The following is a 48,984-nucleotide window of genomic DNA, read 5'->3' as shown; positions in this document are numbered from 1 at the left end:
CGGCCTCAAGGGCATGGCGGGCGCGTTCGACGACGCGGTCACCACCGGCGTCCAGCGCAAGCGTACCGCAATGGAGATCCTGACCGATCTGCTGCGCGCCGAGGGCGCGCACCGCCACGCCGCCTCGATCCGCTACCGGATGAGCGCCGCCAGGTTGCCGGCGGTGAAGGACCTGGACGCGTTCGTGTTCGACGGCACCCCGATCAACGAGGGGCTGGTGCGCTCGCTTCACTCAGGCTCGTTCCTGCCGGGCAGGCGCAACGTCGTGCTGGTCGGAGGCACGGGCACCGGCAAGACCCATCTCGCCAGCGCGATCGCCGCCAGTGTCATCCGCGCCGGGGCGCGTGGCCGCTACTTCAACACCGTCGATCTGGTGACACAGCTCGAGGAAGAGACGCGGATCGGCAAGGCCGGCGCGCTCGCGGCCCATCTGCGCCGCCACGAGCTCGTGGTCCTCGACGAGCTTGGCTACCTGCCGTTCGCCCGCTCGGGCGGGCAGCTGCTGTTCCACCTGATCAGCAAGCTCTACGAACATACCTCGGTGATCATCACCACCAACCTGACGTTCGGCGAATGGCCCAGCGTGTTCGGCGACCCCAAGATGACGACCGCGCTCCTCGATCGCATCACCCATCACTGCGATATCGTCGAGACCGGCAACGACAGCTGGCGCTTCAAGAACCGAAGCTGACCCTGTCGAGGAGGGGCGGTTCGCGCTGCTCGCGCCACCGGTCCGGCTACGCCCGCCCGACGCCGCAAGCAGCGCGAACGGTGACATCCTCATCGACGTTCTCCAACGCCATAAGGGGGTCCCTTTTGGACGCCGATCAGGGGTCCCGGTTCGACGCCTATTTACACTACTGAGCTTCGCAAAGCAGATTGAGCCGTTCTACGCGGCCCGGTGTAAGAGTAAGTTCGCCTGCATCGACTGGCCGATCTGATTGGCGAGCGGAACCCACAAGTGGCCATTCAGCACTGCTAAAACGCTATCCCGAAAGCGGACGCTTGTTCATGGGAGTGCATCGCTCGCTCAGGCTGGCGGACGTAGATATCGAGCACTGCCGCAAACTTGCGAATGTTCCTGACATGTTCTATGCACCGAACACTGACGTGAGCGACGTTAAGCTGCCTCAGCTTCCGTTTTCCTGATGCTGAGGTATGTCTTTCGCGGTCGGCGTATACGATCGCACTCCGGACGTCGCCGGAAAGGAGGCAAGGATTGTGCCATTCCTGAGTGACGCCGAGCGCGACGACCTGCGGATCGATCGCATGGTTTTCCACGTCGTCGGTCCTGACCTCACCGATCCGGTCCTCCTTGCCGAGTTCGACCCGCCGATCTTCACCGAGTTCTTTCTGGGCCGCATCAAGTCGGCGATGGGTGGTAACGCCTACAAGTTCAGGCCGGAATCGCCAACGATGGCGACGCTGCGCGAGATTGGCGCGGACCAGACGCAGTTCGTCCGGGGGTCAGAGACCTTGGCGGCGTCCTTCCAGCACGAGCACCGGCAGAACTCGATCGACGGCGTCTTCTTCCTCTTTCTCCTGAGTACGGTCGAGGACCGGCGCATGTTCGCCCTGGTCAAGTATGATACCGACCAAGTGCTCAAATATGAGATCGCGGACGCGGAAGGCCGTCGCAGGGCCATCCTGGAGGAGTTCCGGCAAACATTCTCGACCAAGCGCGAGTCCCTCCAGAAGATTGCGCTTGTGCGCCTCGGCGCCGAGGATGGCGAGATGATGGTTCGAGACCGGTCAAGGCCGGAGGGCATCTCCGAGTACTTCGGAAAATTCTTACGCGTGAAGCGCGCGGCCACTCCGGCGGAGTTCACCAAGAAGACCGAGCGGCTCTTGAAGGAGGTGATGAAGCAGCACCGCGACGACCTCGATCCCGAGATCAGGAAGGGCGGCGCGCGGCGGATCAATGAGCAGCTTCGCACGACCCGCGAGTTCGGTCCAGAAACTCAGCTGCAGCTCTTTGATGCGGTGTTCGGCGTGCTGCCCGACAACTCTCCGGTGCGCAGGACCTATCTACGCAAGCTCGCGACCGCGAAACTCGACGAGGAGACCTTCCAAGTCGATCCGACTGCCATTCCGCGTACGCCGCGCCGGCGGATCGAGACGGTCGAGGGCATCCAAATCCTGTTCGACGAGGAGGACCGCGGCCGCATTGAGAAGCGCGAGCTCCCGACCGGTGACACCGAGATTCTGATCACCACAGCACAGGTGACCGTGGACGACGACGATGCCCTCGACCGTAGCGGCGGCACTTGACGCCTCCGCCGGGCTGGCGGTCAGCGAAATCAACGGCACGCTGACTGCGGCCGGGGCCCCCGGCCTCGCGACCCTGAAGGCGTGGCGGGCGGTCGCGGAGGCGTGCGCTTTCGATGACTGCCGGCTGACGTGCCGCGACGACCTGGGCGATGCGCACGACCTGCGCGAAATCGACTTGGCCGAGCTCGAGGGATCGCTGCTGCGGTTGACGCTCGAGATCGGCCGTCCGGCGCACGCGGTCCACGTCGCGACGCTCGAGGGTCTTCGCCGAGTGCTTGTCTCGCTCGGCAACCTTTCGGACGTGTCGGTGGTCCGCCTGCTGAGGCTGGCCGAGCCGATCCAGACGCTCGGCTTGCGGATCGAGCCATGGGAGGACGGCGATGGCGACGCGGCCCCGCGCGCTGCGCGCCAGTATTCAAGCCCGCGGCGCTTCGCGCGCACGATCGCTGGCGATGCCCGGTCACCTGTCGAGATCGGCTCGTGGCTTCTTGAGAGTGAGGGCCCGACGGACCGAGTGGACGAGGCGTTTGTGCTTTGGCGGGGATTTGCAGCGGACTCGGTCCGCCGGTCGCTGGTCAATGAGATTTACGACGCGGATGGTGCGGTGCGCGTCGTGCTGGCGGGAACGCCCACGCGTCGTTTAGAGCTGGGGGTCGCGGAGGTCGACGCCGTCTCGTTTGCCATGCTCCAGCAGGCAGCGCGCTGGATCTACGTTGAGGGTCCGGACGCGGAGCTCAGGCATGCCTTACTCACCAACGAACTCGCCAGAGAATGGCGCGACGACGAGCCCTTCGCCCCCGGACTACCGGCGAGGCTCCCGGCGGCGATAGAGAGTGCGGGACTCGCCTACCGCGCTCACATCCAGCAGGGCAGCAAGGACACCATCAAGAGCCTTTCGGACCTGCGCAAGACGCTGGCAGAGGAGATTGGCAAGGTCACACAGCAGACCCGCGACCTAACTACGGGGCTATGGAGGGACGTGGCCGTCGCGATTGTGACGATCGCGTTTCGCTATTCGATGGACGCGGCGAAAATCGCGGCGGCGAAGCCCGCCTACGCCGTCATCTTTGCGCTAGTCGCGGCCTACATTGTCATCAGCCAGGTCGTGACAGTGCGAAGCAGCCGCGCGTTCCTGAAGGTCGCGGCAGATGCCCGCGCGCTCTGGCGTCAAAAGGGCTACGCCTACCTTTCCGACGAGGAGTTCGACGCGCTCGCCGGTAAGCCGCTCACCGATACTAGGGGCATATATGATCGAGTTGAGGCGGTGGCGAGCTGGGTAGCGGGCATTGTTGCCGCGGGCCTGCTCACCACGGCTGCTTGGGAAGTTAGTGCATGGCAGGCGCTGTTTAGGTGGATTGCGGAGCTGTCTTGCTGAACGAGTACCGCCGTTCGTCCAACGGAAAGTCTTCGACCCATAGTCAGTCATTCGAGGCCCCCTCGGAGCTCCCCGAAAGCCGCCAGCTGCGCGCCGATGGCCGAAACGGGGCGGATAGCCGTCTGTCCGGACTCCGGAGCAGCATCTGCGATTGCTGACGTTCCAAGGGACGGCTGATCGCGCGACACATCCCACCCTGGCGACGCCGAGATGCATGAGGTTTAAGCCCCTTGACGCCGACGCTGAGGTTGGACGGGATGCGATGGCCCGAGCGCAACAGTATCCCTACGCGATATGCACGCTCTTCAGATGTTGGAAATGCGCGCCGGTCAAACCCTCGAATGATGCGCCCGTGATGATCAGTTGTGCGCCGGCATAAGCTTCCTGCGTCAGCAAATTAATAAACGGCTGCACGATGAAATTCTCTTTGTCGCCGATCTTCTCGCCAAGGAAGTCGCCGGGCACGTCGATCACGACGAGACCGGGATAATGGGCCCCTTCAACCGTCGACAACGTGAGCAGACCATAGTGATACGCCATGAGAAAATAGAGGGAATCGGTTCCGCCCAGCGCCTTTGACCAAAGGCGCCGCCCTACAAGGATCCGAAATGTCCGAGCCGACAGCTCGACGCGAACGCGATTATGGCGCCACGTGTTTGGCTGAAGATGATTCAGCGCCTCAAGATAGGCGTTCATTCCGTCCTCGAGGTGCGCTGCTGCGGCATCGAAATCGATCGCGCGGGCTGAAGCCGCCACACTTGTCTCGAGCGGCTTGATCAGTTTTTCCAACCGGGCAATCTCGCTCGTTAGCGCCACGCCGACATCCAGCGCTTCGCTCACGCGGACAAGCTGCCGTTCGCGTTCGTCGAGCTGACCGCGGCTCGTGTCGATTGCCCCGATGCGGTCATCCGCGAGCGCGGCTATCGCCGACCGCGCCGGCCTGAGCTCTTGATCGATTTCGATCAGCTCCTTTTCGGCCGCGTCTGCGTCTGCGTCCAGTTTGTCAGCCTCTTGCGTGATCACCGCCAAGAGCTCATCGGCCTCAGCGATCTCTCCGACAAGACGGTCGCTCTCGAAGCGCAACCGTGCCGCGCCCATACCATCGATGATCGGTTCGGCCGGCAGATGCTGATGACACAAGAAGCAGTCAGCGCTGTGTTCCGCCAGAGCCTTCACCATCTGGTCGCAGGCCGGGCAATGGGTGATCCGCAGATCCGACAAGATAGCACCCGCATCGGCGGCGCGGGTCATCCGCTCGATCTCTTCCGCTAGATCGCTGCGATAGCGCTGAAGCTCTCCGAGCCGGTCGCCGACCTCGTTTCGGCGCCGGTTCAAGGTTTCGATCAGCACGGACGTCACGGCGCGCTGGACGCCGAGCTCGGCAACCCGGCTTCGCTGCCCGATCGTCAGTACGGAGTCGGCCGTCTGTGAGAGCAATCTGTCGCGCTCGGCGAGGAGGCTCCCGCGCTGATCCTCCAACCTCTGCTTCGCGGCGGCGATCGTAACCGCGCTGACATCAACCTGGATGTCCCCGTGGGCGAGCAGCTCGCGAGCGAGTTCGTTCAGCGTGAGCGCATAATTCTCGCGTCGGAATTTCAGCTGCTCGACCTGAAGCTTGTATTCGACCAGCGTTCCATAGTCCGCGCTGAAGACATGTTCGGCGAGGCCGGCGAATTGCAGGATGCAGGCGAGTTGCTCGGCTTCAGGCTGACGGTCAGCAAGGTCGGTCCAGAACCCCTGGCGCCGGTATATATGCCGCAGGAGCATGCGGAAGCTGAGTTCCGGCCAGGTCTGGCCTGACATCGGATTTCCCTTTGGAAAATGCAGCAGCGGGATGCCGAGCTTTGCAAAGAGCCAATGCTGGAACTCCTTTGCTAGCATCGGCTCCTGATCGACGTAGATCTTGCCCTTGCCGCCCGCTTCCTTCCAACGGCGCGAAATCCAAAACGTCTCCTCACCAAGCCGGATTTGAGCGGACGCCGCATTGTACTTTGCAGCGAGGCCTTCATCTTCGTCGTCTCCGAAGGGATCCGCGCCAGGTTCGCCAAGCAGATAATCCAGCGTTTCCAGCCATTTGGTTTTGCCCGTGTTCGGGCTCCCGACAAGAAGATTGACACCATCTTCGAAGAGCAGTCGCTCGGGACCGCCCGTCGCCAGGCGACGGTTCAGCGACATGATGGATAGAAACGCCGTCGTCATTTCTGGATCACACGCCCCATTTCGCGCTTGCCGACTTCCGCGTCGAACAACCGGTATATAAGGTCCTTGAGATAGGTGCCCGACTTCGCCCCGAACGCGGACTTGACCGTTTTCAGCCGGGCAATGAGCGGTGCGAAGGAAGGGCGTTCAGCCAATCGCTCCGTCGATTCCTTGCCGAGCTCTGTCAGGCTGATCTGATAGGACTTTTTTTCTTTGGTGATGGTGATCAGCTGCTTCGCCTCGAGATGGGCAAGCACATGATAATAGCGCTTATCCCAAGGACCATAATGGTGGCGCACCATCGACGCCTCGACGGCCCGATCCGCGCCAACGGCAGGGGCGTCTGGAGCCTCCGATTTCGAAACAGCCGCGCGCGCAACATCGAAGAAATCTGGATAACGCGTGAAGAAGTCGAGTTTTGCCATCTTGGTCAGCCCGTCGATGCGGCCGGCCGTCCCGCATATTTTAACGAGCAGCAAAAGCCTTGCGGCGTGGAATTCGAGGATATCGTCTGCGGCGAGCGGGAGGCTTGCAGGCTGGGTGCCGAGGCGGGAGAGCGATTTCATGCGCCCGGCGGCTCGAACCGGAGCAGGCAGCGATCGGCGATGTCGTAGAGACAGCCCTTCAGATAGGCGGATTGGTCGGGAAGTCCGGGCGGCCGGTCCGCGTTGATGATATTCATCTGCTCGACGCAACGGGCATGAAAGCCCGCGCCATCCGCCCTCAGAACCCCCGACATCAGGCGGGTGCGGAGCGACATCGCGTCCGATTTGACCCGGCCCTGGACCGCGCGTGTTTCGTCGGTTTCCATATAGCGAGGTGACCGGACCAGCGTGCCGTAATCGCGGCGCAGCTCGACTGCCAGCTCGATGATATCTTTGGAGACCCCGGCGGCGGCAAGCTTTTCAGCGAGTTTCCCGCCTGACTTTTGCGCGGCGCCATCACCGATCTCGCGCAATTTGCCTTGCCACCATGCCACGATCGTCTCGCGGGAGATAATCTTGCGCAGCCGGTGCGGGGTCCAGAGCAGATCGCCCGCAGTCTTCGCCATGACCCGCAGTTCCTCGAGCAGGGTCATGACCTGCTCGATCAGCAACATGCAGCCGGCCGCACTGGCGAGCACGAACAGGCGACGCTGGTTGCCCTGGACGACGGTCTGATAGTCATGCCGTGCCTCCCAGCGACAATGGGTCAGCCAGTAGGCGCTATCGGCACCTTTCGGGGATTTGGCGTCCGGAAAGCGTTGGTTGAGCTCAGCGAGGAGCGCGGCCATCGCTTCACGAGTGAACAATCGGAACTCTGAATCGGCCGCGTAGGTTAAAGGCTCGAGCGGGCTCGCCGGCGACCGCAGTGTGACGATGCGAAAGCGTGCGGTTTCAGCGTGACAGTCGCGTGCGAGCGATCGTTCGAAGAGCGAACTGGCGGGTGTCTTCTTCTTCTCGCACAGCGTCGCCACGCTCCAGAGTTGATCCGGCTCCTCGGCCTTGACCTGCACATATTCAGCGATCCGGACGGTATCTTTATCGGTTGAACGTACGAGAACGACATCGTCATGCGTCTCGAAATGGATCTTCAGCAGAGCCGGATCACCGATCATATCCACCAAGAAACCGACGGCGACTTCATCCTGATAGCTGAAGCCGCTGCGCGCGATCGGCCCGCCCTCTTCGGCAGGACCGGCATCGTCGATGGAGGGCCACACGATCTCCGTGGCCGCAGAACCTGGCGGCGGTTTGGTCACGCTAAGACCGAATCAGCTGTTTAACCCGCATTCTGCCATGGTCGTTCGTCGCTGCCACATTTCAAGAGCTCGTGTGGATCGCAGCATCATTCCTCAAGTTCTGCTTTGGCAAGCCGCTCGGCGCGCCCCGCAGCTTACAACGACGCGCGTGCGTTGGACAGGGCAGTCTCGGCCTTGATCGTGTCAAGCGTGCTGATTTCGACTGGGTGTGTGAGCTTCTCGAGCTCCTTCTCCTTCGTGATGCGGTTTATCTCGGCCTGCAGGGTAGCGACCTGCGTCTCGCCGAATGCGTCGATCTTGCCCCTGAGCGTCAGCTGATCGAGTTCGAACTGCATCAGCGCGATCTTGAGTGTCACACTCGATCTATGGGCTAGCCGCGAGCGGTCCAGCCCGCACGGTCCAGATCACGGCGCGACGGGGCTAGAAACGGACATCGGCGTCGATTTCCTGCATTCACCTTCCGCAACGCCAGCCGGCTGTGTCGTGGTTACTGGCGTAGAAGCTGGTGGAGCGCGGAGCTGGCGGCGGCCCCAACTCAGCAAATTTTCTTCCCCGCTTCCCGTTTTTCTCTCCATCTCCGCAATGTGGGGAGAGGAGACGATCCGCGACATGTCGGACGGGATTGAAACGCTATCGATCGAGGAGGTGGCCCGGCTGTTGAGCCGGTTGCGCCAAGCCGATCATCTGCGTCTTGCCGCGCTCGCGCAAGCCTGGATCAGCGGTTGCCCACGGCGCGAAGCGGCCGAGCTTCTCAACGAGGCGCTCGCGCGTGTGCTGTCGGGCGCCCGGCCATGGCCCGCCGATGTCTCGTTGCCGGCTTTTCTGTCACAGGTGATGCGCAGCATCGCCAGTCAGTGGCGGCATGAAGATCAACGCGAACCGCTGCTCGATGATGCCGATGTCGTTCGCGACGATAGCGTGACCACCTTGAACCACGATCTTGCGGACCTGAACGAGCGAATGCGCAAGGCGCTCGACGACGATCCGGACGGGCTAGGCATCTTCGAACAGATCCTCGGGCAGAGGAGCCGGAAGGACGCGCGCGCAGAACTCGGCATCGACGAAACCCAATACGACACGGCCCGACGCCGGATGATCCGCACCCTACGAGACCAATTCAGCCCTGGATGGACCCTATGACGACGCCCCGTGACCCCGACCAGCTTCTCGCGCTCATCGCTGAAGGCATTCTCGAGGCGAGCGACGATGAGATCATCGCCACCGCCCAAGCACACGGCGTCGATGTGACGGCGCTTGAGCGCAAGGTCCGCGAGATCATTGCCACCCGCGTCACCGCGGTGCAGGCGTCCCCGCAGCCCAATTTCGCGATCGGCGCCACCGTCGCGCTTCGCTCCGATCCCGCGCGGATCGGCGTGATCACCGGCGTTGTGCCCAGCAACCGCGAAACCCGGCTCAGCGTCTTCATCGATGGTCGGCTCGAAACCTGGTATTTAAGCCAAGTCGCCGCCGCGGACCTGACGCCTGGAGCGGTGCATGCGACGCTCGACGAGTTTAGTGCTCGGCTGACCGCGCTGCAGCTGTCTGAGCCCAGCATCGCCAACCTCTATTCGCTGCAGGCCGGGCGTATCGACTTCATCCCTTACCAGTTTCGGCCGGTGCTCAAGTTCGTGCGCGCCGATCGGCCGCGCATGCTCGTTGCCGACGAAGTTGGCGTCGGCAAGACGATCGAAGCCGGCCTGCTGTTGCGCGAATTGCAGGCGCGTCGCCCGCTGCGCTCCGTCCTGATCGTCTGCTCGAAGGCGCTCGTCGTAGAGGAGAAGTGGCATCGCGAGATGCGGCGCTTCGACGAGGAGTTCGTAACTTTGGCGAGCGACGACCTGCGCTACTGTCTCGATCAAACCGATATCGAGGGCGAATGGCCCGACCGCTTCTCGCGCGCCATTCTGCCATTTTCGCTGGTCAACGATAACCTGCTGCAAGGCTTTGGCCAGCGCGGCGGCGGTCGCGGTCCGGGTCTCAGCACGCTCGAAACGCCGCCGCGTTTCGACCTGCTGATCGTCGACGAAGCGCATAATGCCCGCAACAGCGACACCAGCCTGCATCAGGGATTGCGGCTGCTCGCCGACAATGCCGAAGCGGTGGTGCTGATCACCGCCACGCCGGTGCAGCTGGGCACGGGGGATCTTTTCTCCTTGCTCAATCTTCTCCGCCCCGATCTCGTCATCGACCGCCCGACATTCGAGCGCATGGCCGAACCGAACGAGGCGATCAACGCGGCGATCGCGGCGATCCGCGGCGCAGTGGAAGGCTGGCAGGATGCGGCACGCGGTTATTTCCTGGAGGCCGCCGCGACTGATTGGGGCCGTGCCATGCTCGCGCCTTCGCCGGAGTTCCGTAACCTGCTGACCGCGACCGCGGCGGCCGAGACGGATGACGATCGCGTCCGGCTGATCCGCCCGGCGGAGGGCTTGCACAGCTTTGCGTCGATGATCAGCCGCACCCGCCGCCGCGACATCGGCAATTTCACGAGCCGCAAGGCACGAACGATCGAGGTGCCTTTCACGCCCGAGCAACGCGCTATCCATGATGACCTTTTATCCCTGCAACGCGCGATCTACCTGCGGACGCATGGCGCGGCGCCACTGGGTTTCCTGATGACCACCATCCGCCGACAGGCCGCGAGTTCGCTCCACGGCCTCCTGCCGTTCCTGGAATCAATCCTGTCGCGGCGGCTGACAGACCTCGAACTGGTCGAGATCGGCGGCGATCCACTTGAGACTGAGACGGCGGTCGACTCGATCCGAGCGGAAATCGCGGCGATCGTCGAGCGCGCGCGGGCGCTGCCGGCGGACGATCCCAAGCTCGCCCGCCTGCTCGAGATCATCAGCCAGAAGGCCGACATGCCCAATCGCCGTCTGCTGCTGTTCAGTTCGTTCCGGCACACGCTAGCCTATGTCGAGGCCGCGCTCCGCGCGAACGGCGTTCGTGTCGGGCTCATCCATGGTGGCGTTGCGGATGAGGATCGCCGCTCCCTGCGCAAGGCGTTCGCGCTGCCGCCTGAGAATCCTCACGCGATCGACGTGCTGCTGTCGTCGGAAGTCGGTTCGGAAGGTCTCGATTTCCAGTTCTGCGATGCACTAGTCAATTACGACATTCCCTGGAACCCGATGCGCATCGAGCAGCGGATCGGCCGTATCGACCGGTATGGTCAGGCCAGCCAGACCATCGCGATCTACAATTTCGTGACCCCTGGCACGGTGGACTTCGACATCTTCGACCGCTGCCTCCTGCGGATCGGGGTGTTCGAACGCGCAATTGGAGGGGGCGAGGCAATCCTGGGCGAGATCGCCGGCGCGTTGCAAGCGGTGGCGGATGACTTCACCCTCACCGACGAGGAGCGCGGCGCGCGGCTCCAGCAGCTGGCCGACAACGAAATCCGCCAGGTCATCGAGGCCGATGCGCTCGAGGAACGCGAGGCCGAGCTGTTCGGCGTGCGCATCGAGCGCAACCGGATCGACGATGAAATTGCGCAGGCGTCGAGCCGCTGGCTGGAGCCGAGCGCGCTCGAGCGGCTGGTCGGGCTGCATCTCGAGCGAGAACTCGAAGTCGCTCGCAACCCGATCAGCGGCCAGGGGCCGGTCAAGAGCCTGCGATTGTCCGCGGACGCACGGCGACGGCTGGTTCCGGCACGCGGGCGCGGTACCCGCCTCAATCTCGCCGAGCGGGAATGGGAGAACTGGCTGCGTGGGGACCAGCAGACCCTGGCGCTGACGTTCGATCGGGATACCGCCAACGCCGATCGCGGCTTGGCCTTCATCACGCCGGTTCATCCGCTGACCCAGGCGGCCGCCCGGTCCTTTGCTCGCGACGAAGAGATCCAGGTCACTTTGAAGGTCACAGACCCGACGCTTCCGGTCGGCGATCATGCCTTCGCCATCTACCAGTGGCAGATGCGGGGCTTGCGCGAGGATGCCATGCTGGTGTCGGTCGTCGAAGACCCGATCGTCAGCGCGGCGTTCACGGACATCTTCGCCACGGCGCAGGACGCGAGCTATGTCGGCCTTCCCGGTGCTGCCGTGATCGAAGGGCTGGAAGGCTGGCACCATGAACTTTGGACCCGTCGTCGCGCCGCCCATATCGCTGAGGCTGGCGAGATCGCGCGCTTTCGCCGCGACAGCCTCGAAGCCAGCCACAACGCCCGGATCGCCATTCTGGAAGAGCAATTGCGCTCGGTCACAGAGGATCGCATCCGCCGCATGCGCCTCGGCCAGCTCGCGCGCGCCAGTGCCGATCACCGCGAGGCGCTCGACAATCTCGCGGCGGCCGAACGTCGCGCGGACATTCTTCCCCGCCGCGTCGCCGCAGGCATCCTTCGCGTGGAGCATTGATCATGGAGGCACCCTTCGACATTTGGCTCGATGCTCTTCGCGCCAAGCGACAGCGCTGGGTCGACGCCAGCCACGAGAATAATTTCGACCGCGGCATCTGGAACGCGACGGTCGAGAAATATGCCGATCCGAGCCATTTCATCTTCGAGCTGCTGCAAAACGCCGAAGACGCGGGCGCGACCTGGGTGCGCTTTTCGCTCGATCCCGATCGCATCCAGTTCGAGCATGACGGCCGGCCGTTCGATCGCGATGACATCGAGGGCATCACCGGCATCGGCAACACGACGAAGCTCGATGACGGGCACAAGATCGGATGCTTCGGTATCGGCTTCAAATCCGTCTACGTGATCACCGAAAGGCCCGAGGTCCACTCGCACACCGAGGACGTGCCGCTTGCATTCGCAATCGAGAACCTGGTGGTGCCACACCTTGTTGCATCCGAGCATCGCGATCCCACTACCCGGATCGTTCTGCCGCTCAGGCCAGACAAGGCCGAAATTACACTCCACCGCGCGCGCGACGGACTGGCCACTTCGGGACCGCGCTCGCTGCTGTTCCTCCAAAATATCAAGCGGCTAGAATGGGTCGATGGCGAGCGCGGAGGTCGCGCCGAGGTGACCGACAACAGCGATGGCATCCGCTCGATCCGATCGGTGCTTCCCGACGGCTCATCACGCCGAGAGCGCTTTCTCATTCTGTCGCGATCCGTCGAGCAACGCGAACAGCGCAAGCAATATGAGGTGAAGGCCGCGTTGCGCTTGAACGATGGCGGCGATCTCGTCCCGGAAGAGGCACCGACCAGGCTCATGGTCTTCTTCGAGACGCAGGAGATCACCGGGCTGCACTTCCTGATCCATGGCCCTTTCCAGCTCACCGACAACCGCGCCAACATCAAGCTCGACGACGCCTGGAATGCCGAACTGATCGAGACACTGGGCAGCCTCGTCGCTGATACGCTTCCCGATCTGCGCGACCGCGGAATGCTCAAGCGCGGGGTCATGGAGCTCCTGCCCAACGCCGGCGACGAGCTGCCCGCGGTCTTTGCGCCGATCCGCACGATCGTCGCCAAGCGATTCACCTCCGAACCCTTGATCCCGTCCCACGCCGGGCCGTTCGTCACCGCTGGTGAAGCGATTCGTGGCCCGGCCGAGCTACGCGAGCTGCTCGGCGACGAAGGGCTGGCGCAATTCGGCGAGCGGGCCGGGAAAAGCTGGGTCGTCACCGGTCTACGCAACAGTCGGACCGAATCCTTCCTCACCATGCTCAAGATCGAGGAATGGGGACATGCTGACTTCTTCAGCATGTTTCAGCGTGCCTTCGGGCAAAACCATCTTTGGCACCAGTCCGAGGTCGAAGCCCGCAAGCGTGCTCTTGCCTGGTTCGATGGCCTGAGCGACGATCACGCCCAGCGTTTCTATCTGGCACTCGATCCCGCGATGAAAGCCCAGAAGCGAGGGGTCTCCGTCGCCAACCTCCGCTTTGTGCGCATCGAGGGCAGCCGGCGCTGCGCGCCGGGTATCGCCTTGTTCCCTCCCGCGGACACCGCGCTCGACCCTGAGGCCGGGCAGTGTGACCTTTATCTGGTCAAGAACAGCCTTATCCGTGGCGGACGCGGGCGCGGGAAGGAAGTCGAAGCACTGCTGCGCCGCCTCGGGGTCAAGGACGTCGATGAAAAGGCCTATCTGCAGGCAATCATCCGCACCCAATATGCCGGCGACGGGCCGCGGCCCAACCGCGAACGGCACCTCCAGCATATGCGCAGGTTCATACGCTGGTGGAAGGACCACAACGATGTCAGCCTGTACGCTGACAAGGCGATCGTCCGAGCCGGGCCGAATGCCGATTATCACGACGCAGACACGGTCTATTTCGGCTCGCCATACATCCAGTCGGCCCTGCACAAGGTCTATGACGGCAGCATCGAGGGGCGTGACCGCCTCGCGCTCTGGGACGGCTATGACAAACTCAAGCGCAAGGACTTGATCGACTTCCTGACCGAATGCGGCGTCGAGGACGGGCTCTCGGTCGTCTACTCCACAATTCCCTACACCCATTCGCACTGGAGTGAATTGCACGGCGGCTTCGGCGCTACGCGGCATATGAGTTCGGGCACCAACATCGACCACGGTATTGAGGAACTCGACGCCCTCCTAGAGCGAGGCGATCCCGCAATCTCGCGGTTGATCTGGGACGCGGTCAAGCCGCACGGCGCCTCGGCAATGGCAGCCCGCTTTTCTCCAAATGCCTCTCGCGGCGCGAATACGGGTCCTTCCTCACTCGCGATCGCGCTTCGCGATGCCGCGTGGATCCCCGCCAAGGACGGCACCTTGCGGCGGCCCCGCGCGATCACCGCCGCCGAGCTTGCGGCCGGTTTCAGCATCGGCGGCAACGAGCCGTGGCTGCAGGCGATCGGTTTTGGCGAGGAGCAGCGCAAGCGCAGTGACCAGCATAAGGCGCGCCTTAAGGCGGGTGAACTGATCGGCCTCAATGCCGAGCTGGTCGAAAAGCTTGATGGCTTGCCGGCCGATGTGCTCGCAGCGCTGAACGAGGACATCGCACGCAAGCTCGACGCCCGCGCCTATGAACAGGTCGAGTTCCCCGAGCGCGAAACACGCGACCCCGACCGACGCGCCGCACGCCTCGCCGCGCGCGCCCAGCATGCGCCAGCCAAGACCTATGAGGTTCGGGAACGCAGCGTCCGCACGAGCAACAATGAGAGTCGGGCGACTGCGCGAAGCTATCTGGAAGACCATTATACGACGCCGCTTGGCGACATGATCTGCCAGGGCTGCCAAATGAAAATGCCGTTCGCGCTGCCGGACGGATCGCCCTACTTCGAGGCCTCGGAACTGCTCGACGGCATGGCGACCGAGCACGCCGAAACCCATCTTGCCATGTGCCCGACCTGTGCCGCGAAATGGCGCCACGCGAATCCGATGACGGACCCGGAACTCCGGAAGCTGATCACCGCGGCGACTTCGCCCGAGATAGACATCACTTTAGCCGGCGAACCGGTGAGGCTGCGCTTCACCCAGGTTCATATCGATGACATCCGCACCGTCAGCCGAATGGGGCACCCGAGTTGATGGACGTTCGTATCCCGGAGCGGCCGCTTTGCTGAAATCGAGATTCAAAACCCATTGCCAGCTCGGTCCTCGCTGAGTTCATTCCTGATCGGCCCACCTATCGGCCGACGCAAAGAAGCTGACGGTCGGCATTCAGGAACCGCGTAAGGACGAAAACGGCTTGAATTAGGCGCAAAGCGGCCATCACGCTGCTCGTGAACGAACGTCCGATTCTGCGGCTCGGCGTCCGAAAGCGGCCGGGCCGTAATCCACCAGAGATCAGCCCTTCCGCATTCACCAGCTTCGATTGAGCCATTCCGCCTCGACCAGTGAGGACGACGAGGCGGTCCAGACCGGCGCGCCCCCGCTACGCGAACGCCGCACTCCATGGGCGCCTTCCCCCTGCGTTGGCGATTTCACCCAAAATTCACCCAAGAGCTTCGCCGGTCGCCAAGCCGCTGAACAGCAAAAAGCCCCGCTAAGCTGTTCAGCTCGCGGGGCTTTTCATGGTGGGCGTGGCAAGGATTGAACTTGCGACCCCTGCGATGTCAACACAGTGCTCTACCACTGAGCTACACGCCCGAGGAGGCGCGCTCTAGCGGTGCTCCGGCGTGAGTGCAACCGCCGATTTCGCTCGAAATGCTACAGGCCGTTCGCGTTGCCCAGCTCGAACATCCGGTCGACCTCCAGCACCAGGTCGCGCAGGTGGAAGGGCTTGGACAGGACGCGCGCCTGCGGCATCGCCTTGCCCGCCTTCAGCGTCACCGCGGCGAAGCCGGTTATGAACATCACGCGCAGGTCGCGGCACAGTTCGGACGCCTTTTGCGCGAGTTCGATGCCGTCCATCTCGGGCATCACGATGTCGGTCAGCAGCAGGTCGAACCGCTCAGCTTCGAGCAGCGGGATGGCCGCGGTGCCGCGATCGACCGCCACGACGGAGTAGCCCGATCGCTCCAGCGCGCGCGTGAGATATTCGCGCATCACCTGGTCGTCCTCGGCCAGCAGAATCCTGATCATCGCACCCGCGGTCCCGATTTCGAAGAGCCGCGCGTGTAGCGCGGGAACGGTTAACAATTCCAGCAGCGTGTTGCGACGACCCGCGCCGCGCCCTACCCTGCCACCGATGGAGCGGAGCTTGGACCTGCTGGGCGGCGAGCCACCGCGGAGCCCGGTGGTGCTGTCTGTGCCGCATGGCGGGCGCGACTATCCGGCGTCGCTGATCGCGGCGCTACGTGTGCCGTCCGGCGCGATGATTGCGCTGGAGGACCGGCACATCGACGCGGTGGCACTTGCGGCACGCGAAGGCCGCACCGCGATCGTGGCGCGGCGCGCGCGCGCGTGGATCGACCTGAACCGCGGCGAGGACGAGCGCGACCCGCGCGTCGACGAGGGCGCGCGTGCGATGGCGCTGCCGATGCGGTCGAGCAAGGTGCGCAGCGGGCTGGGCCTGGTGCCGCGGCGGGCGGCGAGCGCGAGCGAATTGTGGCGACGGCGGTTCAGCGATGCGGAGATCGCCGAGCGGATCGCCGGGGACCACCGGCCCTATCACGCCGCGGTCGCAGCGGCGCTGTCGGCGGCGCGGGCCCGTTTCGGGATCGCGATACTGCTCGACCTCCATTCGATGCCGCCGCTCGGCAGGGACGGACCCAAGGTGGTGATCGGCGACCGCTTCGGGCGCGCGGCGGGCGCACGGTTCGTCGCCCGGGTGGAAGCGGTCGCGGCGGCGAGCGGGCACCGCGTCGCGCTCAACACGCCTTATGCGGGCGGACACATCCTCGACACGCACGGCGCCCCCCCGCGCGGGGTGCATGCCATACAGCTCGAACTCGACCGGTCGCTATACCTGGACCCGGCGCTCGACCGGCCCGGCGCAGGGCTGGCGGCGACTGCGACGCTGGTCGCGCGGATGCTGGCGGCGCTGGAGGACGAGGCCGCCGGTTCGGGACTGTTCGCGCGCGCGGCCGAATAGCGGCCCACAAAAAACCACCCCGTGCTGAAAGCACGAGGTGGCCTAGGTTCAGGGAGGAGACACACCCGAGGGTATGTCATACGGGCCGCGAAAGGGGGGGACACGGCGCCGTACAGCATCAATGTATGGAAACCGCCGAAGGTTTCAACCGCATCGAGAAAAAATTATGGCTTTCATCGCAAAAACAGCGGCTTGGCGACCGTGCCAAGGTGAAAGGTCACAGAAAGGTCGCATCCAACAAGGGTCGCCTGCCGATTTGCGACCGATATAATCGCCTTCAAGGCGCAACGGATCCTGGATGACCCTGCCTATCCAACTTTGCAAGCGCAGCCAGCTATCGCTCCAGCACCGGCGCCATCCGCACCGGAGTCCGGTCCCGCAGCAGCAGGTGGTGGCGCAGCGCGGCGACGACATGGAGGACGACCAGCGTGATCGTCAGCCAGGCCCGCAGCGCATCGGCGTTGGCGCCCGCCTGCCAGTCGACCTTGCCGACGTGCGATGCGATCTCCCGTGGTCAGAAGCCCGGTTGCGTTTGCGGCACCTTGCCCTGCTGCACCTGGCGCGCGAAGATATCGCGCATCAGCGACAGCGAGAAGAGGTGTGCGTAGAGCAGCGGGAGCATTCCCGACTGGCTCATCTTGCGGAGCTGATCGCCGCGCAGGTCCTGCAGCTTCTGTTCGTTGATCATCTGGAAGCCGCGGTAGATGAATGGCTGATCGGCGCCGTCGGGCTGGATCGAGACCTCGCCGTCCATCAGCAGGCCGGCTTCGCGCAGCTCGCTCATGAACGCCTGGGTGCGCTGCCCGGCCTGTTCGAAGGTCTCGTTGAACGCGAGGATGTCCTTGGTCGCCTGGCTCGGCTGGCCGTTCTCGAACAGCGGCTGACCCTCGTCGAAGGCGCCGATCGCGTCGGAGGTCGGATCGAAGCACAAGGACAGCTCCTGGGCGTCGGGGCGCAGGCGCGCGAGCATGTAGGGATAGCGGCGGACGTAGGCGGGGACGTAGAAGCCGTCGCCGATCGCCTTGCCTTCGTCGTCGATGAAGACGTTCACGCCCTCGTTCAGGCCCATCAGCGCGAGCGGAATCGCCTCGTCGCCGACCGAGAAGACGATCGGCATCGCGCGCTGGACCAGTGGGAATTCGTCGATGGTCAGCGGAATCGCGTGCTGCGCGACCAGGAACGGCGCGCTGTCCTGAGCACGGACGCGGTAATTGGCATGGACCTCGCTCGAAAGCGGTTCGAGGCCGTTGTAGAACAAGGGAAGCGGCGCGCTGGCCATGACGTGTCTCTCCGAAACCGGCGGCCCCCCGGCCGCTGCAATGGCGCGAGGCTCTATGGCTTCGCCACGCGCGGTGCAAGGACGAGCTTGCCAGGGTTGAACAGCGCCTGCGGGTCGAACGCGGTCTTGACTGCGCGCAACGCCGCCATCCGTGCGGGGCCGGAGAGTCGTTCGAGCTCGGCCGCCTTCATCTGGCCGATGCCGTGCTCGGCGGAAATCGATCCGCCCGCCGCAACGACCAGGTCGTGGACGAAGGCGGTGACGGTGGCCGCGTCCTCGGCATACCAGCGCGCCGCGTCGGCGCCTGCGGGCGCACGGACGTGGAAATGGACGTTGCCGTCGCCGAGATGCCCGAAGCCGCTGGCGTGGGTGCCGGGAAAGCGTGCCTCGCATGCCGCGGCGGCGTCGGTCATGAAACGCGGCATGGCGTCGACCGGGACCGAAATGTCGTGCTGGGTCGCGGGCCCCTGCGCGCGTTCGCTGGCCGAAATGGAGTCGCGGATGCGCCAGAAGGCGTCGGCCTGCGCTTCGCTCGCGGCGACCACCGCATCCTGCGCCAACCCACGCGCGAGCGCATCGGCAAGCAGCGGTTCGAGCACATGCGCCGGATCGACCGCGGGGTCGCTGGTCGCGGCTTCGATCAGGACGTGCCAGGCGTGGGCACCCGAAAGCGGCGCCCGGGCGCCCGCGACATGCGCGATCACCGCCTCGAGCGATTCGGCGGGCAGCAGCTCGAACCCCTCGATCAGGCCGGTGCCGCGCTCCAGTAGGCGCAGCAACCGCAACGCCGCATCGGGGCTCTTCACCCCGACCCACGCGACCGCACGCGCGGCGATCGCCGGAACCAGCCGCAACGTGGCAGCGGTGACGATGCCCAGCGTCCCCTCCGCGCCGACGAGCAATTGCGTCAGGTCGTAACCGCGATTGTCCTTCTTGAGCGCCGCCAGCCCGTCGTGGATCAACCCGTCGGGCAGCACCACCTCAAGCCCCGCGACCAGCCCGCGCATCGTCCCGAAGCGCAGCACCTGCGTGCCCCCCGCGTTGGTCGACACGAGCCCACCGACCGTCGCGCTGCCACGCGCGCCGAGCGTCAGCGGAAAGCGCCGCCCGGCCGCCAGCGCGGCCTCATGCAAGGTCTGCAGGATCACCCCCGCCTCCGCCACCGCAAGCCCCGCCCCTGCATCGAGCGCGCGGATACGGTTCATCCGCCGCAGCGACAGGATCAACGCAGAGCCATCCGCAGGCGGGGTCGCGCCGCCGACCATCGAGGTATTCCCGCCCTGCGGCACCAGCGCCACGCCGTGTTCGCCCGCCGCGCGGACGATCGCCGCGACCTGCGCGGTCGTCGCGGGCTGTAACAGTGCCGGCGCCTCACCGTGATACCGCCCGCGCCAATCGTCGAGCCAAGGCGCGATATCCGCCGTATCGGTGACGATCGCACTGGGATCGATCGTGCCCGACAGCGCAGCGAGCATTGCGGCGTGGGCAGGTGTCATCGCAGTGTCGTTAATCCGAGTTCATCATCCGTTCAATGTCTTCACCTAGGGATGCGCCGGTCGATACGATGATCCATCCCGCTTTCCCCATCGCGCTGCTGGCGCTTGCTCCGCTGCTCGCCGCCGCGCCGGTGTCGGCGGAGGACGTGCTGCTGGCGCAGCTGACCGTTCACGAACGGATCGTCGTGCGGGTGCAGAAGATTGCGCCGGTCGCCGCGCCGAAAGCGATCGTCTGGAAAGAGCGCAAAGGCCCGAAATGCGTGTCGCCCGGCGACCTTGCGGGGGTGCTGATCAACCGGCCGGGCAGCGTCGACATGGTGATGTACACCGGGATAAACGGCGGCAAATGGCTGCGCGCCAAGCTGGACGGGCAGTGCCGGACGCTGAACTTCTATTCGGGCATCTACCTCAAGCCCGGTGCCGACGGTCGTGTCTGCGCCGACCGCGACGTCATCCGTGCGCGATCGGGCGCGACGTGCGGCATCGCGGCGTTCAAGATGCTGGAGCCGAAACGGTAAAAGCCGCCGGGCACGCGCCCGACCCGTTCGTGTTGAGCGAAGTCGAAGCACTCCTGTCGGACGTACCCTTCGACTTCGCTCAGGGCGAACGGCGGGGTAGTTGCCCGCCAAACCTTGACTTTACCCCGTAAATCCGCAAGCGCCGCGCCCATCGGCGCGCGTCACGCTTGCCCCTTGTCCGGACACCTGCATGAGCTTCGCCGATCTCGGCCTTTCCGACGAACTGCTGAAAGCGGTCAACGACGCCGGCTATACCGAGCCGACCGCGATCCAGGCCGCGGCGATCCCGCCGGTGCTGATGATGAAGGACATCATCGGCATCGCCCAGACCGGCACCGGCAAGACCGCCAGCTTCGTCCTGCCGATGATCGACATCCTGGCGCACGGGCGCAGCCGCGCGCGGATGCCGCGTTCGCTGATCCTGGAGCCGACGCGCGAACTGGCGGCACAGGTGGCGGAGAATTTTGAAAAATACGGCGCCAACCACAAGCTTTCGATGGCGCTGCTGATCGGCGGGGTGTCGATGGGCGATCAGCTGGCGGCGCTGGAGAAGGGCGTCGACGTGCTGATCGCGACGCCGGGGCGCCTGATGGACCTGTTCGGGCGCGGCAAAATCCTGCTGAACGGCTGCTCGATGCTGGTGATCGACGAGGCGGACCGGATGCTCGACATGGGGTTCATCCCCGACATCGAGGAAATCTGCACCAAGCTGCCCAAGCAGCGCCAGACCTTGCTGTTCTCGGCGACGATGCCTGCGCCGATCAAGAAGCTGGCCGACAGGTTCCTCGACAACCCCAAGCGGATCGAGGTGTCGCGCCCGGCGTCGACCAACCTCAATATCACCCAATATCTGGTGTCGGTCGCCAGCCAGACCGCCAAACGCGAAACGCTGCGCCGCATCCTGGCGCAGGACGAGGTGACCAACGCGATCATCTTCTGCAACCGCAAGACGACGGTGCGCGACCTCAACAAGGTGCTGCGCCAGGCGGGCTACAAGTCGGGCGAGATCCACGGCGACATGGAACAGCCGCAGCGCCTGGCCGAGCTGGAGCTGTTCAAGACCGGCGGGGTCAACATCCTGGTCGCGTCCGACGTCGCCGCACGCGGCCTCGACATCAAGGGCGTGAGCACGGTCTTCAACTACGACGCGCCGTGGCACCCCGACGATTACGTCCATCGCATCGGCCGCACGGGACGCGCAGGCGCGTCGGGGACGGCCTACACCTTCGTCGCGCCGGACGATGCCGAGAACATCCAGAACATCGAAAAGCTGACCGGCCAGACGATCCAGCGGCTCGACGCGGTACCGTCCGCGCCCGAACCGGCGCGCGAGGAACGCCCGCGGCGCGAGCGGACCCGCAAGCCCGCCCGCGTGGCGACGCCCGTCGTCAAGGCCGTGGCCGAGGTGCAGGACGTGGCGCCCGCCCCGGTCCGCGAGGAGCGCGCACCGCGCAGTGAGGAGCGTGCACCACGCGGCACCGAACGCCGCCCGGAGCCTCGGGGCCGTCAGAACGACGATGCCCCGGACGACGGCTGGAACGGCCCGGTGCCCGACTTCCTCGGTGTCGCGCTCGGGCGCTGAGCCGCCGTCATGGGCAGGCGTTCGTCGTCACCGGCTAAGCGACGCTTCCTTGCAACCATCCGCGTCACAGCGCGATGGAGGGCGTGACCCCTGTTGAGAGAACCCGCATGATCCGCCCGCTCCTCCTCGCCGCAGCCCTGATCGCCGTTCCCGCCGACGCCCAGACCGCGGCGCCGCACGTTCGCGCGGCGTCGTTCGAGCAGCTCGGCAAGCCGCTCCCCCTGCCCTACGACACGGCCGCCGACGCCGACGCTCAGGTCGCCGCCGCGCGGGCGCGTGCGCTCAGGGGCCACAAGCGGCTGCTGATCGATCTCGGCGGCAATTGGTGCCTCGACTGCCGATTGCTGGCGGGGGTGATGGACCTGCCCGAAATGAAGCCGTTCGTCCGGCGGCATTTCGAGGTCGTGACGGTCGACGTCGGACGCTTCGACAAGAATGCGCAGATCCCGGCGCGCTACGGCATCGCCGCGCGGCTGAAGGGCGTCCCCGCGGTGCTGATCGTCGATCCGAAGACCAACCGGCTCGTCAACGCCGGCCGTGAGACCGCCCTGTCCGACGCGCGCTCGCTGACCCCGCAGGCGCTCGCCGACTGGCTTGCGGGATGGGCGGCGTAGAGATCGAATCGCCCTGCACCGGGGTCTGCACCCTCGATGCAGACCGGTGCATCGGCTGCGGGCGCACGCTCGACGAAATCGCGTGGTGGACGGTGATGAGCGCGGGGGAACGGGCGAGGGTGATGGCGCGCACCTTCGAACGATCTACCAAGATAAGGGCAACCAGACCTTGATCCCTTCGTGCTGAGCGAAGTCGAAGCACATGGCCAAGCATCCTGCCCTTCGACTTCGCTCAGGGCGAACGGACCTGGTATTTCACCCCGCCTTCGCCATCAATGCATCGTCTTTCGCGCTCGCCCGCCGGTACGCCTCGCGCGCGCCCAGCCGCGCCGCATAGGCCTCGAACGCGGGTCGCGTCGGGAGCGATTGGAACTGCAGCCCCCACATCACCTGCGCGCCGACATACACGTCGGCGGCTGTGAAGCGGTCGCCCGCGATATAGTCGTGCGCGCCGACCGCGCGCTCCAGCGTGTCGACCATCAGGTCGAAGGTCCCGTACCCCGCCATCCGGTCGCGACCCTCGGGCACCACGAAGCCCATCGCCTTGTTGGTGATCGCCTGCTCCGCCGGGCCCGCCCCAAAGAATAGCCAGCGGTAGTAATCCGCGCGCTCGGCCGCGGTCGGGGTCAGACCGACCTCGGCATAGGTGTCGGCCAGATAGGCGCAGATCGCGGCACCTTCGGTGACGACATGGCCGTCGTGGACGATCGCGGGCACCTTGCCCATCGGGTTGATCGCCAGATAGTCGGGCGCCTTCATGGTGTCCGCATAGTCGAGCACCACCGTCTCGTACGTCGCGCCGACCTCCTCGAGCATCCAGCGTGCGATGCGGCCGCGCGACATCGGGTTGGTGTAGAAGGTGAGCGTCATGCGTGAACTCCGGTATCGAGATGCTGGTGGAGAAAGGCGACGGTGCGGCCCCAGGCGAGATCGGCGGCGGCCTTGTCGTAGCGTTCGGCCGACGTGTCGTTGTTGAACGCGTGGTCGACGCCCGGATAGGTGAACGCCTCCACCGGCTTGCCCGCGGCCTTGAGCGCCGCGACCCAAGGTTCGCCGGTTGCGGCGACGCGCGCGTCCTTGCCCGCGTAATGGAGCAGCAGCGGCGTCTGGACCTTGGCAGCCTCGGACGCCGCAGGCGCGGGGCCGTAATACGCGACGCCTGCCGCAAACGCGGGCCCGCCTGCGACCGCGAGCCGGTCGACCAGCGCGCCGCCCCAGCAGAAGCCGACCATCCCGACCTTGCCCGTGCCGCCGCGCCGCGTGCGGTAGCGTTCGGCGAACCCCAGTCCCTGCGCGATCACCAGGTCGTAGTCCGCCTTGCCGATCAGGTCGCGGGCGGCGTCCTCGTTGGCGGGGGTGCCGCCCTGCGGCGCCAGGAAGTCGGGCGCGGCGGCGTCGAACCCCGCCAGCGCGATGCGGCGCGCAACGTCCTGGATGTGCGGGGTCAGCCCGCGGTTCTCGTGCATGACGATCACCGTGCCGCGACGCTTCGCGCCCTTTGCCGGGGAGACCGTGTAGGCCGCCGCAGGCTTGCCCGCGACCGTTCCCGCCCAACGATCGACGCGCAGCCGCGGATCGGCCGGGTCGATCTGCGCCGCGCTGGCGGGCGAAGCGGCGATGCCGAGGATCAGCGCCTCGGCCGCGGCGGCGGAGCCAGCGAGCGCGGTCATCTGGCGCAGCAACGTGCGGCGGTCGCGGTGCTCGTGGGTGAAGGCGTCGTACAATCCTACGGCGCGATCGCGCAGCGATGGGTCGGTCATGCAGGGCTCCCGATTCGTCGAGCCGCAGCCTAGCGCGTCAGCGCGCGCGCCACCATCGCACGCCGTCCATCGTCTCTTCGACCGCCCTGCCCTCGCGCTCCAGCCGCCGCAGATGCGCCAGCGCCTCGCCGGTCGCCATGCCGAGCATGTCCTGTCCGATCGTGCGGCGAAACAGCACCGCGAACGCGTCGACCGCCCGCCGCGGTTCGGCCAGATGCGCGTGCAGCGCATCGAGCCGCTCGCGGTGTTCGTCGCGCATCGCATCCAGCCGCGTGTGCAAGCCGGTGAACGGGTCGCCGTGGCCGGGCAGCACCAGCAGGCCGGCGGGAAGTGCGCCGAGCTTGTCGATCGACGCGAACCATTCGCCCAAGGGGTCGGCGTCGGGCTCCGAGATCGTGATCGACACGTTGGGACTGATCCGCGGCAGCACCTGGTCGCCAGCGATCAGCACGCCGTTCGCTTCGTCGAGCAGGCAAGCGTGCTCCGGACTGTGCCCCGATCCGGTGACGACCCGCCAGTCGCGTCCGCCGATCGGGAGCGCCTGCCCGTCGCTCAGCCGGGTGAAACCCATCGGCAGCGGCGTGACGATGCGCCGGAACCCCGCCCAGCCGCGCGCCTGCCCTGCTTCGATCTGCGCCGCCTCCCATCCCGCCGCGCGCCAGAAGGCGACCATTCCGTCGGGCACCGCATCGCGCGCGTCGGCGATCAGCATCCGCGCATAGAGCCACTCGCCACGCGTCATCAGCAGCAGCGCGTCGTGGTGCGCGCACATCCACCCCGCCAGGCCGATATGATCGGGGTGGAAGTGGGTGCCGATCGTCCGTGTGACCCGCACGCCCGCGAGGTCGCCGCGGAACACCGCCTTCCAGGCCTCGCGCGTCTCGGACGTGTTCATGCCGGTATCGACGAGCGCCACTCCGTCGCCGTCGTCGAGCAGCCAGCAATTCACGTGGCGCAAGGGCCCGGGGACGGCAATACGCACCCAGCGGACGCCGGGTGCAACCGCCATCGTGCCGCCGGTCGGCGGCTCGGCCTTGCCGAACGGATAGGCGAGCGCGGCGGCTTCGCTGCGCCGCACGGCTAAGCCCACGGGATTCTCAGCGCTTAAACGGATCGTCGAACAGCGGCTTCACCGCAGGCGCATCCCCCGCCAGCTCGGCCTCCCGCGCAGCCTGGCGCTCCGCGCGCAACTGGCCGAGCAGCACCTCGCGGTCGCCATCCAGCCGCAGGTCGGTGACCGGGGCCTCGATCCCCGCGGCCTTCGCCGCCTTGGCGACCGCGGCGTCGAGCTCGCGTTGCGTCGTCAGCCCCAGCGTCACCGGGTCCTTGGGCGTGATATTGGCGATGTTCCAGTGGCTGCGGTCGCGGATCGCGGCGATCGTCGTGCGGGTGGTGCCGATCAGCAGCCCGATCGCACCGTCGGTAATCTCGGGATGGTTGCGGATGATCCAGGCGATGCCGTCGGGCTTGTCCTGGCGCTTGCTGACCGGGGTATAGCGCGGCCCCTTGGTACGACGGACCTGCTCGGGGCCTTTGAGCATCTGCAGCCGGTAGTTCGGATCGGCTTGGCCCTTGTCGATCTCGTCCTGGGTCAGCTCGTGCGCGCGCACCGGATCGCGGCCGGTCAGCTTGCTGGCCGCGGTATCGTCGGCGATCGCTTGGATTTCGAGGATGTGGAGGCCGCAGAAATCCGCGATCTGCTCGAAGGAGAGCGCGGTGCTGTCGACCATCCAGGACGCGGTCGCGTGGGGCATGAGCGGCTGGGCCACCGGCGGTACTCCGAAAAACGAAAAATAAAGGCCGCCCCTCACCGGAGCGGCCGCGCAGGGCGACGACTTAGTGCGCGCAGGCGCCAAGGGCAAGCGCCGCGGGTATTTCACGGTGCTGCAACAATTGCCTGCCACGGCACGCAGCATTGACGCGATGCAGCATCATGCGCCAGTATCGCGAACAATTAAAGGGAGGTACCACCATGAAGACCCGCTTCGCACGCGCCCTCGCCACGATCGCGACCGCTGCTTTCATGACCGTTTCGACGGTCGCCGCAGCAGCCCCGGCGCACAATCCCGCCGCCGCGCTGTCGGTTTCCAAGTCGCCCGCCGCACGCCCTGCGACGGCCGGGAACAAGAGCCGGCTGGGTGCGGACATCGCGGGCTCGACGTTGATCAGCATCGGCATCCTGGCGGCACTCGTCGTCATCGTGCTCGTGGCGACCGGCGGCAACGGCAACGACTCCCCCAACAGCCCGTAAGTTTTTAGCGGGCCGATTTGTCATCCGACCGACCCACCGCGTCAGCCCCGGCATAACCGGGTGACGCGGTGGGTCGCTGCCGCCTGAGCGCCTACGACATTACCAGCACGATCTTGCCGACGTGGTCGCCCGCTTCCATCCACTGGTGAGCCTCTGCCGCATCGGCCAGCGCGAATGTCCGGTCGATCACCGGCTTCAGCCGCCCCGCTTCGACATGCGGCCACACGGTGCGGGAGAGCTCGTCGGCCACCAGCGCCTTGAACGCCCCGTCGCGCCCGCGCAGCGTCGATCCGGTGATCGTCAGCCGTCTGCGCATCACCTCGAAGATCGGGATCGTCGCTTCCAGCCCACGCTGGACCGCGATCGAGACGTGGCGGCCGTCGTCGGCCAAGCATTGCAGGTTGCGCGGCAGGTAATCGCCGCCAACCATGTCGAGGACGGCGGCCACGCCCTTGCCGCCGGTGATCGCCTGCACCCGGGCGACGAAATCCTCGCACCTGTAGTCGATCGCGTGGGTCGCCCCGAGCGCCACCGCCGCGGCGCATTTCTCCGGCGAGCCCGCGGTGACGACGATGTCGATGCCGAACAGACCGCATAGCGCGATCGCCATCGTGCCGATGCCCGATGTGCCGCCGTGGACCAGCACGGTATCGCCCTCGGTCGCATAGGCGCGCTCGAACAGATTAGTCCACACGGTGAACAGCGTTTCCGGGATCGCCGCGGCCTCGACCATCGTCAGCGCCTCGGGCATCGGCAGGCACTGGCCGTGGGGCGCGACCGCATAGTCGGCATAGCCCCCGCCCGAAAGCAGCGCGCACACCCGCTGGCCGACCTGCTCGGCGCCGACGTCCCCGCCCACCGCCACGATCGTTCCCGCGATCTCCAACCCCGGAATCGTCGGCGCGCCCGGCGGCGGCGGATAGCGGCCCTGCCGCTGCATCACGTCGGGGCGGTTTACCCCTGCCGCTGCGACGCGGACCAGCACCTCGCCCGCGCCCGGACGCGGCACCGGGCGCTCGACGACGGTCAGCACCTCCGGGCCGCCCGGCGCCGCTGGATCGATCGCGCGCATCGTTTCGGGTATCGCGTCCATCCGTCTTCCCCTCGGCCGATGCGTCGCCAGCGTTATTGACATCGCGAGCGCCCCGGTCAACGTTGCAGGCATGGACCTGGACGACGCCCTGCCCCGTCCCGACGATCTGCTGGCGCAACTCGCGCGGCAGGATCTCGATCCGTTGTCAGTCGCCGAGCTGGAATCGCGGATCACCGCGCTGGAGGGCGAGATCGCGCGGAGCCGGCTGAAAATGGAACGCGCCGTTAACCATCGCGCAAGCGCCGACCAGCTATTCCGATCGTGAGCGGTCCCGACCATTGGTCGGGTGCTTGATAGGGGGCGTCACACTCCCGACATGGACGGCAACGGGCCGCGTGTCCTCACGCGGCTCTCTGGAGTAGCACAATGCCATCTTTCGCCCCCGCGCTGGAGACCACGCTGCATAAGGCGCTTGAAGCCGCCAGCGCGCGCCGCCACGAATATGCCACGCTCGAGCACCTGCTGCTTGCGCTGATCGACGACGAGCATGCGTCCAAGGTGATGACCGCGTGCAAGGTCGACCTCGGCGAGCTGAAGACCACCGTCGCGCATTATCTCGATACCGAGCTCGACGCGTTGAAGGTCGACGCCGCCACCGATCCCTCGCCCACATCGGGCTTCCAGCGCGTCGTCCAGCGCGCGATACTCCACGTCCAGTCGTCGGGCCGCGACGAGGTGACCGGGGCCAACGTCCTCGTCGCCTTGTTCTCCGAGCGCGAGAGCTATGCGGTCTATGTCCTCCAGCAGCAGGACATGAGCCGCCTCGACGCGGTCAGCTTCATCAGCCACGGCGTCGGCAAGGGCGGCGCGGCGGAGGCTTCGACGCCCAAGGGTGCCGCCGAGGAGGAGAAGCCGCAGAAGGGCGGCGATGCGAAGGGCAAGAACGAGAGCGCGCTTAAGCAATTCTGCGTCGACCTCAACGAGAAGGCGAAGAACGGCAAGGTCGATCCGCTGATCGGCCGCGGGCCCGAGGTCGACCGGACGATCCAGATCCTGTGCCGCCGGTCCAAGAACAACCCGCTGTACGTCGGCGATCCCGGCGTCGGCAAGACCGCGATCGCCGAGGGTCTGGCGCGCAAGATCGTCGAGGGCGAGGTTCCCGACGTCCTCAAGCCCGCGGTCATCTACTCGCTCGACATGGGCTCGCTGCTGGCGGGCACGCGCTACCGCGGCGATTTCGAGGAGCGGCTGAAGGCGGTCGTCAACGAGCTGGAGAAGCTGCCTGACGCTGTGCTCTTTATCGACGAGATCCACACCGTGATCGGCGCGGGCGCGACCAGCGGCGGCGCGATGGACGCGTCGAACCTGCTGAAACCCGCGTTGTCGGGCGGCACGATCCGCTGCATCGGATCGACCACCTACAAGGAATTCCGCAACCATTTCGAGAAGGACCGCGCGCTGCTGCGCCGCTTCCAGAAAATCGACGTCAACGAACCGACGATCGAGGACACGATCAAGATCCTGGCAGGGCTGCGCTCGGCGTTCGAGGATCACCACAAGGTGAAATACACCCCCGACGCGATAAAGTCGGCCGTCGAGCTCAGCGCGCGCTACATCAACGACCGCAAGCTGCCCGACAAGGCGATCGACGTGATCGACGAGGTCGGCGCGATGCAGATGCTGGTCCCTGAGAACAAGCGCAAGAAGACGATCACTCCCAAGGAGATCGAGCAGGTCATCGCAACGATGGCGCGCATCCCGCCGAAGTCGGTCAGCACCGACGACAAGCTGGCGCTCGCCACGCTGGAGACCGACCTCAAGCGCGTCGTGTTCGGGCAGAACGCGGCGATCGAAAAGCTGTCGTCGGCAATCAAATTGGCACGTGCCGGTCTGCGTGAGCCCGAGAAGCCGATCGGCAATTATCTGTTCACCGGCCCAACCGGGGTCGGCAAGACCGAGGTCGCCAAGCAGCTCGCGTCGATCCTGGGCATCCCGCTCCAGCGCTTCGACATGAGCGAGTATATGGAGCGGCACAGCGTCTCGCGGCTGATCGGCGCGCCCCCGGGCTATGTCGGCTTCGACCAGGGCGGGCTGCTGACCGACGCGGTCGACCAGAACCCGCATTGCGTGCTCCTGCTCGACGAGATCGAGAAGGCGCATCCGGACCTGTTCAACATCCTTCTCCAGGTGATGGACAACGGTAGGCTCACCGATCAGCACGGCAAGTCGGTCGACTTCCGCAACGTCATCCTGATCATGACGACCAACGCGGGCGCCTCCGACATGGCGCGCGAGACCCTGGGCTTCGGCACGCTGACCCGCGAGGGCGAGGACGAGCAGGCGGTGCAGAAGATGTTCACCCCCGAGTTCCGCAACCGCCTTGATGCGATCGTGCCGTTCGGCTATCTGCCGACCGAGGTCGTGGCGCGGGTGGTGGACAAGTTCGTCCTCCAGCTCGAACTGCAGCTCGCCGACCGCAACGTCCACATCCAGCTCGACGATGAATCGCGCGCATGGTTGACCGATAAGGGGTACGACAAGCTCTACGGCGCGCGTCCGATGGGCCGCCTGATCCAAGAGAAGATCAAGCAGCCGCTCGCCGAGGAGTTGCTGTTCGGCAAGCTGGTCCATGGCGGTGAGGTGACAGTGAAGATGAAGGATGGCGCGCTGACCTTCGCGATCGAACCCGCCGCACCGAAAAAGCCCAAGAAGAAGGGCAAGCCCGAGGCGGTCGAGGCCAAGTAGGACCTGTCCGAGCGATGCGACGACGGCGGCGGAGCGATCCGCCGCCGTTTTCGTGAACGGCATTCTTTACGCAACATCCTTTACGCAATGTTCGCTATTGCCCCGCTAGTCCCGGTGCATGGGGCTTTGGCGAGCGATGTTGATCCTGGGAGCGGCCTGGCTGCTCGCGCTCGCCGCGCCGCGCGCATGGGGGCAGGCAGGCAGCGCGGGGGATGCCGTCGCGGTATGCGTCAAGCGCGCCGGCGCACGGATCGACGTCCGCGCGGAGTTCGTGCACGGCGCCGCCTACGATTGCACGACGCCGCAGACGCAGTTCGGCGCGGGCGATTATCTGGTCCTGTCCAGACCGCTGAATACCGGCGCGCATTGGCCGATCCTGGTCCGCAGCGCGAGCCTGTGGCAGGCGCGCGCCACCCTTTACGCGCTTTATGCCGACGGGCGGATGGCGACGTTGCCGATGGGCCAGCACGCGGCCTCGCGCGGTCTCCAGCTCGGCGCGACCTTCCAGCAGGTGCTGCCCGTCCGCGGCGTGCCCATCGTCCGCCTGCTCTGGCATGTCGAAGGCGCATCCAACCTGCGCGGGGTCGTCCTCGACCCGCGCGTCGCCAGGCCGAGCGAAGCGGCGGCGTCGAACCTTGTGCTGGCCGCGGTCTACAGCGCCTTTGTCGGCCTGTGTCTGGCGCTGCTGCTGTACAATCTGGCGCTTTGGGGCGCGCTCAGGCACCGTTTCCTGCTCCATTACTGCATCATGGTCACGACGCTGCTGGTCTATGCGGTGTCGTCGTCGGGCGCGCTCGCGTGGATGGCGCCGATCGCCAACAACGATCGCATGCGGATCAATTACATCGCGCTGGCGCTGTCCGCGGTTGCCGCCCTCAGCTTCGCGCGCAGCTTCTTCGAGGCCCGGGTGTTCGCCGGCTGGCTGGGCCGCGCCAGCATCGCGGTATCGGCGGCGCTGATCCTCGCCGCCATTGCGCTGTCGACACTTCAGGACGTTGCGCCAAAGGTCGTCAATCTGGCGTATGCGGGCAGCTTCCTGATCCTCATCCTGCTGGTCGCTCCGATATTGTGGCGGGCCTGGACCCGCGAAAGCCGCTACTTCCAGTTGTTCTGCATTGGTTGGGGGGCACCGGTGGGCTTTGCGAGCTTGCGCATTGCCGCGACCTTCGGCGTGGTGGGCTGGAGCTTCTGGCTCGACAATTCGACAATCCTCGCGATGACGGCCGAAGCGCTGCTGTCGAGCCTCGCGATCGCGTACCGCATCCGCCTGCTCAGCCGAGAACGCGACGATGCGCGCGAAGGCGAAATTCGCGCCCGGTTGCTGGCGGACACCGATCCGCTGACCGGCATGCTCAACCGTCGCGCCTTCCTGGCGCAGGTCATCGGCCGCGACGGCGAACAGGTGCTGTTGCTGGCGGACATCGATCATTTCAAGCGGGTCAACGAGACGATCGGTCACGACGGCGGCGACGAGGTATTGCGCAGCATCGCGCGGGCGCTGGAAGCCGCGATCCCGCCGGGCGCGCTGGCGGCGCGGATCGGCGGCGAGGAGTTCGCGATCGTCGCGCCCGCATCGCTGCGCCTTGATCCTAACGACATCCTCGACCGCATCCGCAGCGCACGCATGCCTTACGACCTGGCGGTTACCGCCAGCATCGGCGGGTGCACCGGTCCGCTGGCGCGCGAGACCGACTGGAAGGCGATGTACCGCGACGCCGACCTAGCGCTGTTCGCCGCCAAGTCCGCCGGGCGCGACCGGGCCCGGCGCGCCCCGACATTGGCGGTCGCCGCCTAAACGAGCCTTTCAATGGCTTGCGCCGAGTTGCGCGGCCCCCATCGCCTGCTTACACGCGTGTCAATGAGCGATCCCGACACCGTCTGGCGCACCGCCTATCGTCACCCGGTCGCCTGGGACACCGGCCTGCCGCCGCTGTCGCTCGTCGCCATGTTCGAAGCGTCCGCCGCGCGCGCGGGCGAGGCGCCGCTGATCGACTTTCTCGGCCGCCGCTTCAGCTACCGGGAGACGATGGACGGCGCCAACCGGGTCGCGTGCGGGCTGGCGAAGCTCGGCTATGGGCGCGGCGACCGCATCGGGCTGTTCCTGCCCAACGTGCCGCATTACGTCGCGGCTTATTACGGCGCGCTCAAACTGAGCGCCACTGTGGTCAATTTCTCGCCGCTCTACTCGGCCGCCGAGCTCGCGCACCAGGTCGCGGATTCGGGCACGCGCGTTCTGTTCACGCTGTCCGCTTCGGCGCTGCTGCCGACTGCGCTCAAGGTGCTGGAGGACAGCGCGCTGGAGCGGCTGATCGTCGGCTCGATCGCGGGCGCGCTGCCCCCCGCCAAATCCATCCTCTACCGCCTGTTCAAGCGCGCCGAGGTGAGCGCCTGGCCCGACGACCCGCGGATCACCGCCTTCTCCGCGCTGATCGCCAATGACGGCGCCTGCCCCGCGCCCGCGATCGACCCGGAGCGCGACGTAGCGCTGATCCAGTACACCGGTGGCACCACCGGCGTGCCCAAGGGCGCGGTGCTGACCCACCAGAACCTCTCGGCCAACGCACGCCAGGTGCAGAGCATCGATCCGCACCCGGGCGAGGCCGACCGGATCGTCGGGGTGCTGCCGCTGTTCCACGTCTTCGCCAACACCTGCGTTCTCAACCGCACCGTGCTGAACGGCGGCACGATCGTGATGCTGCCGCGCTTCGACGCGGGCCAGACGCTCGCCGCCATCGCGCGGACGAAGGCAACTGCACTGCCGGGCGTGCCGACGATGTACCGCGCGCTGCTCGATCATCCGAGGATCGCGAAGACCGACTTTTCCTCGCTGCGGGTCTGCATCTCGGGCGGTGCGCCGCTGCCCGCCGAGCTTAAGGACCGGTTCGCGGCGGCGACCGGCGCCACCCTGGTCGAGGGCTACGGCCTGTCGGAGAGTTCGGGCGTGCTGACCGCCAACCCCTACGAGGCGAAAGGCAAATCCGGCACGATCGGCCAGCCGCTTCCAGCTACCCGCCTCAAGCTGGTCGACAAGGAAGACCCGGCCCGCCTCGCACCCGACGGCGAGCCCGGCGAGATCGTGGCCAAGGGTCCGCAGATCATGCGCGGCTATTGGAATCGCCCCGATGCCGACGGCGAGACCTTCGGCGTTGTCGAGGGAGAGGGCGGCTGGCTGCGTACCGGCGACGTCGGGACGATCGACGCGGACGGCTTCGTCCGCGTTGTCGACCGGTTGAAGGACATGATAGCGGTCAGCGGCTTCAAGGTCTTCCCGAGCCAGATCGAGGCGGTTCTGTACCGCCATCCGTCGGTCAAGGAAGCGCTCGTCATCGGCCTGCCCGACATCTATCGCGGCGAAGTCCCGCGCGCGTACGTGGTGCTGGAGCAGGGCGCGGCGGACACCGGCGAGGCGCTGGCAGCGTGGCTGAACCCCCAGCTGGGGCGGCACGAGCGCGTCGACGCGGTGGTGGTGCGGGATGCGCTGCCCAAGACGATGATCGGGAAGTTGAGCCGCAAGGATTTGGTGGCGGAGGTTATGGTAGAGGGCTGACGCCCGCACCTCTTCCGTTCGTGCTGAGCGAAGTCGAAGCATATTGCCCGGAGCCATGCCCTTCGACTTCGCTCAGGGCGAGCGGAGTTCTAGGTTCAGGCCTGTGCAACGCCGCCCCGCCTTGACCCCCCGCCCCCCCTCACGCCATAGCTTCCCCATGGACACCCCCCCCATCGAAGACCTGTCGTTCGAGGATGCGCTGAAGGAGCTCGAGCGGATCGTCGGGCGGCTGGAGAGCGGCGACGCGACGCTCGACGAGTCGATTGCGCTCTACGAACGCGGCGACCGCCTGCGCGCGCGCTGCGCCGAGCGGCTCGATGCGGCGCAGGCGCGGATCGAGGCGATCCGGCTCGATTCCGAAGGCCGCCCCGCCGGCACCCGCCCCTTCGCGGCCGCCTGATGACGCTGCGCCAAGCGCTCTCCGACGTCGCGGCCGATATCGACGCGCGCTTCGATACGCTGCTGGCGCTTCCCGGCGATCCGCGCGACCACCTGTACCGCGCGATGCGCCATGCCGCGATCGGCGGCGGCAAGCGGCTGCGGCCGCTACTGACGCTCGCCACCGCGCAATTGTTCGGGGTGGACCGCGCGGCGGCACTGGCGGCGGGCTGCGCGGTGGAGGCGATCCACGTCTATTCACTGATCCACGACGATCTGCCCGCAATGGACGACGACGACCTGCGCCGCGGCAAGCCCACCGTCCACAAGGCGTTCGGCGAGGCGACCGCGATCCTGGCGGGGGACTGCCTGCACGCGCTCGCCTTCGAATGGCTCGCCGATCCCGTCGCCCACCCCGATCCGTTCGTGCGTGCCGAACTCGTCGCCGATCTGGCGCGCGCCGCCGGCCCGACGGGCATGGCCGGCGGCCAGATGATGGACCTGGAGGCCGAGAAGGCAACCTTCGATCTCGCTACCGTCACTCGGCTCCAGCAGATGAAGACCGGCGCGCTGATCTCGGCGGCGGTGGAGGCGGGCGCGATTCTGGGCCACGCCGGGCCGGAGGCGCGCACGTCGCTGCGCGGCTATGCGCACGACATCGGCCTGGCGTTCCAGATCGCTGACGACCTGCTCGATGCCGAAGGCGACGAGGCCACCGTCGGCAAGGCGCTGCGCAAGGACGGCGCGGCGGGCAAGGCGACCTTCCTGTCGCTACTCGGCGCGGAACGGGCGCGAACGCAATGCGCGATGCTGGTCGAGCAAGCGGTCCAGCACCTTCACGCTTACGGTTCCGAAGCCGACCTGCTCCGCGCCATCGCCCGCTACATCGTCGAGCGCGACCGGTGAGCGGCAAGCACCGGATCGGCGTCTATCCCGGCACCTTCGATCCGGTGACTTTGGGGCACATGGACATCATCCGCCGCGGCGCGACTTTGGTCGACCGGCTGGTGATCGGGGTGACCACCAACCCCTCCAAATCGCCGATGTTCACGCTCGACGAACGCATGGCTACGGTCCGCCGCGAGGTCGAAGGGGTCGAGGGCGACATCGCGGTCGTCAGCTTCGATTCGCTGCTGATGGACTTCGCCCAGGCGCAAGGCGCCCGCGTGATCGTCCGGGGCCTGCGCGCGGTCGCCGATTTCGAATACGAATATCAGATGGCGGGGATGAACCAGCAGCTCAACCGCCACGTCGAGACCGTGTTTCTGATGGCCGACGTTGCGCTCCAGCCGATCGCGAGCCGCCTGGTCAAGGAGATCGCGCTCTACGGCGGCGACATCTCGCGCTTCGTTCCCGCCGGGGTACGTGACGAGGTCGCCGCGCGCGTGGAGGAGGTGGGACGCAAGGGCTCCTGAACCTCCCACGTTCAGTTTGGCGCAACCGCCAATCTGCTCTAAGCACCCGCGTCCCTTTCCAGATGGTGTCCCCAATGCGTCGTATTGCGTCCCTTTTTGCGTTCGTCGCCGCCGCCGCGGCGGTCCCCGCCATTGCGCAGATCGTCGACGCGCCCATCCCCGGCCGCGCCGCACCCGCGTCGCCGACCGACAAGGAGAACCTGCTTCTCCTCGACTTGTCGACCGGTGGACGCGTGACGATCTGGCTGCGTCCCGACGTCGCGCCCAGGACGGTGGAACGGATTAAGACGCTAGCGCGCCGCCATTTCTACGATGGCCTGGCCTTCCACCGCGTCATCGACGGCTTCATGGCGCAAGGCGGCGATCCCAAGGGCGACGGCACCGGCGGCTCCGACCTTCCCGACCTGAAAGCCGAGTTCAACTACCTCCCCCACGTCCGCGGCGCGGTGGCGGCGGCGCGCGCGGAGGCCGAGAACAGCGCCAACAGCCAGTTCTACATCGTCTTCCAGCCCAAGCTGAACTTGGACAAGAAATACACCGTGTTTGGCCGCGTCATCGACGGCATGCGTTACGTCGATGCGATCGAGCGTGGCGAGCCGCCGTCGAACCCGAGCCGCATCGTCCACGCCTATGTCGCCGCGGATGCGCCGCCTCCGTTCCAGGCCGCGCCGCCGCCCGCTCTGCTGGGATCGCTGCCGGCGCAGATGCCGGATGTCGCCGCCCTGAAGCGCGTGCCTAAGGCATCCGCTCCGAAAGCGGCTCCAAGGACGAAGTGAAGGTCGACCTCTTCGATTTCGACCTGCCCGCGGATCGCATCGCCCTTCGGCCCGCGTCACCGCGCGACGGGGCGCGAATGCTGGTCCTCGACGGCGATGCGACCCGCGACGCAAGCGTCGGCGACCTGCCCGCGTGCTTGCGCCCCGGCGACTGCCTGGTCTTCAACGACACCCGCGTCATCCCCGCCCAGCTTGAGGGCCGGCGGGGCGAAGCGCGAATAAGCGCGACCCTCCACAAGCGCGAAGGTTCCCGCCGCTGGCACGCTTTCGTCAAGGGCGCGAAACGGCTGCGCCTTGGCGACGCCATCGACTTCGGTCATGACGTCCACGCCACCGTCGAGAGCCGCGGCGAAGACGGCAGCATCGTCCTGGACTTCGCGGGAACCGAGCCGGTCGAGCTGCTCCTTGCCCGCGCAGGCACGATGCCGCTACCCCCCTACATCGCGGGCAAGCGAGCCACCGACGCGCGCGACGCGGACGATTACCAGACGATGTTCGCCGCCGAACCCGGCGCGGTGGCGGCACCCACCGCGGCATTGCATTTTACGCCCGCGCTGATGGCGGCGCTGGCAGAGGCGGGTATCGCGCACGAGACCCTCACGCTTCACGTCGGCGCGGGCACCTTCCTGCCGGTCAAGGCAGACGACACCGCCGACCACCGCATGCACGCCGAATGGGGCCGCATCGACCCCGCCACCGCCGCCCGGCTGAACGCGGTGCGCGCGAACGGCGGCCGGGTGATCGCGGTCGGCACCACCTCGCTCCGCCTGATCGAGAGTGCCTGCGGCGAGGACGGCATCGTCGCTCCGTTCGAAGGCGACACCGCGATCTTCATCACCCCCGGCTACGCTTTCCGCGGCGTCGACGGCCTCCTCACCAACTTCCACCTGCCCCGCTCGACCCTGTTCATGCTGGTCAGTGCCTTGATGGGCCGCGAGCGGATGCAGGCCGCGTACGCGCATGCGATTGCGCAAGGCTATCGCTTCTACAGCTACGGCGACGCGTCGTTGCTGCTGCCGTAAGGCCTGTCGCTCCGGGGCGACGCAAGGCTCACAATGGATGTTTCGGTCGGTTGCTTCGCCAACCGCTGCCGCTTATCGAACCTGGAAACCGGGGGGCTTGATCATGACGACGACGGCACGCTATTTCGTAAATGCTTTGGTGAACGACAATGACCGGCTGGTTGGCTATCTGGTGAATGGCCAAGCCGTTTTCATCGACGAGCCGACGTCGTGGTCTTCCGTAGCCGATGGCTTGTTCGACGCAAACAACACGCTCGTTGGCTATGCGGGTTCGACGAAGACGTTCTCAAACGGGAATACCGTCCTGTTGGCTGGTGGTGTGTCCGGGTACGAGACGTATTATGGTCTGGATTCCTACTGGTTTTCTCGAGACGGTTTCAATTACGACTTCGTCGTCAAGGTACAGGACGAGGAGTTCGAGTTTGCCACGCCATATGAAGGCAAAGACTTCTTCGTTTTTACGGTTGCTGACGATCTCGGAGATTCCAATTACGTCTACTCCATCACCGATACCGGGCAACTTAACGGGCTGATCGGCGGATACGACGGCGGACCTTCCGATTTCGTCGTCCGCGACGACGCCGTAGAATTTGCCTTCTGGTCCGAGGGTAACCCGCTCGACACCTATGTCACCGACGGCACGGTACTGCGACGGCTGAGCGAGGTGGATGCAGCACCTACCGCGCTGACAATTGATCGCACGCGAACCTCGGAGAGTGCGCAGGCGGGCTTCGTGGTCGCGCGCTTCGCAGCGCTGGACCCGGATGCACAGGATCGCATCTTCTATCACATCGTCGCCGATTCGACCGGCGGCGCGCTGACGGTCGCCGGCGATGCGCTGATCGTCGCAAAGGGCATGCGCTTCGATTTCGAAACCGCGCCGCAGATCGCGGTGACGATCCGCGCCGTCGATCTGGCCGGAAACGCGATCGATCGATCCTTCGTCCTCGACGTGCTGGACGTGGACGCCAACCGGCCGCCGGTGATCACCTCGGACGGCGGTGGCGCGACCGCCTTCATTGCGCTGGGCGAGCGCGAACTGGTGGTGACTCAGGTCGCCGCCGCCGACCCGGATGCGGGCACGACATTCGATTTCACCATCGTCGGCGGCGCCGATGCGGCGCTGTTGCGCATCGACGCAAGCACCGGCGCGCTCAGCTTCCGCAACCCGACCGACTTCGAGGCGCCCGCCGACGCCGACCGAGACAATGTCTACGAGGTGACCGTTTCGGCCAGCGACGGCGTGTTCGATGTAGCGCAACGCCTTTCGATCGCTGTGCTCGATCGACCGGACGGCGGCGAACAGATCGTCGCGATGAGGGGCTCGGTCGGGCTGTCCAGCAACGGCACCGCCAACGGATCGGCGGGTGCCGACACGATCGCCGGATCGGTGCGCGCCGACAACATCTACGGCAAGGCGGGCGACGATATCATCGGCGGCGGCGACGGGAATGACTCGCTTCGGGGCGATGGTGGCTCGGACTTGCTGATGGGAGAAGCAGGCAGCGATCTTCTCGACGGCGGCGCCGGGCGCGACCGGATGATCGGCGGTCCGGGGGACGACCTGTATATCGTTGATGATGCAGGCGACCAAATGCTGGAACTGGCCGGACAAGGTCGCGACACGGTGCGCGCGTCGGTGTCGTGGACGTTGGGCACGGAACTCGAAGTGCTGGAACTCACCGGCACCGCGCACCTGACCGGGCAAGGCAACGCGCTAGACAACAAGATCCGCGGCAATGCGGGCGACAATCTGCTGATCGGCGGAGCAGGTCGCGATGTGATCGAGGGCGGCGATGGTTGGGATGTGTTGATCGGCGGCCCGGGCGGCGACCAGTTGACCGGCGGCGCGGGCTCGGACCGGTTCCGCTTCGATCAGGTGGCCGCGGCAGGCGAGCGGGACGTCATCACCGATTTCGCCCACGGCGTTGACCGGATCGAGCTCGCGGCGACCGCCTTCGGCCTGACCGCAAGCGCGCTCAGCTCCGCCCTGCTCACCATCGGCTCGACCGCGGCGACGGCGGCGACGCGTCTCGTCTACGATCCGCACTCGGGCGTGCTGTCCTACGATCCAGACGGTAGCGGGGCGGCTGCATCGGTGCAGCTTGCCCAGTTCACCGGCACTCCGCTGCTCAGCGCATCGGATTTCGCGGTAATCTGATCGGCGCGTCGTCGAAGCAGCCGAAAGGAAGCGCCGGGCGAGTCTCGCTAGGGCGGAGCAAATTCGAAGGCGGGTGGCGTTCGCGCCCGCCTGCGTACGGTTTACGCGTCGACAGCTATGGCGATGCGGTCCGGGTCCTGCCATGACTCCGCCCGATGCTCCTCGCCCTCCTCCTCCAGGCCGCCGCGCCGTCCGCCGATGTCGTCGTTCGCGCGCCGCTGCCCGCCCCGTTGCAGACGCCCGCGACCATCCTCGTCGAGCCCGTCGCGATGCTGATCGCGACCTTCGACGGCGAGCCCGACGGCGGCACCGACGGGGAGCGCGACGGGCTGGTCGAGCGCTCCGAGATCGACGCCGGCATCGCCCGTACCTTCGCCGCGATCGACACGGCGAAGACCGGCAAGCTGCGCTACCTCGCCTATTCCGACTGGGCGCTGCGCTGGCTCGGCGACCGCGCCGCGCTGCCCAGCCCCTACGAGGTCGACCGCGACAACGACGACGCGGTGTCGCTGGTCGAGATGCAGGACCATTTCTCGCGGCTGTTCGCACGCTACGACAAGGATGGCGACAAGCGCATCAGCCGTGCCGAGCTCCTCACCTTTCGCGCCGCGCCGATCGACAAGGACGGGCCCACCGGCGGCAAGCGTCCGGGCGGCAAACCACCGCGCAGATGACCCGCTTCGCCTTCTCGATCCACGCGACCTGCGGCAAGGCGCGGACCGGCACGATCCGGATGGGGCGCGGCGACATCCGCACGCCAGCGTTCATGCCGGTCGGCACCGCCGCGACCGTCAAGGCGATGAAACCCGCCGACGTCGCCGCGGCGGGCGCCGACATCCTCCTGGGCAACACCTATCACCTGATGCTCCGCCCCGGCGCCGAGCGGGTGGCGCGGCTCGGCGGGCTGCACGCGCTGATGGGGTGGTCGAAACCGATCCTCACCGATTCGGGCGGCTATCAGGTGATGAGCCTGGCCGACCTGACCAAACGGTCCGAGGACGGCGTCGCGTTCAAGTCGCACCTCGACGGATCGCGCCACTTGCTCAACCCCGAACGCTCGATGGAGATTCAGCGGCTGCTCGGCTCGGACATCGTCATGGCCTTCGACGAGCTCGTGCCGACCACGTCGACGCCCGAGGTGCAGATGGCGGCGATGGAGCGATCGATGCGCTGGGCGAAGCGCTCGCGCGACGCCTTCGACGCAGGCGGCGAGCATGCGGAGCGCGCCGCGCTGTTCGGCATCCAGCAGGGCGCGCTCGACGAGGGTCTGCGCAAGGCCTCCGCCGACGCGCTGACCGCCATCGGCTTCGACGGCTATGCGGTCGGCGGGCTCGCGGTCGGCGAGGGGCAGGACGCGATGTTCGCGGCCCTCGACTTCGCGCCGGACCAGCTCCCCGCGGACAAGCCCCGCTATCTCATGGGCGTCGGCAAGCCGACCGACATCGTCGGCGCGGTCGAGCGCGGGGTCGACATGTTCGACTGCGTCCTGCCCACCCGGTCGGGCCGCACGGGGCAGGCGTTCACGCGGGCAGGCCCGCTCAACATCCGCAACGCGCGGCATGCCGAGGATACCGGTCCGCTCGATCCCGCCTGCGCCTGCCCGGTCTGCACGACCTGGAGCCGCGCCTACCTCCATCATCTCGTGCGCGCGGGCGAAATCCTTGGCGCGATGTTGATGACCGAACACAATATCTGCTTCTATCAGGATCTGATGGCGGACCTGCGCGAAGCCATCGCGGACCGGCGCCTGCCGCAGTTCGCGAACGACTTCCGCGCCGCCTATGCGCAAGGAGAGCGAGCATGACCGACACACCCGGCACCGGCACCGGCCCCCACACCGTGAACGACACCCCGAACGAGATCCTCGCCGCCGCCAAGCACGCCAAGGACGCCGCGAGCGCCGCCGCCGAGGCGGTCGCCGCACGCACCAAGTCCTGGCCGCTGGCCAAGATCAGCTTGGGCATGTCGATCGGCTCCGCCGCGGTCGCCGCCGCGGTCCTGTTCGCCAACAGCCGGCGCGACGGCAAGTGAAGCGCGCCGCCCTCCTGCTCGCCGCCGCCGTCCTGCCTTCGGCGGCGCAGGCGCAGACCGCGCCCGCCGCCCCCGTCAAGCCGATCGCCTTCACCGAACGCACGCTTGCCAACGGCCTGCGCGTCTACGCGATCCGCGACACGACGACGCCGAACGTCGCGGTGCAGGTCTGGTACGACGTCGGCTCCAAGGACGACCCGAAGGACCGCTCGGGCTTCGCGCACGTGTTCGAACATCTGATGTTCAAGGCGACGCGCAACCTCGTCCCCGAACAGATGGACCGGCTGACCGAGGACGTCGGCGGCTACAACAACGCCTCCACCAACGACGATTACACCAATTACTACGAGGTCGTTCCCGCCAACCACCTCCAACGGCTGCTGTTCGCCGAGGCGGACAGGATGGCCAGCCTGGTCGTCGAGCCGGTCAGCTTCGCCTCCGAACGCGACGTGGTGAAGGAGGAGCTGCGCCAGTCGACCCTCGCGCGGCCCTACGGCAAGCTGTTCTCGCTCTATTATCCCGCGGTCGCCTACAGCGTGCACCCGTACGCGCGCGGCACGATCGGCAGCATCGCGAACCTCGACGCCGCGTCGATCGACGACGTCCGCGCCTTTCACGCGACCTATTACCGCCCGGACAATGCCGTGCTGGTGGTCGCGGGCAATTTCGATGCAGCGCAGCTTGATCGCTGGATCGACGGCTATTTCGCCAGGATCACGAAGGCCGCGCGCGCCGTTCCGCGGGTGACCGTCGCCGAACCCGCCCGCACGCAGGCGACGACGCACACCGTCTACGAGCCCAACACCCCGCTCCCTGCGGTGCTGACCAGCTGGCACATCCCGGCCGACCGTCACCCCGACACGCCCGCGCTGACCGTGCTGAACGCAATCCTGTCGACGGGCGAAAGCTCGCGGCTGTACGAGACCCTCGTCTACCGCGACCAGCTCGCGCAATCCGCCGCGTCGATCCTCGACACGCGCCAGTCGACCGGCAACCTCGCGGTCTACGCGATCCTCGCGGGCGGCAAATCCGCGGAAGCCGGCGAAGCGGCCCTGATGCGAGAGGTCGCACGCCTGCGCGACGCCCCCGTCACCACGGCCGAACTGTCGGAGGCGAAGAACGAGATCCTCACCGACGCGATCCGTTCGAGAGAGACTGCCGAGGGCCGCGCCAGTGCCCTGGCCGAATCGGTCATCATCGACGGCGATCCCCGCGCCTCGGACGCCCAGCTCTCGGCCATCGCGCGGGTGACCGCCGCCGATGTCCAGCGGGTCGCGCGCGCGTATCTCGGCGCCAACCAGGCCGCGACGATCCGCTACCTGCCGCTCGAGGCCAAGCCTGCAGGAACCGCCAGCGCACCTATCGCCATTGCGGCTACGGTGCAGGCCGCGCCGCTCACCGCCCCCGCCGACATCGCGCTCGTCACCCCCGCGACCGCCGCCCAGCGCGTCCAGCTCCCAGCCCCCGGCGCGCCGGTCGCGCCGATGCTGCCGGTGCCGGTCGAGATGCGGCTCGCCAACGGCCTGCGTGTCGTCACCGTAGAGCGCCACGACCTGCCCATCGTCACCGCCGCGCTCGTCGCGACCGGCGGCGCTGCAACCGACCCGGCGTCCCGCTCCGGTTCCGCCAGCCTCGCCTCCGACCTACTGACGAAGGGCACGAAAACCCGCTCGGCGACCGAGATCGCACGCGCGATCGAGTCGCTCGGCGGCTCGATCGCGGCGGGCACCGACCGCGACGGCGCCTCGATCGGCGTGACAGTCAAGTCGGACCAGATCGCCCCGGCGATGGCGATCCTGGCCGACGTCGCGACCGCGCCAGCCTTCGCGCCTGAGGAGATCGAGCGTGCCCGCGCGCAGGCGATCGACGGCCTGACCGTCACGCTCAAGAACCCCGCCGCACTCGCCAGCCTTGTCGCCGCGCGGGCGGTGTTCGGCGACGAACCTTACGGCGCGCCGGTGTCCGGAACACCCGCATCGCTGGCGGCATTGACTCGGGACGACCTGGTGCGATCCTATCGACGGACCTGGACCCCCAGGCATGCGACGCTCGCCATGGTCGGGGACATCACCCCCGCCGCGGCGCGCTCGCTCGCCGAACGCCGGTTCGGAACATGGCGCGGACCCGATGCGGCATCGGCTCCGGGCCGGCGCGGAACCGACCGGCTCGTGATCGAGCCCGCCCCCCGCGTCATCGTCGTCGACCTGCCCGATGCCGGCCAGGCGGGTGTCGTCGTAGCGCGCTCAGCCTTGGCACGCCGCGACCCGCGCTATTACGATCTGGCGGTTGCCAACACGGTGCTGGGCGGCGGCTTCTCGTCGCGGTTGAACCAGGAAATCCGCATCAAGCGCGGGTTGGCGTACGGCGCGGGCAGCGGCGTCCAGGCGCTGCGTCTCCCCGGCAGCGTGTCGGCGCGCACCCAGACCAAGAACGCGACCGCGCCGGAGGTCGTCGCGCTGATCGTCGCCGAGATGAAGCGGATGGGCACCACCCTCGTCCCCGCGGCCGAGCTCGACACCCGCAAGGCCGTCCTCGTCGGCGGCTTCGGCCGCGCGATCGAGACCACGTCGGGGGTCGCCGACATTCTCGGCGATTACCTCGTCCAAGACGTGCCGCTGACCGAACTCGCCCGCTTCACCGGCGCGGTGGAAGGAGTGGATCCGGCAGCCGTCCAGCGTGCGGCGGCGGCGCTGCTCGATCCGCAGGCCGCCAGCATCGTGGTCGTGGGCGATGCGAAGCAGTTCCTCGAACCGCTGCGCAAGGCGTATCCCGGATTGGAGGTCGTGCCCGCAAGCGCGCTCAAGCTGGACAGCGCTACTCTCAAGTAATGCCGCAGCCGTTCGAGATCACAGTGTCGCTCTTTTCCCGGCTTGCGGGAGTATGACAGCAACGACAAAGGCCGCGGACGTCATCACGTCCGCGGCCTTTGATGGAACTTTGGAAAGAGCGCGTTTACGCTTGTTCGGTCGCTGCCGCCTTGCGCTTGCGGCCGGCGGGAGCCGGCGCAGGCGCCGCGTCCTCGACGGGCTTGCGCGGGCCGGGCTTGCGGCCCAAGCCGATCTTCTTGGCCATCGCCCGGCGGCTTTCCGAGTAGTTTTCGGCGACCATGGGATAGTCTGCCTTGAGGCCGTAGCGCTCGCGATATTCGGGCGGCGACATGCCGTGCGTCGCGAGATGGCGGCGCAGCGTCTTGTACGGCTTGCCGTCGATCATCGAGATGATGTGATCCTTCGACGCCAGCGACTTGCGCGCCGACACGGCCGGCGTGTATTCGGGCGCGGCTTCGACCGGTGCGGGCGCTTCGGTGCGGCCGAACATCATCGAGACGGTCTCGTGCATCTTGCCCAGGAATGCGGGAACGTCTTCTGCGGTGGTACGGGTGTTGGGATTGCCCAGCCAGGCGATCGTCAGCTCGGTTGCCAGTTCGACGGCGTTCACGTCGGTATTGTCTTCGGTCATTGAATACTCCTGATGCGCGTTCCCTAACATCCCGATATTGTGGGTCAATACTTATTTTTGTAGAAATGTCACACTTGAAGAAGATGAACATCCGTTCATTCTTTGCACTTCGGCTATTTACGGCCGCGATCCCGACCTGATCGGATCGCGCAGCGCCCCGCAACACTCCTAGCCTTGCGCAGCGTTCACCATTTCGCCGACCGGTCGCACATCTGCTTGAGACGCGTTTGCGTAGCGCCGGGCAATCATTGCGCAGGCGATCAACTGAATTTGGTGAAACAGCATCACCGGCAGCAACACGATGCCGACCTGGCCTGCGGAAAACAACACCCCCGCCATGGGAACACCCGAAGCCAGACTCTTCTTGGAGCCGCAGAAAACCAACACGATCGCATCCTCGCGCGCTAGCCCCAGAACGCGCGCCGCACCCCATGTCGCCATCAGGACTATAGCAAGCAGTGCGAAGCACAGCATTAGGATGATGCCGAGGTCCACGGGCGACAAGCGGTGCCACAGCCCCTCCACCACCGCTGCGCCGAATGCGACATAGACGACGAGCAGGATCGATCCGCGGTCGACAAGGGATAGCAGCAGCTTTTGCCGCGCAACGAAGCCGCCGATCCACGGCCCCAGCACGTGCCCCGCGACGAACGGCATCAGCAGCTGCAGGATGATGGCTTCGACCGACGCGAGGCCCACGCCACCGCTTCCCTGCTGCATCAGCAGCGCTACCAGCGCGGGAGTCAGCACGATGCCGAGCAGGTTGGAGAAGGACGCGCTGCACACCGCCGCCGCGACATTGCCGCGAGCGATCGCGGTGAAGGCGATCGACGATTGCACGGTGGACGGCAGCAGCGTCAGGAACAGCATCCCCGCCGCAAGCGGACCGGGCAGCCCCGGTGCCCGTGCCAGCACCAGCCCGAGGATCGGAAACAGCACAAAGGTCGACGCCAGCACCGCGGCGTGCAGCCGCCAGTTGCGCATTCCCGCGACGATCGCCTGGCGCGACAATTTGGCACCGTGGAGGAAGAACAGCAGCACGATGCCGACCCGCGCCGCCCATTCGGCCACTCCCGCCCACATTCCACGCGCCGGCAGGATTGTCGCCAGCAGGACGGTGCCGAGCAGCGCCAGGACGAACGGCTCGAACAGCGCGGCGAGACGCCGCAGCATCAATGCGCCTTCACGAACGCATCGAGCCGGTCGAGATGCCCGGCGAGTGCCGCATCGTCGATGAAGCTGCCGAGAAAGCTGTTGCGCGCCAACGTCACCACCTGCTCGCGCGACAGGTTGCGTGCCGCGGCGACAGCACGAAAGTTCTCGCCGATATAGCCGCCGAAGTACGAAGGGTCGTCCGAGTGGATCGTCGCGCGCAGGCCGAGATCGAGCATCCGGTCGATCGGATGCACGTCGAGGCTCGCGACGTTGCGCAACGCGACGTTCGACGACGGGCAGACCGTCAGCGTCATGCCCGCGCGCGCGAGCCGTGCGACGAGTGCGTGGTCCTCGAGCGAACGATTGCCGTGATCGATCCGGTCGACGTGAAGCACGTCCAACGCCTCGTGAACATAAGCCGGCGGGCCCTCCTCGCCCGCGTGCGCGCACAGCTTCAATCCCCGCTCGCGCGAGGCCGCGAAGACCCGCGCGAACTTGGACGGCGGATGGCCGACCTCCGACGAGTCCAGGCCCACCCCGACGAAGCGGTCGAGCCACGGTTCCGCCTGAGCGAGCGTGGCGAAGGCATCGTCCTCGTCGAGGTGACGCAGGTAGCTCATGATGAGGCCGACGGTCATCCCATGCTTCGCCTCGGCCGCCGCGATCCCCGCGAACAGTCCGCTGGCGACCACGTCGAACGGGATGCCACGATGCGTATGGGTCTGCGGATCGAAGAAGATCTCCGCGTGCACCACGCCGTCCGCCGCCGCGCGATCGAAATAGGCGAGCGCAAGGTCGTGGAAATCCTCCTCGGTGCGCAGCACGCCGGCGCCCGCGTAATAGATGTCGAGGAAACTCTGCAGGTCGGTGAAGCTGTACGCCGCGCGCACCTCTTCGACGCTTTTGAACGGGATCGCGACGCTGTTCCGCCGGGCAAGCGCGACCATCATCTCGGGCTCCAGGCTGCCCTCGATGTGGAGGTGAAGCTCGGCCTTGGGCAGCGCGGTGAGGAAGGCGTCGTCGATCATGGGGCTACTCCGGTGTCGGACCGACAGTATCGGCACTCACTGGGCCCGGCAAACTTCTGTGACGCCGGGTGCATTCACCATTTGACGCGCCGAACCGTGACAGTAAGGTAAGACACTTGAGGGGAGCGGACACGCTCCAGCATTTCGTCGGAGACCGGCCTTGCACAGACGTGATTTCCTTACCGCCACCGGCATCGCGCTCGGCGGCGGCATGGTGCCCGCATTCCTGGGGCGCGCGATCGCCGCGCAGGATCTGCAGTCGATGCTGGACGTCGGTCTCAAGAAGCGTCTGGCCGACGCCGCCCTCAATGCCGCAACCGGGGCGGGTGCCACGTATTGCGACGTCCGGGTCGGCCGCTACCTGCGCCAGTTCGTGATCACGCGCGAGGCGAATGTCGAGAACGTCGTCAACACCGAGTCGACGGGCGTCGGCATCCGCGTGATCGCCGGCGGAGCCTGGGGTTTTGCGGCCACCAACGACCTGTCGCCCGAGGCCGTCGCTGCGGCGGCGCGTCAGGCGACCGCGATCGCCAAGGCCAATGCGAAGACGCAGACCGCACCCGTCCAGCTCGCGCCCGTCAAGGGCGTCGGCGAGGTCAGCTGGAAAACGCCGATCGTCAAGAACGCGATGGCGGTGCCGATCAAGGACAAGGCCGACCTGCTGCTCGGCGTCAACGCCGCGGCCACCGCGGCCGGCGCCGATTTCGTCAACTCGATCCTATTCCTGGTCAACGAGCAGAAGTATTTCGCCTCCACGGACGGATCGTACATCGACCAGGACGTCCACCGCATCTGGGCGCCGATGACGGTCACCGCGATCGACAAGGCGACGGGCAAGTTCCGCACCCGCGCCGGGCTGTCGGCACCGATGGGCATGGGCTTCGAATATCTCGACGGCAATGCCAAGGACAAGGTCGTCTCGCCCAATGGCGTCGTCAATTACGGCATGTCCTACGACCTGAAGGAGGACGCGGTCGCCGCGGCGAAACAGGCGCGCGCCAAGCTGAAGGCGCCGTCGGTGAAACCGGGCAAGTACGATCTGGTCCTCGATCCCTCGCATACCTGGCTGACCATCCACGAAAGCGTCGGCCACCCGACCGAACTCGACCGCGTGCTCGGCTACGAGGCGAATTACGCGGGCACCAGCTTTGCGACCCTCGACAAGCGCGAGGCCAAATTCCAGTACGGCAGCCCCGAGGTGACGATCGTCGCCGACAAATTGCAGCCTGGCAGCCTGGGCGCGGTCGGCTACGACGACGAGGGCGTGAAGACCAAGCGCTGGGACCTGATCCGCGACGGCAAGCTGGTCGATTACCAGGCGATCCGCGACCAGGCGCATATCCTGGGGAAGACCGCGTCGGACGGCTGCTGCTACGCCGACAATTGGGCGAGCGTGCAGTTCCAGCGGATGGCCAACGTCTCGCTCCTACCCGGCAAGAAGAAGCAGTCGGTCGCCGACATGATCGCCGGCGTCGAGGACGGCATCTACATCATCGGCGACGGCAGCTTCTCGATCGACCAGCAGCGCTACAATGCGCAGTTCGGCGGCGAGTTGTTCTACGAGATCAAGAACGGCAAGATCACCCAGCAGATCGAGGACGTCGCCTACCAGATCCGCACGCCCGAATTCTGGAACGCGTGCGTGGGGGTGTGCGACGAACGCGATTACCGGCTCGGCGGCTCGTTCTTCGACGGCAAGGGCCAGCCTGCGCAGGTCTCGGCGGTCAGCCACGGATCGTCGACCGCGCGCTTCAACGGCATCAAC

At 66.5% G+C, this 48,984-nt stretch carries 43 protein-coding genes and 1 tRNA gene (1 of these 44 cut by a window edge); 28 read left to right on the top strand and 16 right to left on the bottom strand.

What is annotated here, in order from left to right:
* The 3 genes from istB to ACE5C1_RS12100 form a co-directional block, all read left to right on the top strand.
* A partial coding sequence (istB, locus tag ACE5C1_RS12110) for an IS21-like element helper ATPase IstB (RefSeq protein WP_374944334.1) occupies positions 1–691 on the top strand: 691 nt, incomplete at its 5' end.
* A 530-nt stretch (positions 692–1,221) separates the two neighbouring features.
* Positions 1,222–2,271, top strand: coding sequence for a nucleoid-associated protein (locus ACE5C1_RS12105; protein ID WP_374944333.1), 1,050 nt, complete (start codon positions 1,222–1,224; stop codon positions 2,269–2,271).
* Positions 2,243–3,646: a hypothetical protein gene (locus ACE5C1_RS12100; RefSeq protein ID WP_374944332.1), complete on the top strand. Its 1,404-nt coding sequence runs from the start codon at positions 2,243–2,245 to the stop codon at positions 3,644–3,646. The genes ACE5C1_RS12105 and ACE5C1_RS12100 overlap by 29 nt, the downstream gene beginning before the upstream one ends.
* A 285-nt stretch (positions 3,647–3,931) precedes the next feature.
* Here the strand turns inward: ACE5C1_RS12100 and ACE5C1_RS12095 are convergent, their stop codons facing one another.
* The 4 genes from ACE5C1_RS12095 to ACE5C1_RS12080 form a co-directional block, all read right to left on the bottom strand.
* Positions 3,932–5,845 carry a hypothetical protein gene (locus ACE5C1_RS12095; RefSeq protein WP_374944331.1) on the bottom strand — a complete coding sequence of 638 codons (1,914 nt, stop codon included), beginning with the start codon at positions 5,843–5,845 and terminating at the stop codon, positions 3,932–3,934.
* On the bottom strand, positions 5,842–6,411 hold the full coding sequence (locus ACE5C1_RS12090) for a hypothetical protein (RefSeq protein WP_374944330.1): 570 nt from the start codon (positions 6,409–6,411) through the stop codon (positions 5,842–5,844). Before ACE5C1_RS12090 ends, ACE5C1_RS12095 begins: the two co-directional genes overlap by 4 nt.
* Complete coding sequence (locus ACE5C1_RS12085) at positions 6,408–7,586, bottom strand: dsDNA nuclease domain-containing protein (RefSeq protein WP_374944329.1); 1,179 nt, start codon at positions 7,584–7,586, stop codon at positions 6,408–6,410. Before ACE5C1_RS12085 ends, ACE5C1_RS12090 begins: the two co-directional genes overlap by 4 nt.
* Positions 7,587–7,720: 134 nt before the next feature.
* Complete coding sequence (locus ACE5C1_RS12080) at positions 7,721–7,942, bottom strand: hypothetical protein (protein WP_374944328.1); 222 nt, start codon at positions 7,940–7,942, stop codon at positions 7,721–7,723.
* 226 nt (positions 7,943–8,168) lie between these two features.
* On the opposite strand from ACE5C1_RS12080, the gene ACE5C1_RS12075 reads away from it, so the two are divergent.
* Genes ACE5C1_RS12075 through ACE5C1_RS12065 form a run of 3 tightly spaced genes read left to right on the top strand, consistent with a single transcriptional unit; the run spans position 8,169 to position 15,021 of the window.
* The gene (locus ACE5C1_RS12075; protein WP_374944327.1) at positions 8,169–8,726 is read left to right on the top strand and encodes a hypothetical protein; all 558 of its coding nucleotides are present in this window, start codon (positions 8,169–8,171) and stop codon (positions 8,724–8,726) included.
* Positions 8,723–11,935, top strand: coding sequence for a DEAD/DEAH box helicase (locus tag ACE5C1_RS12070; protein WP_374944326.1), 3,213 nt, complete (start codon positions 8,723–8,725; stop codon positions 11,933–11,935). The genes ACE5C1_RS12075 and ACE5C1_RS12070 overlap by 4 nt, the downstream gene beginning before the upstream one ends.
* A gap of 2 nt (positions 11,936–11,937) precedes the next feature.
* On the top strand, positions 11,938–15,021 hold the full coding sequence (locus ACE5C1_RS12065) for a sacsin N-terminal ATP-binding-like domain-containing protein (RefSeq protein WP_374944325.1): 3,084 nt from the start codon (positions 11,938–11,940) through the stop codon (positions 15,019–15,021).
* A 486-nt stretch (positions 15,022–15,507) separates the two neighbouring features.
* Here ACE5C1_RS12065 and ACE5C1_RS12060 read toward each other — a convergent pair.
* A tRNA-Val gene (locus tag ACE5C1_RS12060) sits at positions 15,508–15,582 on the bottom strand.
* A gap of 60 nt (positions 15,583–15,642) precedes the next feature.
* Positions 15,643–16,017: a cell cycle two-component system response regulator CpdR gene (gene cpdR / locus ACE5C1_RS12055; protein WP_374944324.1), complete on the bottom strand. Its 375-nt coding sequence runs from the start codon at positions 16,015–16,017 to the stop codon at positions 15,643–15,645.
* Between the two features lie 106 nt (positions 16,018–16,123).
* Here cpdR and ACE5C1_RS12050 point away from each other — a divergent pair, with 106 nt between their 5' ends.
* Together ACE5C1_RS12050 and ACE5C1_RS12045 are read left to right on the top strand one after the other, a co-directional pair.
* A complete protein-coding gene (locus ACE5C1_RS12050; RefSeq protein ID WP_374944323.1) occupies positions 16,124–16,969 on the top strand; it encodes an N-formylglutamate amidohydrolase in 846 nt (281 codons plus the stop codon).
* A 125-nt stretch (positions 16,970–17,094) separates the two neighbouring features.
* Complete coding sequence (locus ACE5C1_RS12045; protein ID WP_374944322.1) at positions 17,095–17,271, top strand: hypothetical protein; 177 nt, start codon at positions 17,095–17,097, stop codon at positions 17,269–17,271.
* A gap of 212 nt (positions 17,272–17,483) precedes the next feature.
* On the opposite strand, the gene ACE5C1_RS12040 is transcribed toward ACE5C1_RS12045, so the two are convergent.
* Positions 17,484–18,248 carry a SapC family protein gene (locus ACE5C1_RS12040; RefSeq protein ID WP_374944321.1) on the bottom strand — a complete coding sequence of 255 codons (765 nt, stop codon included), beginning with the start codon at positions 18,246–18,248 and terminating at the stop codon, positions 17,484–17,486.
* Positions 18,249–18,301: 53 nt separating this feature from the next.
* A complete protein-coding gene (locus ACE5C1_RS12035) occupies positions 18,302–19,744 on the bottom strand; it encodes an FAD-binding oxidoreductase (RefSeq protein WP_374944320.1) in 1,443 nt (480 codons plus the stop codon).
* A 68-nt stretch (positions 19,745–19,812) separates the two neighbouring features.
* Between ACE5C1_RS12035 and ACE5C1_RS12030 the strand changes: the two genes are divergently transcribed.
* The 4 genes from ACE5C1_RS12030 to ACE5C1_RS12015 all read left to right on the top strand — a co-directional run bounded on the left by ACE5C1_RS12030 (position 19,813) and on the right by ACE5C1_RS12015 (position 22,631).
* Entirely contained in the window at positions 19,813–20,262 is a 450-nt protein-coding gene (locus ACE5C1_RS12030) for a hypothetical protein (protein WP_374944319.1), read from the top strand.
* Positions 20,263–20,452: 190 nt separating this feature from the next.
* Positions 20,453–21,844 (top strand): DEAD/DEAH box helicase, encoded by a 1,392-nt coding sequence (locus tag ACE5C1_RS12025; RefSeq protein ID WP_374944318.1) that lies wholly within the window; start codon positions 20,453–20,455, stop codon positions 21,842–21,844.
* A 107-nt stretch (positions 21,845–21,951) separates the two neighbouring features.
* On the top strand, positions 21,952–22,458 hold the full coding sequence (locus ACE5C1_RS12020; protein ID WP_374944317.1) for a thioredoxin family protein: 507 nt from the start codon (positions 21,952–21,954) through the stop codon (positions 22,456–22,458).
* Positions 22,446–22,631 (top strand): DUF1289 domain-containing protein, encoded by a 186-nt coding sequence (locus tag ACE5C1_RS12015; protein ID WP_374944316.1) that lies wholly within the window; start codon positions 22,446–22,448, stop codon positions 22,629–22,631. The genes ACE5C1_RS12020 and ACE5C1_RS12015 overlap by 13 nt, the downstream gene beginning before the upstream one ends.
* A gap of 82 nt (positions 22,632–22,713) precedes the next feature.
* Here ACE5C1_RS12015 and ACE5C1_RS12010 read toward each other — a convergent pair whose 3' ends face one another.
* The 4 genes from ACE5C1_RS12010 to ACE5C1_RS11995 are packed head-to-tail and all read right to left on the bottom strand — an operon-like array spanning position 22,714 to position 25,987.
* Positions 22,714–23,328 carry a glutathione S-transferase family protein gene (locus ACE5C1_RS12010; protein WP_374944315.1) on the bottom strand — a complete coding sequence of 205 codons (615 nt, stop codon included), beginning with the start codon at positions 23,326–23,328 and terminating at the stop codon, positions 22,714–22,716.
* The gene (locus ACE5C1_RS12005; RefSeq protein ID WP_374944314.1) at positions 23,325–24,218 is read right to left on the bottom strand and encodes a dienelactone hydrolase family protein; all 894 of its coding nucleotides are present in this window, start codon (positions 24,216–24,218) and stop codon (positions 23,325–23,327) included. Before ACE5C1_RS12005 ends, ACE5C1_RS12010 begins: the two co-directional genes overlap by 4 nt.
* 37 nt (positions 24,219–24,255) lie before the next feature.
* Positions 24,256–25,296, bottom strand: coding sequence for an MBL fold metallo-hydrolase (locus tag ACE5C1_RS12000; protein WP_374944313.1), 1,041 nt, complete (start codon positions 25,294–25,296; stop codon positions 24,256–24,258).
* A gap of 19 nt (positions 25,297–25,315) precedes the next feature.
* Positions 25,316–25,987 (bottom strand): cell cycle transcriptional regulator TrcR, encoded by a 672-nt coding sequence (locus ACE5C1_RS11995; RefSeq protein WP_374944312.1) that lies wholly within the window; start codon positions 25,985–25,987, stop codon positions 25,316–25,318.
* Positions 25,988–26,190: 203 nt separating this feature from the next.
* Here ACE5C1_RS11995 and ACE5C1_RS11990 point away from each other — a divergent pair, with 203 nt between their 5' ends.
* The gene (locus tag ACE5C1_RS11990) at positions 26,191–26,469 is read left to right on the top strand and encodes a hypothetical protein (protein ID WP_374944311.1); all 279 of its coding nucleotides are present in this window, start codon (positions 26,191–26,193) and stop codon (positions 26,467–26,469) included.
* Between the two features lie 91 nt (positions 26,470–26,560).
* Here the strand turns inward: ACE5C1_RS11990 and ACE5C1_RS11985 are convergent, their stop codons facing one another.
* Positions 26,561–27,562 carry an NAD(P)H-quinone oxidoreductase gene (locus ACE5C1_RS11985; protein ID WP_374944310.1) on the bottom strand — a complete coding sequence of 334 codons (1,002 nt, stop codon included), beginning with the start codon at positions 27,560–27,562 and terminating at the stop codon, positions 26,561–26,563.
* A gap of 70 nt (positions 27,563–27,632) precedes the next feature.
* Between ACE5C1_RS11985 and ACE5C1_RS11980 the strand changes: the two genes are divergently transcribed.
* From ACE5C1_RS11980 to ACE5C1_RS11915, 14 genes are all read left to right on the top strand, one after another.
* Positions 27,633–27,827: a DUF1192 domain-containing protein gene (locus ACE5C1_RS11980; protein ID WP_374944309.1), complete on the top strand. Its 195-nt coding sequence runs from the start codon at positions 27,633–27,635 to the stop codon at positions 27,825–27,827.
* A gap of 101 nt (positions 27,828–27,928) precedes the next feature.
* Positions 27,929–30,247: an ATP-dependent Clp protease ATP-binding subunit ClpA gene (gene clpA, locus ACE5C1_RS11975; protein ID WP_374944308.1), complete on the top strand. Its 2,319-nt coding sequence runs from the start codon at positions 27,929–27,931 to the stop codon at positions 30,245–30,247.
* A 136-nt stretch (positions 30,248–30,383) separates the two neighbouring features.
* Positions 30,384–32,042: a diguanylate cyclase domain-containing protein gene (locus tag ACE5C1_RS11970; RefSeq protein WP_374944307.1), complete on the top strand. Its 1,659-nt coding sequence runs from the start codon at positions 30,384–30,386 to the stop codon at positions 32,040–32,042.
* A 63-nt stretch (positions 32,043–32,105) separates the two neighbouring features.
* Entirely contained in the window at positions 32,106–33,794 is a 1,689-nt protein-coding gene (locus ACE5C1_RS11965; protein ID WP_374944306.1) for a long-chain fatty acid--CoA ligase, read from the top strand.
* A 157-nt stretch (positions 33,795–33,951) separates the two neighbouring features.
* Positions 33,952–34,194 (top strand): exodeoxyribonuclease VII small subunit, encoded by a 243-nt coding sequence (locus ACE5C1_RS11960; RefSeq protein ID WP_374944305.1) that lies wholly within the window; start codon positions 33,952–33,954, stop codon positions 34,192–34,194.
* Positions 34,194–35,078: a polyprenyl synthetase family protein gene (locus ACE5C1_RS11955; RefSeq protein ID WP_374944304.1), complete on the top strand. Its 885-nt coding sequence runs from the start codon at positions 34,194–34,196 to the stop codon at positions 35,076–35,078. Before ACE5C1_RS11960 ends, ACE5C1_RS11955 begins: the two co-directional genes overlap by 1 nt.
* Entirely contained in the window at positions 35,075–35,587 is a 513-nt protein-coding gene (gene coaD, locus ACE5C1_RS11950; RefSeq protein WP_374944303.1) for a pantetheine-phosphate adenylyltransferase, read from the top strand. Before ACE5C1_RS11955 ends, coaD begins: the two co-directional genes overlap by 4 nt.
* 74 nt (positions 35,588–35,661) lie before the next feature.
* The gene (locus ACE5C1_RS11945) at positions 35,662–36,363 is read left to right on the top strand and encodes a peptidylprolyl isomerase (RefSeq protein ID WP_374944302.1); all 702 of its coding nucleotides are present in this window, start codon (positions 35,662–35,664) and stop codon (positions 36,361–36,363) included.
* On the top strand, positions 36,360–37,385 hold the full coding sequence (queA, locus tag ACE5C1_RS11940) for a tRNA preQ1(34) S-adenosylmethionine ribosyltransferase-isomerase QueA (RefSeq protein ID WP_374944301.1): 1,026 nt from the start codon (positions 36,360–36,362) through the stop codon (positions 37,383–37,385). The genes ACE5C1_RS11945 and queA overlap by 4 nt, the downstream gene beginning before the upstream one ends.
* On the top strand, positions 37,324–39,546 hold the full coding sequence (locus ACE5C1_RS11935) for a hypothetical protein (protein WP_374944300.1): 2,223 nt from the start codon (positions 37,324–37,326) through the stop codon (positions 39,544–39,546). The genes queA and ACE5C1_RS11935 overlap by 62 nt, the downstream gene beginning before the upstream one ends.
* Before the next feature lie 155 nt (positions 39,547–39,701).
* On the top strand, positions 39,702–40,220 hold the full coding sequence (locus ACE5C1_RS11930) for an EF-hand domain-containing protein (RefSeq protein ID WP_374944299.1): 519 nt from the start codon (positions 39,702–39,704) through the stop codon (positions 40,218–40,220).
* Positions 40,217–41,350, top strand: coding sequence for a tRNA guanosine(34) transglycosylase Tgt (tgt, locus tag ACE5C1_RS11925; RefSeq protein WP_374944298.1), 1,134 nt, complete (start codon positions 40,217–40,219; stop codon positions 41,348–41,350). Before ACE5C1_RS11930 ends, tgt begins: the two co-directional genes overlap by 4 nt.
* Complete coding sequence (locus ACE5C1_RS11920) at positions 41,347–41,577, top strand: hypothetical protein (RefSeq protein WP_374944297.1); 231 nt, start codon at positions 41,347–41,349, stop codon at positions 41,575–41,577. Before tgt ends, ACE5C1_RS11920 begins: the two co-directional genes overlap by 4 nt.
* Positions 41,574–44,405, top strand: a complete 2,832-nt coding sequence (locus ACE5C1_RS11915) for a M16 family metallopeptidase (RefSeq protein WP_374944296.1) — start codon at positions 41,574–41,576, stop codon at positions 44,403–44,405. The genes ACE5C1_RS11920 and ACE5C1_RS11915 overlap by 4 nt, the downstream gene beginning before the upstream one ends.
* A gap of 124 nt (positions 44,406–44,529) precedes the next feature.
* Here ACE5C1_RS11915 and ACE5C1_RS11910 read toward each other — a convergent pair whose 3' ends face one another.
* The 3 genes from ACE5C1_RS11910 to ACE5C1_RS11900 form a co-directional block, all read right to left on the bottom strand.
* Positions 44,530–45,036, bottom strand: coding sequence for a MucR family transcriptional regulator (locus ACE5C1_RS11910; protein WP_374944295.1), 507 nt, complete (start codon positions 45,034–45,036; stop codon positions 44,530–44,532).
* A gap of 168 nt (positions 45,037–45,204) precedes the next feature.
* Positions 45,205–46,209, bottom strand: a complete 1,005-nt coding sequence (locus ACE5C1_RS11905) for a bile acid:sodium symporter family protein (protein WP_374944294.1) — start codon at positions 46,207–46,209, stop codon at positions 45,205–45,207.
* On the bottom strand, positions 46,209–47,219 hold the full coding sequence (locus ACE5C1_RS11900; RefSeq protein WP_374944293.1) for an adenosine deaminase: 1,011 nt from the start codon (positions 47,217–47,219) through the stop codon (positions 46,209–46,211). Before ACE5C1_RS11900 ends, ACE5C1_RS11905 begins: the two co-directional genes overlap by 1 nt.
* 160 nt (positions 47,220–47,379) lie before the next feature.
* Here ACE5C1_RS11900 and ACE5C1_RS11895 point away from each other — a divergent pair, with 160 nt between their 5' ends.
* Positions 47,380–48,984, top strand: partial view of a TldD/PmbA family protein gene (locus ACE5C1_RS11895; RefSeq protein ID WP_374944292.1) — the 5' portion only. It continues 30 nt past the right edge of the window; the window shows 1,605 of its 1,635 coding nt (coding positions 1–1,605); the start codon lies at positions 47,380–47,382; its stop codon lies beyond the right edge, outside the window.

This window comes from Sphingomonas sp. (assembly GCF_964263785.1).
Classification (GTDB): domain Bacteria; phylum Pseudomonadota; class Alphaproteobacteria; order Sphingomonadales; family Sphingomonadaceae; genus Sphingomonas.
This window is presented reverse-complemented; position numbering and strand designations above follow the sequence as displayed.

Coding starts and splice junctions, on each gene's coding strand:
- ACE5C1_RS12100 (WP_374944332.1), top strand. CDS start 2,243: ATGCCCTCGACCGTAGCGGCGGCACTTGACGCCTCCGCCGGGCTGGCG.
- ACE5C1_RS12095 (WP_374944331.1), bottom strand. CDS start 5,845: ATGACGACGGCGTTTCTATCCATCATGTCGCTGAACCGTCGCCTGGCG.
- ACE5C1_RS12090 (WP_374944330.1), bottom strand. CDS start 6,411: ATGAAATCGCTCTCCCGCCTCGGCACCCAGCCTGCAAGCCTCCCGCTC.
- ACE5C1_RS12075 (WP_374944327.1), top strand. CDS start 8,169: ATGTGGGGAGAGGAGACGATCCGCGACATGTCGGACGGGATTGAAACG.
- ACE5C1_RS12070 (WP_374944326.1), top strand. CDS start 8,723: ATGACGACGCCCCGTGACCCCGACCAGCTTCTCGCGCTCATCGCTGAA.
- ACE5C1_RS12065 (WP_374944325.1), top strand. CDS start 11,938: ATGGAGGCACCCTTCGACATTTGGCTCGATGCTCTTCGCGCCAAGCGA.
- cpdR (WP_374944324.1), bottom strand. CDS start 16,017: ATGATCAGGATTCTGCTGGCCGAGGACGACCAGGTGATGCGCGAATAT.
- ACE5C1_RS12050 (WP_374944323.1), top strand. CDS start 16,124: ATGGAGCGGAGCTTGGACCTGCTGGGCGGCGAGCCACCGCGGAGCCCG.
- ACE5C1_RS12045 (WP_374944322.1), top strand. CDS start 17,095: ATGGAAACCGCCGAAGGTTTCAACCGCATCGAGAAAAAATTATGGCTT.
- ACE5C1_RS12040 (WP_374944321.1), bottom strand. CDS start 18,248: ATGGCCAGCGCGCCGCTTCCCTTGTTCTACAACGGCCTCGAACCGCTT.
- ACE5C1_RS12035 (WP_374944320.1), bottom strand. CDS start 19,744: ATGACACCTGCCCACGCCGCAATGCTCGCTGCGCTGTCGGGCACGATC.
- ACE5C1_RS12030 (WP_374944319.1), top strand. CDS start 19,813: ATGATCCATCCCGCTTTCCCCATCGCGCTGCTGGCGCTTGCTCCGCTG.
- ACE5C1_RS12025 (WP_374944318.1), top strand. CDS start 20,453: ATGAGCTTCGCCGATCTCGGCCTTTCCGACGAACTGCTGAAAGCGGTC.
- ACE5C1_RS12020 (WP_374944317.1), top strand. CDS start 21,952: ATGATCCGCCCGCTCCTCCTCGCCGCAGCCCTGATCGCCGTTCCCGCC.
- ACE5C1_RS12015 (WP_374944316.1), top strand. CDS start 22,446: ATGGGCGGCGTAGAGATCGAATCGCCCTGCACCGGGGTCTGCACCCTC.
- ACE5C1_RS12010 (WP_374944315.1), bottom strand. CDS start 23,328: ATGACGCTCACCTTCTACACCAACCCGATGTCGCGCGGCCGCATCGCA.
- ACE5C1_RS12005 (WP_374944314.1), bottom strand. CDS start 24,218: ATGACCGACCCATCGCTGCGCGATCGCGCCGTAGGATTGTACGACGCC.
- ACE5C1_RS11990 (WP_374944311.1), top strand. CDS start 26,191: ATGAAGACCCGCTTCGCACGCGCCCTCGCCACGATCGCGACCGCTGCT.
- ACE5C1_RS11985 (WP_374944310.1), bottom strand. CDS start 27,562: ATGGACGCGATACCCGAAACGATGCGCGCGATCGATCCAGCGGCGCCG.
- ACE5C1_RS11980 (WP_374944309.1), top strand. CDS start 27,633: ATGGACCTGGACGACGCCCTGCCCCGTCCCGACGATCTGCTGGCGCAA.
- clpA (WP_374944308.1), top strand. CDS start 27,929: ATGCCATCTTTCGCCCCCGCGCTGGAGACCACGCTGCATAAGGCGCTT.
- ACE5C1_RS11970 (WP_374944307.1), top strand. CDS start 30,384: ATGTTGATCCTGGGAGCGGCCTGGCTGCTCGCGCTCGCCGCGCCGCGC.
- ACE5C1_RS11965 (WP_374944306.1), top strand. CDS start 32,106: ATGAGCGATCCCGACACCGTCTGGCGCACCGCCTATCGTCACCCGGTC.
- ACE5C1_RS11960 (WP_374944305.1), top strand. CDS start 33,952: ATGGACACCCCCCCCATCGAAGACCTGTCGTTCGAGGATGCGCTGAAG.
- ACE5C1_RS11955 (WP_374944304.1), top strand. CDS start 34,194: ATGACGCTGCGCCAAGCGCTCTCCGACGTCGCGGCCGATATCGACGCG.
- ACE5C1_RS11945 (WP_374944302.1), top strand. CDS start 35,662: ATGCGTCGTATTGCGTCCCTTTTTGCGTTCGTCGCCGCCGCCGCGGCG.
- ACE5C1_RS11935 (WP_374944300.1), top strand. CDS start 37,324: ATGCGATTGCGCAAGGCTATCGCTTCTACAGCTACGGCGACGCGTCGT.
- ACE5C1_RS11930 (WP_374944299.1), top strand. CDS start 39,702: ATGCTCCTCGCCCTCCTCCTCCAGGCCGCCGCGCCGTCCGCCGATGTC.
- tgt (WP_374944298.1), top strand. CDS start 40,217: ATGACCCGCTTCGCCTTCTCGATCCACGCGACCTGCGGCAAGGCGCGG.
- ACE5C1_RS11920 (WP_374944297.1), top strand. CDS start 41,347: ATGACCGACACACCCGGCACCGGCACCGGCCCCCACACCGTGAACGAC.
- ACE5C1_RS11910 (WP_374944295.1), bottom strand. CDS start 45,036: ATGACCGAAGACAATACCGACGTGAACGCCGTCGAACTGGCAACCGAG.
- ACE5C1_RS11905 (WP_374944294.1), bottom strand. CDS start 46,209: ATGCTGCGGCGTCTCGCCGCGCTGTTCGAGCCGTTCGTCCTGGCGCTG.
- ACE5C1_RS11900 (WP_374944293.1), bottom strand. CDS start 47,219: ATGATCGACGACGCCTTCCTCACCGCGCTGCCCAAGGCCGAGCTTCAC.